The organism is Corynebacterium sp. HMSC073H12 (assembly GCF_001837775.1).
Lineage (GTDB): Bacteria > Actinomycetota > Actinomycetes > Mycobacteriales > Mycobacteriaceae > Corynebacterium > Corynebacterium amycolatum.
Genome location: NZ_KV834040.1, coordinates 303690 through 360889, shown reverse-complemented (window position 1 = coordinate 360889; position 57200 = coordinate 303690). Strand labels below are relative to the sequence as shown.

Sequence of the window (57200 nt, the reverse complement as noted above, 5' to 3'; positions counted from 1 at the left end):
CCATGTAGCGCAAATGGCCAATGACCGGGAAGTTCCGCAGGATGGAGTGCTTCTTTTGAAGCATGTCATAGATAGCCACAACATCCAGGAAGAGGATGAAGGCCATCAGAATCCACCACCACGGGCTCAAATCCCATACAGCCAGTGCACCCAAGACGTTGATGAGGGCGAGAATCGCAAGAATATATGGTCGGGTAATCACGGTTTCCAGATTATCGCGCCTGCCGAGAGCGCCTCTCGTCGGAGGGTATGTGATTAAATCACACGGGCTTTTTCGGCCGTAGAAATAGCGGCGACACGCTCGTTATCGCCACCGCGCACGACGACGGCAGCACCTCCACGAACCCAAGCCGACAGCACATTACGTGCCCATTTATCTGCGCTGACCTGTGAAGAACCAGGTTCCAGCCAGCCGTCGGAAACAATGCGAGACCCGGGTGTGAGCTGCATCTCATCCGCGTAGTCTCCAGCCGACGAAAGCAGATTAGCAGCGGACTTTTCCCCAATAACGGGGGTTTGGTCGGAGTCCGGGCCCGCGCCTAGATATGCGTCTGGGTGGAAACGAACCTCCGGACCGAAGTCAATGACTCCCGGTGGAATATCATCACCGCATTCCACGACACCGCGACCAAACGGGTCGTCGGTAAGCACTGCGATGTAGGCATCTGGGAACTTCTCTTCCCATGAACTGACGTTAGCGGTAGTGGTGAAAACAACCAGCGGCTCTTCATCGCTAACGGTGACACCAGCGCGCTCACAGCCGAGGATGATGCAGGCGGACTGCCAAATCAGCGGCAGGTCAATCCACGCCTGATCTCCAGCGACAAGGTCGAACTCATCGTGCAGCATGTTGGCGATCTTGCTGGCCCAGTTGTCCAGAGTTTGAGCCGACAAATCGGTACGACCGCCGGTAGTTTCGTCATAACAGGTCAAACGAGGCACGGACGGGTCGGCCTCGAGAATTGTCTTCAGAATCTCCACGCCTCCAAGGGTAACGAGAATTGCGCGATGCCGTCGGCGTGAAGAACTAGCCACCTAACTCAACAGCAGGGTGAACAAAAGAACCGTCGGCAAGCAGGCGATTGTTGTAATCACGCCACAATCGCGCGCCTGTTCAAGGTTCCGGCCGAAGCGGGAGGCGAAGGTGTAGACGTTCTGAGCTGTCGGCAGGCCGGCGATAATCACAGCTGCCAGCAGCGCATGCCCGTTGAGACCAAAGACAAAATGGCCGAACAGGAGAGCCAGCGCGGGGTGGAGGAATAGCTTCAGTGTGGATGCCACCACAACGGCGCGACGAGGGGAGCGGCCGGCTTCCATAAACGGCATGCCGTGCAGACTAATACCGAAGGCCAGAAGTGCCATTGGCACCGCGGCCTGCCCCAATAGCCCCACTGGATGTGCTACGAACTGAGGTACTTCGATAGCAAACGCATTAACCGCAAGCCCCACCATCGCCGCCAGAAAGATCGGGTTCTTCAGCGGTGCCATGATGACATTGCGCGGTCGGAAATGACCGCGGTTAGTGAGGATTTCCAGCACCGTCATGGAAGCGGGCGCATAGAAGGCAATCTGAAAGATAAGGGCTGGGACGACGGCGGTAGCGTCGTGAAGCACTGCGACAGCGATAGGCACGCCGAGATTAGCGACGTTGTTGTAACTCGACGACATCGCGCCGACCACAGCATCGGCGCCGCGCTGTTTGAACATGGGCGCCACAAAGATCCGGTAAAACGCCGCCGTGCCAAGCGCCGACAGTGCCGCGACACCAAACGCCGAACCGAAGATGTTCGCAGAATCCGCCGTCGCGAGCGTGTGTGCGAGCATGCACGGCATCGCAATCCAGAACACGACCATGTTCAGGGTAAAAGATGCCCGCTTATCGACAATCTCACTGCGCCCAAACAACCAGCCAACAATGATCAGTACTGCGACGGAACCAAAGCCGGTGAATATTTCGGTGAGAGCGGGCATAAGTGCATATTTTAGACAATAAAAAACGGACCCAATCCAATCCCCTCGGTGGGGAAGGACTGAGTCCGTTTTACGCTGTTATCGCATGTATCGTCATGCGGCCAGCGCGTAAATAAGGCCTTTCGGCGGGTATTCGAATGATCGGCTCCCGCCGACCAGCCATCTTTAGCGGCTGGTGAACGGCAGGAGTGCCATCTCGCGGGCGTTCTTCACAGCGGTAGCGACCTGGCGCTGCTGCTGCGGAGTCAGACCGGTGACGCGGCGGGAACGAATCTTGCCGCGGTCAGAGATGAACTGGCGGAGCAGGTTAATGTCCTTGTAATCAACCTTCTCAACGCCTGCGGCCTTGAGCGGGTTCTTCTTCGGGCGGCGGGACTGCTCCATCCGCGCCTTCTTGTTAGAGTGATTGCGCTTCATTGGTGCTCCTCGACTTACCAGCTGGACTTACGGACGCCCGGGAGTTCGCCACGGTGGGCCATCTCACGAACGCGGACACGGGACAGACCGAACTTGCGGAGGTAGCCGCGCGGGCGACCATCTGCAGCGTCACGGTTGCGGACGCGAATCGGGGACGCGTCACGCGGCTGACGGTTCAGCTCGTACTGTGCGTCCATGCGCTCTTCGTCAGTGGAGTGCGGGGACTTGATGATGCGCTTCAGTTCAGCGCGACGTTCTGCATAACGAGCGACGATTTCCTTGCGCTGCTCGTTCTTGGCAATCTTGGACTTCTTAGCCATGAATTAGCGCTCCTCGCGGAATTCGACGTGCTTGCGGACAACCGGATCGTACTTCTTAATGGTGATACGGTCCGGGGTATTGCGCTTGTTCTTACGGGTCACGTAGGTGTAACCAGTGCCCGCAGTGGACTTCAGCTTGATGATTGGACGAATGTCATTACGTGCCATTTTTTAGATCTTCTCCCCACGTGCACGAATCTGAGCAACAACAGCCTCGATACCGTACTTGTCGATGGTCTTCAGACCCTTCGGGGACACATTCAGAGTGATGTGACGCCCCTCAGAGGCGAGGTAGAACTTCTTACGCTGCACGTTGGGGTTCCAACGGCGCGACGTGCGCCGGTGGGAGTGGGACACGGTCTTGCCGAAAGACGGCTTGCGTCCCGTAACCTGGCAAATCGCCGACATAGGGATTCCTTTGCTTCCTTGCCGCCCAATGCCGGCATCACTGGTGCGCCACGCCGGATTATTGAATAACCGAGGATTCCACCTGGCCTTTTCCGGGGCGCTGCCCACTGACACTCGACGCTGAGCGCGTAAACGAATAACTAGACAACAGCGAGAGAACAGTTTACACACGAGTTGCGGGATAACCTAATCGCTGTTCCACTGTGGTTTTCTCGACGCGACTCTCGCGCGTCGTCATAGAGTTCGTGCTTGTTCACGGGCGTTGTTCGTGCTTGTCGACGGGCTTTAGTGTAGGGCCCTTTTTTAATTTTCGGGCTCGAGCCTGTAATATTCCATCGAGTGTCACATGCCGGTTTGTAGAAATATTGACCTGGTGCGTGTCATTGTAAGTCGTGTTCGTACCCAACTCAGGCACGATTCTCTCGCTCTTAGCTGGGGGAAAGCGACCTGAAGTTCAATCCTGAGGGAAACGAGAATTAATGAAGAAGGACATCCATCCTGATTACCACCCGGTGGTTTTCAAGGACGCAGGCACGGGTCACTCTTTCCTTACCCGTTCCACCGCCACCTCCGACCGCACTGTCGAGTGGGAAGACGGTAACGAGTACCCGCTGATCGTCGTTGACGTCACCAGCGAGTCGCACCCGTTCTGGACCGGCGCTCAGCGTGTCATGGACACCGCTGGTCGCGTCGAGAAGTTCCAGCGTCGTTACGGTAACCGCATTCGCCGCGCGAAGAAGAACTAAGAATAGGAGGGGAATAAGAAAATGGCAGTACCAAAGCGTCGCATGTCGCGTGCTAACACCCGCGCTCGCCGTTCCCAGTGGAAGAGCAACAACGTCGCTCTCCAGGAAGTCAAGGTAAACGGCCGCGTCTACAACGTTCCTCGTCGCATCGCCAAGGCTGTTCAGCTCGGCCTGGTTGACGTCGAGAAGTTCTAACGCGCATCTTTTAGGATGCTGACAACATTCCTCGCTGAACCGCAGAGCGCCTCGTGTGCGCAGAGTGCGTTCAGTGCGTAAGGAACAGTTGATAAAGAGCTTTTAACCTCACCCCATCGCCTGTACTTGGCGATGGGGTGAGGTTTTTGAGTTCTATGGCCGGGTTTTATGGGAGCTCTCTCACGAAGAATCTGTGTCACATTTACACTCGCCTTATATTTTCAAGGCACAATGGGCAGTATGAAGATTTTGGTAGTTGATGACGATCAAGCGGTACGCGAAGCGCTGCGGCGATCGTTGACTTTTAATGGCTACACGGTCGAGCTCGCCGAGGATGGCGCAGAGGCCTTGGAAAAGATTGCCAAGGAACGTCCGGATTTGGCCATTTTGGATGTCATGATGCCGAAGCTCGACGGCCTCGATGTTTGCCGTCGGCTGCGCAGCGAAGGCGATGATCTGCCGGTCATGATGTTGACTGCACGTGATTCGGTCTCCGAGCGCGTAGCTGGTCTTGATGCCGGTGCAGATGACTACCTGCCCAAGCCTTTCGCATTGGAAGAGCTGCTCGCTCGTGTGCGCTCGCTACTTCGTCGTTCTGCTCTGGAAGTGCCTGCGATGGAAGATGCCGCAACTCTGCAGTTTGAGGATCTCTCCTTGGACCCGGAAACTCGTGAGGTCTTCCGGGGTGAACGCCGCATTAGTCTCACTCGGACCGAGTTTGCGCTGCTGGAGTTGCTGATGAGCAACCCGCGGCGTGTACTCTCCCGTACCGCCATTTTGGAGGATGTCTGGGGCTACGACTTTCCGACGTCCGGCAATGCGCTGGAAGTCTACATTGGCTACCTGCGTCGCAAGACGGAGGCAGAGGGAGAGCCGCGTCTGATTCACACCGTTCGTGGTGTCGGTTATGTGATGCGGGAGACCGCACCGTGATGTTGCGCCGTCGTCGTTCGACCGGCGGTGGCGTGCAATCAAATCAGCGTTCTGCCACGGAGGCCACTCCGGGGCAAGGTACCGTCGGTAAGCAAGAGAAGTCCGCGAATGCTGAGACGATGGCAGGGGAATCGCTTCCCGGCCTGCCGCGGAGTTCGCGTATCCCTTCGCTGCGTTGGCGGCTGACAATTTTGACGGCGCTCATTGTGGCGATGTCGGTGGGGCTGATGACGTTGGCTGCGTTTTTTACTGTGCAGGCAGCGCTGTACCGTGAGGTGGACAGTAACCTCCGTAGCCAGGCGGAAAAGCTGCTAATGTCACCGTACGCTTCGGAGTTTGCCATTGGCCCCTCCTTTGAAGCGGACTCAAACAGGATTCTGAACCCCGATTTGGACGCGGTGTACTTTGCCCACGGCAGTGTGGCGGGTAAGGGCGGTGGCTCAATCTCTATTGGTGGCCCCGAACTGGCGGTGTTGCGGGGGAATCGACAGGAATCGATTCGCACCGATGAGTACAACGGCCGTCGCGTATATGCTGTCCGCGCCGAAGACGGTGCAACGCTGATCCTCTCGCAGGACTTGAGCTCGACGCAGTCGGTCTTGAAAGCGCTCAGTGCAGTGCTGCTGAGTATCTCTGCTATCGGCATCCTCTTCGCAATCGGCTCAGGTATTACGGTGGCAACAACGGGTCTGCGTCCGGTCACGCGGCTGCGCATTGCCGCGGAGCGAGTGACGGAGACTGATGAGCTGCGCCCAATCCCTGTGGAGGGCGACGATGAGCTTGCACGCTTTACCCGCAGCTTCAATGAGATGTTGGCTGCGCTTCAAGCGTCGCGCATTAAGCAGGCGGAGCTGGTTGCAGATGCTGGTCATGAGTTGAAGACTCCGCTGACGTCGTTACGCACAAATATTGAACTGCTGATGATGGCCTCCCGTTCGGGAGCGGCAATCTCGGATGAGGATCGCGCGGATTTGGAAGCTGACGTCATCGCACAGCTGGAAGAGCTGTCGACGTTGGTCGGTGACCTGGTTGATCTGGCACGCGAAGATGGACCGCAACAGGTTATTGAGCATGTCGATGTCGACGAAATCATTTCCACGTCGCTGGCGCGTGTTGAGCGTCGTCGTCCGGATATTACTTTCGATGTGCAGACTGCTCCGTGGTATGTCTACGGGGATTCGGCGGGTCTTGGTCGCGCAGTTTTGAACTTGATGGACAATGCTGCAAAGTGGTCGCCAGAAAATGGCACCGTGCGGGTTCGTCTGACGCCGCTCAGCGAGGTTCTCGCTGAGTTCACGGTAGCGGACTCGGGGCCAGGTATCCCGAAGGAAGATCGAGACAAGGTCTTCGAGCGTTTCTACCGTTCCATTCAGTCGCGGTCGATGCCTGGGTCCGGCCTGGGCTTGGCCATTGTGAAGTCGGTCATCGTCCGCCACGGGGGCACGATTACTGCTGATGAGTCCGATGATGGCGGTGCCTTGATGCGAGTGACGCTGCCGGGCAGTCCGGACAGCGGAAAAGATGAAGACTCCGATTCCGCGGAGACGAGTGTGAATGGTGGCGGTGCCGAGCATAAGGGAAGTGGCCCTTCTGCTTCGGATAGCTCGCACTAGCATTTTTGAAGCAGTGCTCGGCGATTTAGCCCAAGAGCCTAACTGGAAACGTATAACCTCACGTCAAAGCTGATGTAATCCCCGCTGCGCGCAGCCTTTTAAGGAAGTGCGTGGTGGGGATTCGGTGTTTCATTCGGGGAATTTTCGGCGAGACTGCAGACTGCTCTCAGCCAATTGTTAGACAGACAGTGCAAGGTATTACGTATGAGCAACTCTTTCAACGATTCCTCGCGAGGAGATGAGCGGGGACACTACTCCTCGCGGTCTCACAACTTCAGCGAGAACCGTGCCATGGGGGATGCTGGTGAGACAAACCAGTTTTCTGCCAACGAGCGCGGCTGGGAGAATTCCCACTACAACACCATCCCGTCTCAGCCGAACGGCGATTACAGAGGCGGCCCAGCGTGGGAAGTTGCAGCGAACCAGCAGAAGACCAAGGGTGCCCAGGGGGCTAAGGGCATGGGGGCACTGGCAGTCGCTGCCCTGATGTTGTGCTCGGCCGGTATTGGTGGCGGTGTCGGCGCATGGGTAGTTCACAACTCGCAGTCGTCGGCTCCCGCGGACAACGCGCTGGATAAGCCTGCGGAAACCCGTCAGGTAGCAGCAGCTGAGGGGTCAGTGGAGAAGGTCGCGCAGAAGGTCCTTCCCAGTGTCGTCTCCATCACCACTGCCTCGGAGCGGGGCACGGCGTCGGGCTCAGGTTCCATTCTGTCGTCCGACGGCCTGGTGCTGACGAATAATCACGTCGTCGCAGGCGCAGGTCCGGACGCACATATGGAAGTCCTGCTTTCCGACGGCACCACGCACCCGGCAACTCTGGTTGCAGGGGATGCGGCTACTGATATTGCCGTTATTCGAATTGAAGGTGTTAACGGGCTGCGCCCAATCTCTCTGGGTAACTCCTCGCAGGTCCAGGTTGGCCAGGAAGTGGTGGCCGTTGGTTCACCACTGGGACTGACCTCCACTGTTACGCAGGGCATTGTTTCCGCTAAGAACCGTCCGGTGACCGCCGCTGGTGAAGACGGTCAGTCCTCGGTCATTGATGCAATCCAGACCGATGCGGCGATTAATCCGGGTAACTCCGGCGGAGCGCTAGTGGATATGGAAGGCAACCTCATCGGTGTGCCCAGCGTGATTGCCTCTAACAGTGAGGCATCGGAACAAGCGGGCAGCATTGGCCTTGGTTTCGCAATCCCGGTTAATCAGGCTCGTCGCATAGCGGAAGACCTGATTGATTCCGGTAAGGCGCGGATGCCTGTCATTGGTGCCCAGATTGATTCGCGTCCGATTGCACGTGGTGCACTGGTGCGAGAGGTAATGCCAGGCGGCCCAGCTGATAAGGCGGGGCTGAAAGATGGTGACCTGATTACCAAGGTTGATGACCGCACACTTGACAATGGCGTTGCACTAATTGCGGCTATTCGGTCGCATCGGATCGGGGATTCTGTCACACTTACAGTTACAGATGAGCGAGGCGGCAACGAGCGAACGGTCGATGTCACCTTGGTAGAAGCCCAGGATTGATAGGCAGCGTGGTGGAGTTAGTACCTCACCATCTGTAGAAGAGTTTTCGAGTGAAACTTCAAGTGAAAAGCTGTGGGAGAAAGCGAGATAGAGCAGATGAGTGAAACCGTGAGTACCGAGCCAAGTGACGTCAACCTCGCTGAGATGGAGCGTCTTATCAACGACGACGGTCAGGTTCGGAATGCGTTTGTTGTCCTAGTGGGCGACCATTTTGAGAACCCGGATGCTGCGGCTTCGCTCATGGTTGAGCTGTTGGAAGAAGACGGCTACTCGGTCGATGCCGTGGTCAGCACAGGCGCCGTGAAGCGTGAGATCCGGAAGGCTCTTGATACCGCTGTTGTTGGTGGCGCAGATTTGGTCGTCACGCTGGGCGGTGTTGGTGTTGGGCCTCGAGCGAAGACTCCGGATGCCACCCGCAAGGTTCTCGATATACGACTGCAAGGCATTGAGCAGGCTATTCGTAACTCCGGTATGGGAGCTGGCGCCTTGGATGCGGGGCTGTCCCGCGGTTTGGCTGGTGTGTCCGGTCAGACGGTGATTATCAATCTCGCGGAGTCTCGCGCTGCAGTGCGCGATGGCATGGCGACAGTTCTCCCGCTGGTCTCTCATGTGCTTGATGATCTCTGCCGCTGGAGCGTCTAGGAATGGGCGACGCTAAGCAGCCCAATCAGCCCGAACAAGCTGCGCCGCGCAGTGGCAGCCGTAGGCAGCGTCGTCGCGCAGGTGCACCGGCGAAAAACTTTGCCCAGTCACGCAGTGCGAAAACCGCGCGCACAGTGCGCTATCACGACGAATCCCCGGAGGATGCTCGTGATTTTGATGCGGACTACTGGGCAAAACAGCGCCCACCCCATTGGGGATGAGCGCTGTGTAAAGGCGTTGGCAAGCTTCTTGTCAGAAGCTTGCAGCTAGAGGCTAGTTCAGTTCCGACTTCGGCTTGCTGTTCTGCTCTGCCAGCAGGTCACGAATCTCAGTCAGCAGGTCAGCCTCGGTGACCTCCGGCTCAGCGGAGGTCTCCAGACGAGCCTCACGCAGCTCGTTGAACTTGTTCATCGGAGCGACGATGACGAAGTAGACAACCGCTGCGACCAGCAGGAAGTTGATTACTGCGGTGATGACAGCTGCGAAGTCGAGGTAGGTCGACGGGTTGCCGCTGATGATCTCGAAGCCAAGGCCAGTGACCTCAGCGCCACCGATGGTGTTCAGCAGCGGCTCGAGCAGGCTGTCGGTGAAAGCGGTGACGATTGCGGTGAAAGCAGAACCGATGACAACACCGACCGCCAGGTCGATGACGTTGCCGCGCATGATGAACTCTTTAAAGCCCTTAAGCATAGGAAATTTCCTCCTGTAGAAACGGAACAAACCAAACGAGACCTGTGAGTCATCGCGTTGCTCAGTGCAGGCCCCTACGATTTCAGAAACTGGGCAGTGCGATGTCTGGCAGTGCCACTCTTCTTAGCTCTCATCGTATTTTTGAATTGCCTGGCCATTATATCCCCACACGAAGTTGTGGGACAAGTCAACCTTCTACGAAAAACGCTGTTCAGAGCCATAAAATCTTGTAAGCAGTGAGATTTTGGTCACTACCCCGAGAGTAACAGTGTGAGCGGGGACGTTAGCGATGTCGCTGCTACCACCTCCGCGGCTCCAGTGGGCAGTGCAACCAAAACCACCTCTTCGTCGACGATGTTGACCACCCTTGCCCCGCGTGCAAGCGGCGCTGCCATCCCGCGCTCATCCGCGGTCGACACAATATCCACGCTGTCACCAGTGCGAAGAGCGGACACGATGCCCACATCAGTCAACGTGATGGCAATAATTTTGCTTTCCGACGTCCCAGTCAACGACTTGGCTAGTGATGGGCCGACCATTCGCTGCTCTGTAAGTATCTCTCCCGGTGACATGCCGGTGGCCAGGGTGTGTCCCCGTGCAGAAGCAATGTCTGTTACCGCCCCGCTGGGAACGAGATCCCGGGGAATGTCCTTGAAAGCCACATCTTGTTCTGTCACCGATGCGCCAGCGGCAATGGCTTTGGCGCTAATCACTACCCGGATATGGCCGCTGCGGGGTGTCAATGACTCCACCGCCGCCAGTCCGACCGCGCATAGGAAAACAGTGAGGGCAACTATTCGCCGAATAGTTGCGGGGCGGAGCTTTCGGAATGGATGCGGAAACCGGGACGAGTGTTTTGGGTTCATATTAAGTTAGGCGCGAAAAACCCGGAATCGGTTCCATTAAACCGGAATCGGTTTCATTAAATCTGTGAAATCCTCGCTGGCGTGATCACATAATCGGCAGGAATGTCATGCTCATCGTAGGCAAGCTCCGTGCGCAATTCGGTGTCGAAAACCGCAACAGCGATGGCAGCAGCTCTCGCTCCATCCGTATCACCGTCGCGTCGAGCGAAAACCAAGCTGCGATCGTAATAGCCAGCGCCACGCCCTAACCGCATCCCGGTTGTGGGGTCGGCCGCAACTGCCGGCAGAATAATGGCGTCGGCAACGCTTAACTCCTCTGGGCCAGCAGAGTCTTCCACCGGAACAGGTTCCAAGAGTCCAAAACGCCCTTTGCTGAAGCTGCCGTTGTAGTAACCCCAGTGCAGTGGTTGTGGTGGGCCGGGCGGGCAGACAGGAAGCAGAATTCGTGCTCCGGGAACCGCGTTGGCCAGAGCCTCCACAAAGCCGTGGCCGGGCTTACCACCAGTCGAACTAGAAATGCTTGCGCCGGGTTCGTTGCCAGCGGGGACATAAGCGGCAACGATGGGTTTTTTCAGGTCGCCGACGGTGGTGGATAACCATTCTTGCAACCGCTGTACCAGTGCTTCGTCGTCAAGCATGCGCTCACGCTGCCCCTTGGCGGCGCGCGCGGCGAGTACCTCGTGTCGTATGCGGGTCTTGAAATCGGACGTGGTTTCGGGAAGCGGAGCCATACCTGCAAACCTACTCTGTCAGGTAGGGGAGCGACCTCGGCCGTCAGCGTAGGAGAAAATTTCTGATTAACGCGTTGAAAAAAGCGGGGTCAGCCTCCGAGCAAATGGAAGTTATATAGGTATCGTTGCCATTATGGTCTCATCGTCTAAAGAGTCTGGTTCGGACATGACTACTCCGGTTCGAACTGTCATCGTTCCTGCCGCGGGCATGGGTACGCGATTCTTGCCTGCTACCAAGACAGTGCCGAAAGAATTGCTGCCCGTGGTTGATACGCCGGGCATCGAAATGATTGCTGAAGAGGCCGCCGCCACTGGTGCGCAACGCCTGGCTATTGTCACGGCGCCGAGTAAGGATGGCGTGCTTGGACACTTCGACCCACGCCCGGATCTTGAGCAGACTCTCGCCGAGCGAGGCAAGGACAAAATTGCAGCGAAGGTACGCCGTGCCACTGAGGTCATTCGCGTGGAATCCGTTGTTCAGGATCGGCCGCTGGGCCTGGGGCATGCAGTGCTGGTCGCAGAGCCGCTGCTAGAAGACGATGAGGACAGCGTTGCTGTCATGCTTCCCGACGATCTCGTGCTCCCAGTGGGCGTGATGGATCGTATGACGGAAGTGCGCGAGCGCTTTGGTGGTTCGGTGCTGTGTGCGCTGGAAATTCCTCACGAAGAGGTCTACAACTACGGTGTCTTCAATATTGAGGACGCTACCCCGGCGGAGTCGGGTGAACTCGGTGAGAATGCGGCTGACGCTGATGCCTGGGACGATGTGAAGCGAGTCAAGGGCATGGTGGAAAAGCCGGACCCTGCGGATGCTCCATCCAACTTCGTGGCAGTCGGACGTTACTTGCTCGATCGTGCCATCTTCGATGCGCTGCGCCGCATCCCGCGCGGTAAGGGCGGTGAGTACCAGCTCACCGATGCAATTGAGCTGCTGATTCAAGAGGGACATCCGGTTCATGTGGTCGTCCACAAGGGGTTCCGCCATGACCTGGGAAATCCTGGTGGCTTCATTCGCGCTTGCGTAGACTTTGGACTCAGGCATCCGGACTACGGCGAGGGGCTGCGCGAGTACATGCAGCAGCGTCTGGCGCAGGATGAACAGGCTTAAAGCCTTTATATAGCGGCTTGTACTTATATAGAGGCCTGTACCGAAAAGCTGAATAGCATAAAGCGCACCGCGGGTTGGTGCCGAGGAAGGTAAAACATGCGTTCTGTGGAAGAACAGTTGGCGGCAATCACCGCGCACGCTGTGATGCCTGACCCTGTGCGCGTTGCTATTTCGGAATCCCTCGGCATGCTGTGCGCTGAAGATGTCATCGCAGAGCAGCCGTTGCCGGGATTCGTGCAGTCAGCGATTGATGGTTATGCGGTGCGCGCTGTCGATATCGTCGGCGAATCTGGTTCTTTACCTCCGGATGCGCGTCAGAGTGACGTTGATTTTCGCGAGGTCGAACTGCCTGTTGTCGGCGAGGTGACAGCCGGATCTCACCACCCGATGCGGCTACAGCCGAAGCAGGCCGTGCGCGTACAAACTGGTGCGCCGCTGCCATCGCTTGCCGACGCTGTCGTACCCCTAAACTGGACCGACCGTGGTGGCCGTCGAGTTAATGTTCTCCATCCGGTCTACTCCGGTGACTTTGTGCGTAAGGTCGGCGACGACGTGCAGCCGGGTGACGTGGCGGTGTCCTTGGACTCGGTAATTTCGCCGTCGCAGGTTGGATTGTTGGCAGCAGTGGGGCGTTCGAAGGTTTTGGTGCACCCCAAGCCGCGTATGTCCGTGATTTCCATTGGTAATGAATTGGTCGATGTTGACCGCACGCCGGGCCTCGGTCAGGTCTACGACGTCAACTCCTACGCGTTGGCAGCAGCCGGCCGTGATGCTGGGGCCGAGGTGCACCGAGTGGGTATTGCCACCGGTGAGCCCCGTCGCATCCGGGAAATCATCGAGGGCCAGCTCATTCGCAGTGAGCTCTTGGTCATCACGGGGGCTGTCGGCGGTGCCGCGGGTGAGCAGATTCGCCGTGTGCTGGCTGAATTGGGCGAGGTTGATGTCTCCCGCATCGCAATGCATCCTGGTTCGGTCCAGGGCTTTGGTCTGCTGGGAGATGACAAGATTCCAACGTTCCTGCTGCCGTCGAACCCGGTCGGCGCATTGGTCGTTTTTGAGGTTATGGTTCGTCCCCTCATTCGACTGGCGCTGGGTAAGCGCAATCCCCGCCGCCGTGCTGTCACCGCTCGTGCTGTCGGTCCAATCGAGTCGGCGGAGAAGCGTCGTGGCTACATCCGTGGCCAGCTCATGCGTGACCGCGAGACTGGCGAATACATGGTGCAGCCGCTGGGCGGTTCCGGCGGTGCACAAGCCCACCTTTTGGCCGGTATGTCGGAAGCCAACAGCCTCATCGTGATTCCGGAAGACGTGCTACACGTGCGTCCGGGAGATGTAGTTGACGTGCTGTTCATGGCGCGCCAGGCCTAACCGCACCCAACTACCGCGAGTATTGTTGCCGTGCGTACTTCTCGTCTAGTAACCAGTGGCGGCCGAGTCCGCTTGCGTGTGCCAGAGCGCTCTGATGCCCCTGCATGGCGGGCACTGCGGCTGCGCGACGAGCCCATTTTGCGCCCCGTGGAGCCAACCCTCGCCGACGACTGGGATAACGCCCACAGGGTTTCCGTTTTTCGCCGTAACCTGCGCAGTTGGCGTCGTTCAGCGGCTGCGGGAGACATGATTGTCTCCACCATTGAGGTAGATGGCCAGTTCGCCGGCATGCTCACACTCGGAGGTATTACGCCTTTCCCCGTCGCTCACGCCTGGATCGGTTACTGGGTCGGCAGCGGCTTTACATGTGGAGGAGTCGCCACTGCTGCAGTGGCGTTGGCATCGGATTATGCCAAGAGAGTTGGCGTCCACCGAATTGAGGCGACTGTGTTGGATAGCAATGTCCCGTCGATACGCGTACTGGAAAACTGTGGGTTCGAGTACGAAGGCGTGGCGCGGGAAGCCTTCCATATGGATGGTGCGTGGCGCGATCATCTGACCTATGCGCGGGTGGGGGAGGACAGTGCAGTGGACCTCATCGTGGCGAGTGGTCGTGCGCAATATGAAGAGGCGGAGAAATATCCACCGCAACGGCGCGCCTGAGTAGTCTGAGTAACGCACGCCGATAGGGTGATGACAACTCTACTATTGGGCGAATTCGCTCTAGATACGCTGACTGCCTTCGCAAATGCCTCTGTGGAAGGGCATGTGGGCGGCGTATGTGGGCCGGGGAGAGACGGCGAAACCCCGGGCGAAATCGCGAGGAGACACAAAATATGTCAACTTCACTGTTGCTGATACTCATCGTTGTACTGTGGCTGTTTGTGCTGGCCCCGCTGGTGGTCAATACGCGCAAGCCGATTCGTCGTACCTCCGATGCGCTTGGTAAGACCCGCGTGCTGCATCGTGGTGGCGAGGAGTTGGCCACGACGCGCCGTCGTCCGTCTTTTAAGGAGTCGGACGTGCGCGTGACCGAGGAAGTTGACGATTCTCTCGAAACCGTTGACGCGCAGGTTGACGATGACTTTGATGTCAGCGACGTGCTTATCGACGACACCGTGGACGAGGCGGCCGACCCGGCCGTCGTCGACGGCGATATCGTCTACGAGCTGGAAGCGGCAGATGCAGAGGATGAGACTCCGCAGGCGGATGATTCCGCTACCGAGGAAGCCACTGCTGAGTTTTCTGACCGCTCTGACATGGATGTGTCCGATAATGAGTCTGCAGACCAGTCGCTGCAGGCGGTCGTTGATGACGAGGATGCTGAATCTGACTCCGCCGTCGCCTCCGCCGAAGGTGATGTGGTTCGCGCAGATGAGTCCTCTTCCGATGTGAGCGTTGACGTTCGCCGTCAATTTGTCGACGCCGATGATTTGATGTTCGAAGATGCCGCTGAAGCTGAGGCTGAGCCTGATTCCGGTGCGGCGGCCGAGACTGTGCCCGCTGACGTAGAAGCTGTGTCTGCTGACGCTTTGTCTGAGACTGAAGAGGCAGCAGGCACCGTAGACGAGCAGGCAGAACTCGACGAGACCGGCGAGAACGACAGTGACCACACGGTCGAGTCCAACGATGACGCAGTTGCTGTCGATGACACCTTGACCGAAGATGATTACGCGTTCGCTGAGAAGCGCCGTGGTCGCGGTGGGTTCGATCCGATTTCGGATGCCCAGTACGCTGAGACTCGCTTTGCCCGCCGCCGCCGTTCTGTTGCTGGGCTGGCAGCGTTCATCGCAGTCACGGTCATCATCGCTGCTTTCGCCGGTGGTTGGACCTGGTGGATTCCACTGGTCGGCGTCGGTTTGATGACCCTGTACCTGGTCAACCTGCGCCGCACCGTGCGTGCAGAGCAGGAACTGCGGGCTCGCCGAATTCGCCGTATGAAGATGGCCCGCCTCGGTGTGCGTAACCGCGAGGATGATGAGCTGGGAATTCCACAGCGACTGCGCCGTCCCGGCGCGGTAGTAGTCGAGCTTGATGATGAGGACCCGGATTTCGCAGATCTGGCCTACACTGACTACCGCTTTGATGACGACGATTACGCCGAAATGCCGCAGGCTCGCGTGAGCTAGTCCTGTGAGCTGAGCCGTAGAACAACCTTAAAGTTGTCTGAGCACGTCAGCGCGATTTTTTGTTAGAAACTCGGCCTGTTACGATGTCACTACCTAAGACATGACACACCGGGTGTGTTTGGCGGAAGGCTTCTCCCGAGGGGTTGGGAGAAGCCTTTTTGCATGTTAAAGTCGCTGGCCATGCGCTGCCGCAGTGCTACCGTGTTTTAACCGTGCCGTCGGGTAGCATGTCCCTCATGGATCGACCGGTAATGCGCGATATAGCGCTCGTGATTCTCCGCCTGATACTCGGAATTATCTTCATCTGCCATGGCTGGGACAAGATTTTTATCACCGGTATTGACAAGACGACCGGTTACTTTGTCGCTGCGAATATCCCGCAGGCGCACTTGACAGTCTGGGTTGTCGCTCTAGTCGAACTGGTCGGAGGCGCGTTGTTGATTCTGGGACTCTTGGCCCCGACGGTGGCGATGGTCTTCATCATTGAGATGATTGGTGCTTGGTGGTCGATGCACCTGGGCAATGGCCTGTTTATCCGCGACAACGGTGCGGAGCTCGTGATGTCACTCATCGGTGGTCTGGTGATGATTTTCGTCTTCGGAGCCGGCCGTTTCAGTTTGGACAGGCAATTCATCAGGTAAGACCTCATTAGGTACAACCCCCTTCAGAGTTAAAAGCGGAGGAGATTCCCCGTGGAGTGCGAGGAAATTCGCGCAGCATTGTCAGCTCGCCTCGATGGCGAGCAGGCAAGTATTGCCGATGAAGTCATCGATGCCCATCTTGGGGCCTGCGAGGAGTGCCGAGCTTGGTACGAGCGAGCGGTGCGGCTGAACCGCGCCCTTACGGTTGGGCCTGCCGATGGCATGCCGGAGATTTCCACGGATGATCTCTCGGAGCGCATTTTGGTCTCTATCGAACCGGAGCGCCGCCGGCGTGAGCGCGCATGGCTGCTCATAGCCGGCACTGCCCGCGGGGTGCTCATCGCGTTGGGACTTTGCTGGGCGGTCTGGGGGATTGCGACGCTGGTCGACGCCTCCGACATGGTGACGCTTGGACTTTCCTCGACACAGCCACAGGACGGTGCAGGAATCGCAACAAGCACGGGAGCGCCTATCGACGGTTCCACTGCCACCGTTGACCCAATGGAGCTCGGAGCACGTCTTGCCATTCAACTCGCGGCAATTCGGCTTGCATTGGCAGTGGGATTGTTCTGGGCTGCTTGGCGGCCGCGCGCTGCCATGGGCATGGCGCCGGTCTACGGTGCCGTCGCCACGTTCAGCATCGGTTTTGGTATTCGTGACATTCTCATCGGTGCCCAGGGAGCATCAGAGATCGCTGGCCTGGCCTTGATGTTTGTCTCCGCTTTGACGCTGGCCGTTGTGTGGCTGGGCGGCTATACGCCGACGGCAATCGCACAGGCATGGCGGGCCGCCTCGGGGTTGCCGGTCACAGGCGTGCCACCACAGCGGGACTAGCTCCAAGACGGCAACCAGAACCGCCAATCAAAGTGGTTGAGAGGCAGCGGGTCGCCGGTCAAAATCGGCAGCCAGAACACAAACGCGGTCACCACTAGTGCGGCGTGTGTGCCAACGATTACCAACCCCACCGGCTTACCACGGGGCCGCCAGTGTGAGAGATCGTCGGCAAGCAGAGCAAAGGCGATGAGTACGAATGGAATCAGCGCGGTGGCGTAGAAAAAGTACATCTGCCGGTCGTAGCCGATGACCCACGGCAGCCACGAGGCGAGGAAACCGATGACGGGCAGCGCGTAGCGGCCGTCGCGGCGGCCGAGCCAGCGCCATGTGGCCCACAGGACCACGGGGACCAGCAACCACCAGATGGGCGGGGTGCCAAAGAGCATCATCCAGCCCTTGCACTCCTGGCCGCCACTGCAGGTGGTTTCGGTGGAGTAGTAGAGCATTGGCCGCCAACTGACCAGCCACTCCCAAGGCTTGGACTCCCAAGGGTGTTTGTGGCCATTAGAGGTGGTCAGCTCGGCGTGGAACTTCAGCACGCTGTTTTGGTAGTGCAGGTAGTTCTGCAGGGCCTCGGGAAGCCAGTCGGTGCCGGGGAGTCCCGTATCGCGGTCTTCGGGCGGGACATGGCGATAGACCGACGTTTCTTCGGCGAACCAGGAACGCCAACTTAAGAAGTAAACGCCCAGCGGGACTACCACCAGATCACGCAACGCCGGGGCGGTATCGCGGGCGAGTGCGCCGAGCACGGGTTTGTGCGCACCGGCATTCTTGCGGGAGACCAGATCCGTGAAGACGGACCACAGACCGAATGCGGCCATGTAATACAGGCCAGACCACTTCACCCCGGTGGCAAGCCCCAGCATGATGCCGGCGAGCAGTCGCCACCAGCGATAACTGAGATAGGGGCCGAAACTACCTAGCTCCGTGGCGGATTCCAGGCGCTTGCGGGCATCGGCCTGGTCGATGAGAAGTGCCCACGCGGCCGCAGTGATGAAGAAGGTCTGAATCATGTCCAGCATGCCGACCCGGGAGGAGACAAACAGCACTCCGTCGGCAAGCGCATAGAGACCAGCAATACCCACTGCCAACCGCGAGCCGCGAGAGATGCGTCGGACGATGTCCATGAGCAGCAGTATGACCAGCGTGCCACACACCGCCGACATAAACCGCCAGCCCATTGGTGAGTAGCCGAAGATCCACTCGCCCAAGGCGATGACCTGCTTGGCCACTGGCGGATGCACAATTAGACCGTAGCCGGGATTGTCCTCAATGCCAGACGAGATGGGGTCGCGGGTGGACTCCAGAATCTGCCATGCTTGCGGCACATAGTGCTTTTCATCGAAGAGCGGGGTGCCATTGTCGGTCTTGGCAGCAAGCCCGATGAAACGGGTTAGCGCTGCGACGATTCCGAGAACAACAAAAGTGGCGGTATCCCATTTGTCCCACCGCCGCAGTGGCGGCAGCGAGGGAACCGGGGGAATCGGGCGCAGGAAACGCTTTTTCGCGCGGCGCTCGGTTTCCGGTGGTGGGGTTAAAGCGGCATCGGTCACGAATGTCAGTTTAAGCTATGGAATCATGACGCATTCGGCATCGAACTTCCAACCGCACGAGAACGCGCCTCTTAGCGAGGCAATGACGCTGGCTCCTGGCATCACTCTGGTAGCAACGCCGCTGGGCAATATCGCCGATGCCTCTGACCGCGTGCGCGGTGCGCTTATCGACGCCGATATCATCGCCGCGGAAGACACCAGGCGGGCACGCAACCTTGCCACAGCGCTGGGCATTTCCCCCAAGGGGAAGTTTGTTTCGAACTTCGATCACAACGAAGACAGCCGCACTGAGTCGCTGATTCAGGCGGCGAAGGCGGGACAGAAAGTCATTGTGGTGACCGATGCGGGGATGCCGGTGGTGTCGGATCCTGGCCTGGCTGTGGTGGCGGCTGCTCACGATGCGGGCGTGCCGGTGTCCTGTGTACCAGGACCGAGCGCGGTGACTACCGCATTGGCTCTCAGTGGTTTGGGCGTCGGCCACTTCTGCTTCGACGGTTTTGCACCCCGTAAGCAGGGGGCGCGCCGGGCCTGGTTGGAATCACTGAAGACAGAGAAGCGGGCCTGTTGTTTCTTTGAGTCGCCGCATCGGTTGGCTGTTACGTTGGCCGATGCCGCGGAGATTTTGGGTGAGGAGCGGCGCGCGTCGGTAAGCCGTGAGTTGACCAAGCGCTTTGAAGAAACTCGCCGTGCGACGCTGGGAGAGCTGGCTGCGTGGGCGGAGGAAGGTGTCCGCGGCGAAATTACGGTGGTGATTGAAGGCGCGGGGCAGCAGGCAACGGAGGTATCCACGGAGGACTTGGTTGACCGCGTGGAGGAGCTCGTGGCTGATGGCATGCGGCTGAAGGATGCCGCGAAGCAGATTGCGGCAGAGGCTGGAATGACAAAGCACCGTGATCTCTATCAGGCGGTTTTGGCTGCTCGTGAGGGAAATTGTTAGCCAATTGTTACTTTGTGTCAGAAAATGTTCAAGCGCATGCCAGTGAACAGGGGAAACGCCGTTATTGGAAGTTTTTTGCAACCCAGAAAAATGAAGAAAACCTGAGAAAACCCGCATTCTAAGTTGAAATCCCAGGTCAACGCTGGACATGGTGGAGGAATGACGAATCCACCAGAGCAGGAAATACAACAAGAAGTAGGGGAGTCGGTCGTCGGCGAAGTCAGGGCCGACGATTCTCATGCTCCCGTGAACCTCGGGGTTACCGTCCCCGCCATTGTCGCAATTCTGGCAATTATCGTCTGGGGCCTGGCGTGGCCGGATAGTTTCTCAACGTTCGCATCTAGCTCTCTGAACTGGGTCGTAGAGAACATCGGCTGGCTGTTTATCCTGGCCAGTACTGTCTTTGTCTTCTTCATTGTGTCCATCGCGATTTCCAAGTTCGGTCACATTCGCCTGGGCAAGGATGCCGAGAAACCAGAGTTTTCCACGCCTAGCTGGATCGCCATGATGTTCGCCGCCGGTATGGGCATCGGTCTGATGTTCTATGGCGTTGCTGAGCCACTGACTTTCTACCGAGAAGGTGTACCGGGTCACCAGCCAAAGGAAGTCGGCACCGCCATGGCATCGACGATGTTCCACTGGACTCTGCACCCGTGGTCGCTCTACGCCATTGTCGGCCTCGCCATTGCTTACTCGACCTACCGCCTTGGTCGTAAGCAGCTGATCTCCGCGGCCTTCATCCCGCTCATCGGTGCTCGTCGCGCTGAGGGATGGTTGGGCAAGCTTATCGACGCACTTGCGATTTTTGCCACTGTCTTCGGTACGGCAGCCTCTCTCGGTGTGGGTGTGCTGCAGATTTCCGCTGGTTTGGAAATCAACGGTTTCACTGCCATCAAGGGCACAAGTTTGTGGATTGGTCTTATTGTCATTTTGGGCTGTGCCTTCTTGGCTTCTGCGCTGTCAGGTGTGGGCAAGGGCATTCAGTACATCTCGAACTTCAATATGGTTGCCGCTGGCCTGCTAGCTCTGCTGGTGTTGGTCCTCGGCCCGACCGTGGTGATTCTGAACCTGATTCCGACCTCTATTGGCAGCTACCTGGATTCCTTCTTTGAGATGGCCGCCCGCTCCAGTGCTTCCGCTGACGGCACCGCCGGTGAGTGGCTCTCGTCCTGGACAATTTTCTACTGGGCCTGGTGGATTTCATGGTCGCCGTTTGTCGGTATGTTCATCGCCCGCATTTCTCGTGGCCGTACTATCCGTGAGTTCGTATTCACCGTTGTCGCAGTTCCGTCGATTGTCTCTGCAGTGTGGTTCTCCATCTTTGGTGGCACCGCCATCACCCGCGAGCAGCAGGGTGCGTCCATCTACGGTGACGGTTCGGCCGAGAGTCAGCTGTTCAACCTACTGGATTCCATGCCGGGTGGTGCGATTACTTCCGTTATCGCAATGATTCTGCTGGCTACCTTCTTCATTACCTCAGCGGACTCCGCCTCCACGGTGATGGGCACGATGAGCCAGTTCGGTCGGCTCACAGCGTCGCGCGCTGTCACTGCTATGTGGGGTATTTTCACCGCTCTGATTGCAATTGTTCTATTGGTCACCGGCGGCAGCGATGCCCTGTCGAACCTGCAGAACATCACCATTTTGGCGGCGAGCCCGTTCGTCATTGTCATCTTGGCGCTGATGGTGGCATTGGTTAAGGGGCTTTCCGACGATCCGGTGTACCTCGATGACAAGGAACAGCGTCAGTTCGCTCTGCGTATGGCTCGCGAGCGCCGTTTGGCGGAAGCGGCCGAACAGCGCGAGCGCCGCCGTGCTCGTAAATTGCGCAACTAGTTTTCCAACAGCAGCGGAGCGGCCTTGGCCTCAATCTCGGCCCATTCGCCCTCGGGTGTAGACCCGATAGTGATGCCACCGCCGATGCCAGCTTCAACCCGAACTCTCCCCGAGTTCGGGTCTTTTGCGTACTCGGCGGTACGAATAGCGACATTGAGCTCAAGCGCATCCCCGTGGGCCGCACCAATTGCGCCGCAGTGAGCGCCACGGGGCTCGGGCTCCCATTCGTGCAGAAGCTCAATTGCTCGCAGCTTTGGTGTACCGGTGACCGAGGCCGGTGGGAAGCAGGCTTCAATCAGCTCAGCGTGGCTGAGCTGATCGGGAAGCTCCGCGGAGACTGTGGAAAAGAGGTGCCACACGCCCGGTGCCGGACGCACACTGAGCAGGTCTGTGACCTTCACGGTGCCGGTCTTGGCAACTTGACCGAGGTCATGGCGCACCAGGTCGACAATCATGATGTTCTCGGCGACATCCTTGTCGCTGCGCAATAACTCGTTCGGGGCCCGGTCAGCGGGAATCGTGCCTTTGATGGGAGTTTCAGTCACGCTTGTGCCCGCGCGGATGAGGAATTCCTCAGGGCTCAGCGAGGCCAGAATTGGAATTCCAGCATCGAGGTTGCCGGGCAAGAATGCTGCCCGAGCCGGTTGATACTGCGCCACGCGGGAGGAAAACCATGCGCCGGCGTGGGCTAGTGCAGAGTCGCTCGCTGCCAGCTCCGCGTGAAAGCGTGTGGAAATGCAGGTTTGATACACCTCGCCTGCGGCAATTGCCTCCTTGCAGTTTGTCACCGCAAGCTGGTGGTGCTCTCGGTCGCCCTGATCCCACTCCAGCGGTGTGGCCGCGGGGAGCGCATTGTCACGCGTGTTTTCGCGCGAGTAGTTGATGGCCGACTTAAGAGCTTGGAAATCCGGATTGAAGGGGTCACCGGTGCCGGGGCCGTCGAAATGCCACGTGCCGTCGTCGGCAAGCAACGCGACGCAGGTAGCGACCCCGTGCGCGCTGGTGCCGGAGTAGGGGCGGAACCCAAAGATCCACGCATCGGGGTCGGGGCTGGTGAAAAGTGCTGCCGACTCGCAGGCAGTGAGCTCGACGTTGGCGGCGAGAACCGCGCGATAACCGAACCAGGAGCCGATGAGTGCGGCGGGACGATGACCGGCAGCGATAAGACGCGCTAGCGCAGTGGCCGCGCGCGAAGTGAAGTCAGCAGCCGAGTCGGAGGAGGCGGACCGAGTGGACATAGGACATAAGCGTAGTGAGTGCGCATGCGTGCGATGATGGTAGGGGACAGTTCATGTGGACTTCATGAGGACTCCGTAAGGGACACAGTTCATCGCGATGGCAGGTCATCTATTACCCTGTTAGTATGTCTCGCATTTTCACAGCAGTTGCGTGGCCGTACGCTAACGGTCCGCGACATATCGGCCATGTTGCAGGTTTCGGAGTCCCCTCGGACGTTTTCGCTCGCTACCAGCGAATGATTGGCAATGACGTGCTGATGGTCTCCGGTACTGATGAGCATGGCACGCCGCTGCTTGTGCAAGCGGAGAAGGAAGGCGTTTCTGTCCAGGAATTGGCCGACCGTTACAACCGCCAGATTGTGCAGGACCTCGCGGGTCTGGGGCTTTCCTACGACCTGTTTACGCGCACTACCACGCGCAACCACTACGCGATTGTCCAGGAGCTCTTCCGCGGGCTTTACGAAAACGGCTACATGGTCAAGCAGACCACGATGGGTGCGATTTCCCCGTCGACAGGTCGGACGCTGCCGGATCGTTACATCGAAGGTACCTGCCCAATTTGTGGCGCTACCGGTGCCCGCGGCGACCAGTGTGACAACTGCGGTAACCAGCTTGACCCGGCCGATCTGATTGATCCGGTGTCGAAAATCAACGGCGAGACCCCGAAGTTCGTTGAAACTGAGCACTTCCTGCTAGACCTGCCAGCGCTGGCAGAGGCCTTGACCGAGTGGCTTCAGGAGCGCAAGGACTGGCGCCCTAATGTGCTGAAGTTCTCCCTGAACATCCTGAAGGACATCCGTCCGCGCGCAATGAGCCGTGACATTGACTGGGGTGTTCCGATTCCGCTGGAGGGCTGGTCGGAAAACGGAACCAAGAAACTCTACGTTTGGTTCGACGCTGTCGTCGGTTACCTATCCGCTTCCATTGAGTGGGCCTGGCGCATCGGTGACCCGGAAGCGTGGCGCAAGTGGTGGAATGACCCGGAGGCGCTGTCCTACTACTTCATGGGCAAGGACAATATCACCTTCCACTCCCAGATTTGGCCGGCTGAGCTGCTGGGCTACCGTGGCGAAGGCTCCCGCGGAGGCAAAGTCGGTCAGCTCGGTGAGTTGAACCTGCCGACGGAGGTCGTCTCCTCGGAGTACCTGACCATGTCGGGCTCGAAGTTCTCCTCTTCCAAGGGCGTTGTCATTTATGTGAAGGACTTCCTGGCGGAGTTCGGTTCGGATCCGCTGCGCTACTTCATCGCCATGGCTGGTCCGGAAAACCAGGACACCGACTTCACCTGGGATGAGTTTGTCCGCCGCGTGAATAACGAGCTGGCCAACTCCTGGGGCAACCTGGTCAACCGCACCGTGTCCATGGCTTTCAAGAACTTCGGTGAGGTGCCAACTCCGGGCGAGCTTACCGACGCTGACCGTGAACTGCTCGACCTGGCTGAGCGCTCCTTCGCCGAGGTGGGTGACGCACTTGCGCTGTCCCGTTTCCGCGCTGGTATCACTGCCGCAATGCACCTGGTCGGGGAGGCGAACGCCTACATTGCTGCGCAGGAGCCGTGGAAGCTGGCGAAGGACGAGTCCCAGCGCGAGCGTCTCGCCACCGTGTTGTGGACAGCGCTGCAGGTAGTCAGCGACGCCAATGTCCTGCTGACCCCGTACCTGCCGGAAAGCGCGCAGAAGGTCTTCGAGACCCTGGGCGGCGAGGGCATCTGGGCCGCAATGCCGGAAGTCCAGGAAGTCCAGGACGACATGCCGGTCGAACCGGTCGGCGCAGACCTGCCGGCAGAGGGCAGGAGCTACCCAATCATCACGGGTGACTACGTCAATCAGAAGGCCGCCTGGCATCGCTTCGACATTGAGCCGGGCACGCAGCTTGCCAAGCCGAAGCCGATTTTCACCAAGCTCGACTCTGAGTTGGCTGAGCACGGCCCTGAGTGGGCACAGGTGAAGTAGGGGCGCAGTAGAGGAATGGGAAAGCGCAAACGCAAAATTGCAGAACCCGCGGAGTACCTCACTCCGCTGTTTGACGCCCACACGCATCTCGCGTCCTGCGGCGCGCAAACTCCGGAGGAGATTGCGGCTCTCATGAATCGGGCTGCCGCAGCGGGCGTCGTCGGAGTCTGCACGGTCGGCGATGGCATGCCGGAAACCGAACTGGCTTTTGCCGCCGCACACGCGCACCCCAACGTCTGGGCCGCCGCCGCCATCCATCCGACGCGCGCACACGAGCTTGACGACGACGCCAAGGCCCGCCTAACCGAAATGGCTGCCGACCCCAGAGTCGTGGCCGTGGGCGAGACAGGATTGGATTGGTACTGGCTGGATTCTCTCGACGGCTGCGCGTCGAAGAGCGAACAGCTGGCTGCGTTGCAGTGGCATATGGAGCTCGCAGCAACCGTCGGCAAGCCGTTGATGATTCATAACCGCGACGCCGATGAAGATCTGATGGCGGCGTTGGACGGCTATGACAATACGGTCATTTTGCACTGCTTCTCCTCGCCCATTGAGGTTGCCCGCGAGGCCATTGCGCGCGGTTACCTGCTGAGCTTTACCGGAAACGTGACCTTCAAACGCAATGATGACCTGCGGCAGGCTGTGGCTGAGGCGCCGGCGGAGCAGCTGCTGGTGGAAACCGATGCCCCCTACATGACCGCGGAGCCGTTCCGAGGTGCGCGCAATGAGTCAACTTTTATTGGTCATCAGGCACGTGCGATGGCTGCGGCCCGAGAAATCGGGGCGGAGGAGATGGCACAGATTTTGACGGATAACGCACGTCGGGTGTACGGCATTTAAGCACGTGCTGGCGTATTGCCGCCCCTGAGCTGTGGAAATGCAGTCGGGGCGGTTTGTTGTATTTCCCGTCACTTTTATCGATATATTTTAGACAACACTGAATCTTTACCGTACTGTTACAAACTGTATTTCTTTCATCTGATAACTGCCCATCCTCCGAAAGGCTGTGACGAACCCCGTGAGTGCTGCGAAGAAGCGTCATCTCAATCGTGCTAACGACGGAGTCTCCACTTCGTCCAAGATCGCCGCTGGCGGTCTGGTCGCTGCTGTTGCTCTCGGTGGCACTGTCGCAGCATCCAACTACGACACCATCACCGTCGAGATTGACGGCAAGGTTGAGCAAGTTGCCACCTGGTCCAAGGATGACAAGGCCATTTTGCAGAAGGCCGGTATCGAGACCTCCGGCGGCGACCTTGTTCAGCGTCAGGGAGACCTCACCGACGGCGGCAAGCTGGTCTACCGCTCTGCCAAGCCGGTCACGATGATTGTCGATGGCAAGCCGCAGGAGCACAAGACCAATGCCATCACTACCGATGAGCTGATTGAAGGTCTGAAGAAGCAGGGGCTCATCTCCGATAAGGACAAGGTCGAGGTCGCAAAGGGCAAGATTCCCGCTAAGGGCATCGAGCTCGACGTTGTTCGTGCCAAGAATATTGTGCTTCACGACGATGCCAAGGACATTGACCTGACTGTCCCGGCTTTGACCGTCGGTGATGTGTTGGCTCAGCGTGGCATTGAGCTGCGTGAAGACGACACCGTTGAGCCGGGTCTGGATGCGCCGGTCACTGAAGGCATGCGCATCGCGCTGTCTCGTCTGATTGATAAGACCATCACCGAGACTGAGGAAATTCCAGCTCACGAGAACATCATTGAAGATGATTCGATGTTCGAAGACGAGCGCATCGTTGAGCAGGAGGGTGAGCCGGGCCAGGTAGAACGTCAGGTCAAGGTCACCTCTCGCGACGGCGAAGAGCTGGGCCGCGAGGTCCTGGAAGAAAAGGAGCTAAAGGCTCCGGGTATCTCCACTATCCGCCAGGGCACTAAGTCTCGCATCGCAGCTCCGGCTGCGGGCTACGGTGTGTGGGATCAGCTGGCCCAGTGTGAGTCCGGCGGTGACTGGGCTATCGATACCGGTAACGGTTTCTCCGGTGGTCTACAGTTCACCGATTCCACCTGGGCAGCTTACGGCGGTACTGAGTATGCACCGCGCGCATCGCAGGCTTCCCGTGAGCAGCAGATTGCTGTCGCTGAGCGCGTCCAGGCTGGTCAGGGTTGGGGTGCATGGCCTGCTTGCACCGCTTCCATGGGGCTTCGTTAAAGCTAGTTCAGACTAGCCAAAACGAGCTAAACCTATTTTTTCTTTTGACCCCGTAGTATCTAACTGTGACTAAAGCAGAAGTTTCTTTCCTGGGGCCGGTCGAAGTACGCGACTTAGCGGCGCAGTTGGATATTGTCCCGACGAAGAAATTGGGGCAGAACTTCGTCCACGACGCCAACACCGTGCGTCGAATTGTCGCTGCGGCGGACTTGCCGGTGGATTCCTACCCTGTTGAGGTCGGCCCCGGCTTGGGCTCGCTGACCCTCGGGCTGCTCGAACACTGCGGCCGCGCCGCGGCTGTTGAAATCGATCCTCGGTTGGCGGAGCGTTTGCCCCAGACAGTCGCTGAGCGCGCTGCCGGCTGCGCGCTAGAGCTCATTGAGAAAGATGCGTTGAAAGTCAGTCGCGAGGACTTTCGGACCGCCCCAGATGCGCTGGTGGCCAATCTGCCATACAACGTTTCTGTACCGGTGCTGCTGCACATGCTTGCCGAGCTCCCCACCATCCGCCGCGTGCTCGTGATGGTGCAGTCTGAGGTCGCTGACCGGCTGGCGGCTCAGCCGGGCTCCAAGATTTACGGCGTCCCCAGCGTCAAGGCCGCCTACTACGGCACAGTGCGTCGCGCCGGTGCCATTGGTCCGCACGTCTTTTGGCCGGTCCCGAAGGTTGATTCCGGGCTTGTGCGCATTGACTGCTACGCCCGCTCCGACGCTCCTGAGAACTCCAATGCCGCTGATGCCCCCGAGGCTTCGTGGGAGATTTCGCCGCAGTTCCGCGCGCGCCTTTTCCCGCTTATCGACGCTGCTTTTGCACAACGCCGCAAGACCCTCCGTGCGGCTCTATCGGGGATTTACGGATCTGGTGCCGCAGCCGAAGAGGCGCTTATGGCAGCGGGGATTGACCCCAAGCAGCGAGGAGAGAAGCTCGAAATTGCCGATTTCGTTCGCCTCGCTGAGGTCACTCGCTAAAAACTAGCTCAACTAGCTGTTGACAATCTTCTTAGCTGGTTTGTGGCCTGTGCCGTCCTCGGGGAAGGCGTGGGCCAAAGCGCTGGCGAAGCGCTTTGCACGCTCGGCGTTGCCCTTCGGTAGGTAGTGTGTGCCATCGCCAGGGATGAACCAGTCGTTGTGCTCCGAGACCTCCGAGGCCCAGTCCCAAATCGCGACATTCGGGTATTCCTTGGCGACTTCCTTCAACAGCTTGTTAAACAGCTTCATGTTGGCATTGTCGTAGTAGCTGTCTGCCGGCTGGTAGGTGCCGACCGTGTTCCACATGACCATCTGGTCCTTGAGAAGGTCCAGCATGGTGCGGATATTTGCCTTGATTTCCTCAGGGTTTTGTTCGTAGCCGTAGTCTGGCAACGCAGCGTAGTTCGCCGCGTCGTTGACGCCAGTGGCAATGACCCAGCAGGTATCCTCATCCTGGCCCATGCTCAACAATTCGGTGACTGACTGTACGGCGGAGGGGTAGTCCTGGTAGCCCTGGTTGGTCGCGCGGGCACCAAATACGCTGTCTGTCACTTCGCTTGCGCCACGGTCGAGGTAAGTCTGGAAGCCAGTGTCGGCGCCTTCCGGCACCTGGTTAGGGTCAAACAGACCAATGGAGGTCGAGTCACCTACATGAATGACCGTCGTACAGCGCATCCGCGCATTCTCGGACGTCTTCGCACCACCAGCTGATTTGCTTCCCGATTTAGACTTCTCCGAAGCGTCTTTCGGCAGTTCCATGGCTACACCGGCCACACCGGCTCCACCATTGCTACCGCCACGGTTGTCAGTACCGCTGAGAAGCACTGGTGTACCGATGACGATCAGTGCCAGCATCGTAATAGTCGAGGTCGCTGGAATGGCGCCCATGTAGTGGGGCACGTATTCCTTGGTGTCTTCGTTATCAGCACGGCGTGCACGGCGTGCCTGCAGGCGTTCACGCAACGGCTCGACAATGCCGTGACGACGAATCGGGTCTTCCAGCACCACCCAGCTGATGGCGGCCAGCAGTATAGAGCCGCCGAATACCAGTGCACTGGTCGCCCATGCGACAAGGGGGCTCTCCGCAGTCCCCGGCAGCCAGTGGCGGGGAAGAAAAGCGATGATGGGCATATGCCAGAGGTAGATACCGTAGGAACGCTCACCCAGCCAACGCAATGGGGCGGCTCCTAATACTCGGCTGAAGAGACTCTCGCGATTTAGCCCGGCCATGATAACCAGCACGCTCGCAATGGTCACGAGGATGAGGCCGCCCTGGTAGAGGAAGAGCCCCCGCTGCGAAGTCTGTGTAGCCAGCGCAAGAATGCTGGCGAGGCCGATTAAGCCCAACAGCCCGGATAGGCCACGGTTCAAGGTTGCGGTGACGCCCTCGTGACGTCGGAAAGCAAGGGCGATAGCGAGTGCCGCGCCGAGCAGTAGCCCACCTGCGCGAGTGTCGGTGCCTTCGTAGATGCGCGTGTGATCGGCACCGGCAGACGCAAGCCACCACATCAGTGCGAAGGAAACGACAGCCAGCGCAACAGTGGCGGCGACGATATGACGACGACCGCGCAGCACAGCAAAGAGCACGACCAGGATGATCGGCCAGATGATGTAGAACTGCTCCTCGATGGACAGTGACCACATGTGATCCAGCGGGCCGAGACCGGCGAACTTGTCAAAGTAGGATTCACCGGCAGCGATGGTATGCCAATTGTTCACGTAAAACAGTGCAGATAGTGCCTGCCAACCGGTCTTGGCGGTGTCCTCGGGGCGAAACGCGATGGTGAGGAACATGACCGCAATCAGCGTGGTGATAACGGCTGGTAGGAGTCGCCGGAAACGTCGGAACCAGAAGGTCTTTAAGCGGAAGGTGTCGTGGCGCAGCTTGGAATTAACCAGGTTTGTGGTGATTAAGTAGCCCGACAGGGTGAAGAAGACAGCGACTCCTAGTAAGCCTCCGTCAAAGCCTGGCACTGCCAGGTGGTAGAGGACTACGAGTGCGACGGCGATGGTACGGATCCCGTCGAGAGCCGGTACGTACTGCTCAGGGTGTTTTACTGGACGAGGCATAGCGGTAGGGGAGTTCTTTCAATAAATAAAAGCTTCAATAACTAAAAGCGCAGTGACGAAGTGTTGTCGCTGCGCCAGAACAATTTAGTGGCAAAAGAATATCCGTGAATTATAAATTACTGGTATTCACCATGTCTCATCGGTGCCTCCGCCTAGCACACCCTTTTGTAGTGAGCCCGGCACTAAAGTGGGAAGAAGTGAGAAGATGAGCCACAAGCAGAACTGAAAAAGGCAGGCACACCCTTCATGCACCGTGATGACAACCCCAGCAGGGCCGAAATCGGCCGGCGCGAACCGCGCGGCGTGGCTTGGACTAAGTTCTGGCCTGACGACGACGGTTGGGTGTGCAACTGCATAGTTTTCCGCGGTGACCGCTTGTTGCTTCTGCTGCGTGAATACGAGGGCTTCCTCGGGGGCCAGTGGGATTTGCCCGGTGGCAAGCTCGACGCGGGGGAGGAGCCCGTGGAGGCCGCTGTGCGCGAACTGCGTGAAGAGGCCGGCTTGCGCGCAGCGGAGGTCAGCGAATTTGCCCACTATTCCAATCCGGATTTGGGCGGGGAGAATTTCCGCTTCCACACCGCGACTTTTCTAGTACGCGAGGCTGACGACACGCAAAATGTCCAGCTCAGCGGCGAGCATCCGGAGTTTAAATGGGTAACCCGAGAGCAGTTCGAGGAGCTACCGGTGGCCTGGTATGTTCGGCGTGTGCTTGGCAACGTCGAATGGGGCACAATAAATACTCATCATGGCGAATCTGATTAATTGCGAGAATATTTCTAAGTCCTTCGGGCTCAAGACTCTGCTCGACGGCGTCAGCCTCGGCGTTCAAGAGGGCGACCGCATCGGCGTTGTCGGTTTGAACGGTGGCGGCAAGTCCACACTGCTGAAGATTCTGGCAGGCGTGGAGCCGGCGGACTCCGGACGTATTTCGCGAGCCAACGACATGGCCATGGCGCATGTCACCCAGGGCGCCGAGCTCGACCCGAATTCCACCGTGTTTGAGTGCGTCATTGCACCGCTGGGACTCGCTGAACACGAGTGGGCGGGTAACGCTTCCATCCGCGAGGTCCTCGATGGCATCGGTATTAATGACCTCGGTATGGATACTAAGGTCGCCAATCTCTCCGGTGGTGAGCGCCGTCGCGTTAACCTGGCGGCCGCACTCGTCCGCGATCTGGATTTGCTCATTCTCGATGAGCCAACGAACCACCTCGATATTGAGGGGGTGCAGTGGTTGGCCGATCATGTCCTTTCGCGCCGGGCAGCCCTGGTCGTCGTCACGCACGATCGTTGGTTCCTGGATACCGTTGCCACGAAGACGTGGGAAGTCCACGACGGCACCGTCGATTTTTACGATGGCGGTTACAACGACTGGACGTTCGCGCGTGCCGAGCGTGCGCGCCAAGCCGATGCCGCCGAGCAGCGTCGCCAGAACCTTGCGCGTAAGGAACTCGCGTGGTTGCGCCGGGGTGCGCCGGCCCGCACCTCGAAGCCTCGCTACCGCATCGAAGCAGCTGAGGCTCTCATCGCCGATGTCCCGGCGCCGCGTGATTCCGTGGAGTTGATGGCGTTTTCGCAGCGTCGACAGGGCAAGGTGGTCGTGGAGCTAGAGCATGCGTCCCTGGAAACGCCCGATGGTAGGGAATTGCTTAACGACGTCACGTGGCGTCTGGCCCCCGGCGAGCGCATTGGCCTGGTCGGTGTCAACGGCTCGGGTAAGACGACTTTGTTGCGCGCATTGGCGGGAGACTACCCCTTAAGCGATGGCAAACGGATTGAGGGCAAGACGGTGCGCCTGGGTTGGCTGCGACAGGAGCTCGATGATCTGCCACTGGATATGCGTGTGCTCGACGCTGTGGAGGACGTGGCGACCTACATTGACCTGGGCAAGAAGCAGATTAGCGCCTCGCAACTGGCGGAGCGACTGGGTTTTTCCCCGAAGCGGCAGCGCACCCCAATCGCAGACCTCTCCGGTGGTGAGCGCCGTCGCTTGCAACTCACACGTGTGTTGATGAGTGAGCCGAACTTCCTGCTGCTCGACGAGCCGACGAATGACCTGGATATTGACACGCTGCAGGAATTGGAAGATCTGCTGGACAATTGGCCGGGCACACTGGTGGTCATCTCTCACGACCGCTACCTGATTGAGCGTATTGCCGACTCGACCTGGGCCCTCTTCGGCGATGGCGAGCTGACGAACTTGCCAGGCGGGATTGGGCAGTACCTGGAGCGTCGCGCACAGCTGGCCGACTCGGCCGCTAGTGGCGGTGCCTCTCAAGCAAATGTCGGTAGTCCGCAGACCCGTGGCGCAGCTTCAGAGGAGGATACCTCGAAGCTCTCGGCTGCGGAAGCTCATGCTGTCCAGAAGAAGATGAGCGCCCTGGAGCGGAAGATGGCGAAGCTCAGCCAGCAAGAAAGTGAACTGCATGCGCAGATGGCGGAAGCGAGTGCTGACGTAGCCAACTTGGACACACAAAAGCTGGCGGACCTCGATCGCCGTGCTGCGGAGGTGGCTGAGCAGAAGGCAGAGCTGGAGATGGAGTGGCTGGAGCTAGGGGAGCAGCTCGAGGGCTAGCATCTTACTTCAGCTACTAGCCGAACAATCTAGGTATGAGCCGGGTACTCGTGGTCAGCGTGCCCGGTTCGTTCAATTTGCACCGTGGCGTGTTCAATCCCGTGGACGTCGTGAAGCAGTGCCTGCGCGCGGTCGAGCAATGCGTGCTCGTCGCCGTTGGGGAGCGTGTCGCAGCGCACGAGATGGACAGATGCCAGTAGGTCGCTGCCGTTGAGGGACCAGACGTGGAGATCGTGGACATCGACCACTCCGTCCAACTCAGACAGGTCAGCAGCAATTTTCTCCGTGTCGACGCCCTCCGGGGTGTACTCCAGCAACACGTGGAGACAGTCGCGCACCAGAACGGCGGCTCGGGGGACGATGAAGAGCGCAATCACGATAGAGACCACCGAGTCGATGGCAGTCCAGCCGGTGTATGCGATAGCGATAGCGGAGATAATGACGGCGACCGAACCAGCGGCGTCGACAAGCACGTGCAGATACGCGCCGCGGACGTTGACGCTTTCCTTTGCAGCACCGGCGAGCAGAAACGCCGCAATCACATTGGTGAGCAGGCCGATGACTGCGATGATGAGCATCGACGTGGTTTGAATCTCAGATTGCTCCACTGACCCGAATCGCCGGATTGCGCCCCAGAGAATCACAGCGGCAATGATGAAAACTGTCAGACCGTTGACGAGAGCAGTCAGAACCTCAACACGACGGTACCCGTACGTCGCGCGGTGATTGGCTCCGCGCTGGGCGATAGCCAATCCGGCAACTGCCATAAGCAGGCCTGCGGAGTCCGTCACCATGTGGCCGGCATCTGCCAGCAGCGCCAGTGAACCCGAGACCAAGCCACCGATGAGCTCGGCGAGAAATACGACAAGAGTTAGACCCGCAGCCGCGAGCAGGCGGCGGGCAGGAGTATTCGCGGGGTCAAAATGAGCGTGGTCATGGCCGTGACCGTGGCCGTGTGAATGACCGTGGCCGTGCGAGTGGCCAGAGTGTTCAGTCGTGTCCATAACCCCTAATGATAACGGAGTTATTCAGCCTCCGGAAGATAGCTGTCAGCCCACGCATAAATCAGGTCAGCGGCACGCGCAGCGGACTTAGCGCGAGTGAGCAAGTGGTCCGCGCGATCCAAGCTCATCAGAGACTTTGGATAGCGAGATACCTGGAAAATCTTCTGCGCACTGTCGATACCGACGGTCTGGTCGGTCGGAGAGTGCAGAATCAGAAGCGGCTTGCGCAGCTGGCTGAGATAGACCTCCGGGTTGTAGTCCGCCAACACTTCCAGGAACTCACGGGAGATCGGAATGCCGCGACCTTCAATCTGCAGAACCTGCGTGCCGTGCTCATCTACCGTCGAAATGTCACCGGCGATACGCACAATCGAGTGTGCCGGATCGAAGGGTGCACCGATTGTCGCTACCGCCTTGACCTTCGGCATATCGTGGCCGGCGTTCAGCGCCGCTGCGCCACCGAGCGAATGCCCAATTAGTAGTGACGGTGCCTCGAATTCTTCCTCCATGAACTCGTAGGCGGCCTTGAGATCATCAATGTTGGTCTGGAACGTCGTCTCACCGAAATCGCCAGTGGACTGCCCGAGGCCAGTGAAGTCGAACCGGAACGCCGCAATGCCCTTCTTCGCCAGCGCCTTGCAGGTGCGTGACGCGCCGGGCACCATCCGATTACACGTGAAGCAATGACCAAATAGCGCCCACGCGCGTGGCTTACCGTCCGGCAAATCAATTGATGCAGCCAGAGTCTCGCCGGTCGATCCCGTAAATTTTAGGTGCTTTGTTGGCATAGGTTATATCCGCGTCTCAGTGTGTGCTCAATGTGTGTACGTTTTCGCTTTACGACGCCCGTTGTGGTGGCGACCGTACGCAATATTAAGCCCGGGTGCCGCAAATAAGTGAGGGATTGGGCGAAAAATTCGACCAATCCCTCAATCTCCTAGTGGCTGTGAGTTAACGCACCGGAACCCCTGGCCCCAGCGGAATGCCCGCGAGGTACCACACGACAAAGAATAGGAACCAGCCCACCAGCATGCACAGCGAGTACGGGATAGCCAGCGACATCAGCGTGCCGACACCCGCAGGCTTGTAGTACTTCTGCAGGAAAGTCAGCGCCAGCGCAAAGTACGGCGACATCGGCGTAATGATGTTGGTCGGGGAGTCACCAATACGGAATAGCTGCTGGGAGACCTCTGGGGAGACGTTGACGTACATCAGCATCGGCACAACCACTGGCGCCATCAGAGCCCACTGTGCGGAGCCCGAGGTAATCAGCAGGTTGAGAACAGCCACCATCAGGACGAAGGCAGCAAAGAGCAACAGCGGCGGCAGATCCGCCTTGGTCAGGAATTCGGCGCCCTTGATAGCGGTCCACTGGCCGATATTGGACCACTTGAAGTAGGCCGTGAACTGCGAGACGGCGAAGAAGAGAACCATCATGGTTGTCAGTGTGCCCAGGCCGCGTTCCATGAATGCCGGCACATCTGCGGAAGAGGTGATGGTCTTGGCACCGATACCGTACGCAATACCGACGACGGTGAAGAACAGAGCGATGGATACCACGACGTCGGTAAGCAGTACGGAATTCAAGATGCCGTCGCCCTCGCCGCGCAAGGGCGAGCCTGGGATAAATAGGGCGGCGAACCACAGTGCCAGGAAGATGACGGCGACGAAATTGCCGTAGCGCAGGCCACGTCGTTCGGCATCGTTGAGGATTAGCTTGTCGCGGCCATTGCTGGAGCTGCTAGATGCGGTGTTCCGCTCCTCCTTCTTGGCGTTTTCCTCGGCAGCTTCCTCCGAAGCGCCCGGTTTGGTGAATTCCGCGGCATCGTGGTCAATGTGGTCGTCGTGGACGGTCTTTTCCACGTGCTTGGTAATAAACAGCTCAGTCACTGCTGTAATAATCAGTGCCAGCACAATCGACGAGGCCATGGTGAAGAAGTAGTTGGCCAGCGGTGAAACCAGGTACTCTGAATCCACGAATTGCGCCGCATGCGTGGAGATACCCGCCAGCAGCACATCGGTGATGTTCAGCACCAGCGACGAGTTGAACCCGGCCGACGAGGCGGCAAAGGCGACCATGGCACCGACAATGGGGTTGCGCCCGGCGGCGGAAAAAGCGGCGGCACCCAGCGGAATGAGGATCACGTAGACGGCATCGGAGGCAATCGAACCGGTCACGCCTGCCAAAGCGACGATGAACGTCAGCAGGATTGGGGAGTGAACCTTGGCGATAGCTGCTCGAATTGCCGAACCGATATAGCCGGAGTATTCAGCAATTGCCACACCGAGCATGCACACCAGAATCAGGCCGACTGGAGCGAACTCAGTGAAGTTTGTTACCGCTTCCGAGACCATCTTCTGCAGGTATTCCGCGGTTGCGAGGCTTTCCACCTCGATGATGTCGCCCGACGCGGGATCCTTGGCCTGCATACCCGCAGCCGCACCGAGCCACGAAGAAACGATGACTACACCAGCAAGGATCACGAATAGCCAAAACGGATTTGGCAGTGCGTTGCCGATACGTTCAAGTGTGGCTAGGAACCCCTTTGGCTTCGGTGGCGCTTTGTCCGGTTCCAACGTTTTTGACTGTCCCATTTATAAATCCCTCTGTGTTAGACGTTGGTAAAAGGTTAGGGGAAAGTAAGTTGCGTCACAACGTAAAAGGCCAGAGGCATATATATGTTGGCTGCAAGGAGGCGCACAAGGGAAAGTTAAGGGAATAGTAAGGGAATAGCTGTAGTGCACCTTCTTCGACTAGAGTTGAGCAGGTTATGGGCAAGAAGAAGTCGAAGAAAGAAAAGGTCAGCGCCAACAACGCGGTGGTGGCCACCAATCGTCGTGCCCGCCATGACTACAATATTCTGGACACCTACGAATGCGGTGTCGTTCTCGTGGGCACTGAGGTCAAGGCGCTGCGCGAGGGCAAAGCATCGCTTAACGACGCCTTCGCGACCATCGACGACGGCGAAGTGTGGCTCCGCGGGCTGCATATCCCGGAGTACTCCTACGGTTCGTGGACGAATCACTCACCGCGTCGCTCGCGCAAGCTGTTGTTGCACCGCAAGGAGATTGACACCCTGTGGGGCAAGGTCCGCGATGGCAACAACACACTTGTACCCCTGAAGCTGTATTTCACCGACGGCCGCTTGAAGGTCGAGCTCGCACTCGCCCGCGGTAAGCAGGACTATGACAAGCGCCAGGACATCAAGCGCCGCACGGAGGAGCGCGAAGCTACTCGTGCGCTGGGCCGCCGTGTGAAGGGCATCAAGGGGTAGAAGAGGTCTTCATTAGAAGAGACCCTTTTTAGAAGGGGAACTCAGTCGCATCGACTGGGAGGATGAGTAGGCCAATGACGTTTTCGTGACGGTCAAAGGCAACTCGAGCCATCCATTCGCCAGCCTCATGTTTGAGGGTGGTGATGACGAGACTTGTGCCGAGAATCTTCGACAGGAGTTTCTGCGAGGTCGGTTCCTTAGTCCTGGTTCCCCCGAGGCTGGTGACTTGGGTGTCGTCGAAAGATTCGAACGCCCCAGTCTCGGTGAGAACATCTTCCCAGGCAGAGTAGATAGTGGACCAGGGGAGATCCTTCCGGAGCTTTGGGGAAACCATGCTTACGGTTTCTGCTTCTTCGCCGTTGATGATGTGGCGAAGGAATTTTTCGCCGAGCTCGGCGATATGTGTAGTTTTTGTGGCAGTCATTAATTCTCCTGATACGGGGTCTGGGACACTTCCGAACCGCTTGAATGCCGCCTGCCGGGAGATATTGAGTGCATTTCCAATCTCTGCCCATGAGTGGCCCGCTGCGCGAGCCTGCGCCACGGCATCCTCGAGTTCTTGTTCGGCAATGTTCTTTGCTTGCAGTCGGTGACGGATTGTCGTCAATGGATCCATGACTGCAGTCAACCATAGGTTGACGCCAGCGTCAACCCGGAGTTGACATTTGGGCGGGGCTGTGGGGCTTGCGGCGAAGCTTGTTGACTTTTCTCGTCGTAAAGCGTTATTCTTGAACATCCTTTGAGTGCTTCGCACATTCCCGCACTCGAAGGCATTGTATGGGGCTGACATGGTTTCGACACCGTACAGTGAGCCAGGGGAAGCGTGCCGGTGCAGGCTAGAGACCACCGTTTAAGCGTCGTAGCAACTGATTAAGCGCCGAGAACACTCAGCGCGACTACGCTCTCGCTGCCTAATTAAGCGACTAGCGTGTCTGTCAGGCCGGGCTTGCCCTTTGGTCCGGACCCTGGCATCGACTTAAAAGGGCTCGCCCGATGGGTGTGCCGTAAGGCTCATCGGGGATCTTCTTACTTGCGGCTGGGCCCGTCATTCGGACATGTTTGCCTGAGCCGAAGGGTCGAGTAGAGGCGATCGTGCGAACTGCGCACGGAGAAGCCCTGGCGAGTTGGCGGTGGACCCGAGTTCAATTCTCGGCAGCTCCACGGATAGAAAATCCCCGGCCGTAATGGTCGGGGATTTTGCTTTTTATATTTTTTATGTCGTGTAATTGTATTTTTAAACTTATCAGGCACTGTAGAGTAAAAGACGTAAGGTAATGCTCATTGAACAATTTGAATTGAGCCCTTTGAACTCGAAAAATGCCCAATAGCCTGGCATTATAGGGGTGTGGGTAATGCGAGCAATATTTTAAAGGAATATCGCCTTTTGTTTGCGGTGGCAATCGAACTAATTGTTGTTCTTATCCTGTATTTCGTAGGTTTAACGGCTGCTGCCCAAGTTGTTGCAACAGTCTTTGTTGGATTCGTCATTATTTTGACAGCATTCGACATGGCAAAGCAGATAATACGCCGGGAATTCGGGTTAGATATTCTCGCTGTTATTGCAATGGTTGCGACCCTTGCGGTGGGGGAATATATCGCGGCATCGATTATTGCTCTAATGCTCACCGGCGGTGAGGCATTGGAAAACTACGCGGCCTACCGCGCAAAGCGGGATTTGCGCAGTCTTCTCGACCGCGCACCGCATATGGCGCGTCGTCTGCCGTCGCTGGATGCGGCGCCGGATGATGCGGAGGAAATCCCCATTGAGGATGTCGCAAAAGGCGACTACCTGCTGGTACGTCCTTCGGAGGTCGTTCCGGTTGATGGTGTGACTTTTGATAAAACGTCGGTCGACGAGTCTTCGCTGACGGGTGAGGCTGGCTCGGTTCATAAGAATGTCGGGGACACGATTCTGTCAGGTTCCGTCAATGGAACGCAGGCAATTCGTATTCAAGCCTCCAAGTCAGCGGCAGATTCTCAGTACCAGAGGATTATCGCGCTGGTCCGACAGGCAGAAGATCAGCAGGCACCTATTGTGCGTGTGGCGGATCGCTACGCGGTGCCGTTTACGGTAGTTTCGCTGCTCATCGCAGCGGTGGCATGGTTTATGAGTGGTGATCCCGTGCGCTTCGCTGAGGTACTCGTTCTGGCGACCCCGTGTCCGCTGCTGATTGGTGCTCCAGTGGCGTTCCTCGGTGGTATGAGTCGTGCATCCAACGCCGGCGTGATTGTCAAGGGCGGTGCCGTCCTAGAGAGTCTTGCTGCTGCTAAATCGATTGCTTTCGATAAGACCGGCACGCTGACCTACGGTCACCCAACGGTCGCTGAGATTCACGCGGTAGATATCGAGCGTGACCAGATGCTTGCTTATGCTGCGGCAGCCGAGCAGTTCTCCACGCACGTCCTGGCCGATAGTATTATTCAGGCCGCCGAAGGGCTGGAACTCCCAGTGGCCGAAGATGGTATGGAAGTAGATGCTGAAGGTGTGGAGGCCACGGTAGCTGGGGTGAAGGTGCGCGTCGGCAAGCTGGACTTTATTCGTCGGGTAGCGCCGGAAGTCAGGGAAATTGCCTTCCGTCATGGGCAGACGGCGGCGTACGTCACCATCGACAATAAGTATGCCGGCGCGCTAATCCTGGATGACCAGCCACGCACAAATGCAGCGGAGCTAGTGAGTGCGCTTCAGCACCATGGCTTTGAACGGACTGTGGTGCTTACCGGCGACAATGCCAATACCGCGCATGCAATCGCAGGTCAGGTCGGTATTCCCGAATACCATGCTTCGCTGCTGCCGCAGGACAAGGTGCGCCTGTTGAAGGAGATGGAGCCGCACCCGGTCATCATGGTGGGCGACGGGATTAATGATGCCCCGGTGCTCGCAGCTGCTGGCGTCGGTATTGCCATGGGCGCGCGCGGTGACACGGAAGCCTCCGAGGCCGCAGATGTGGTCATCACTCGCGACGATATCTCGCGAGTGGCACGAGCTATTGATATTGGTCGCTGGACGCTGACCGTAGCCAAGACAGCCATTTGGATTGGTATCGTGCTTTCCGTTGCACTGATGCTTATTGCGGCATTCGGCTACATCCCAGCAGTGGTCGGTGCACTACTGCAGGAGGTTATCGACCTAGCAACAATTCTCTACGCCCTCCGCGCGCTGAAGGGAAGAGAACGAATCAAGGTCACTGCAGAGGCGGACGTGGCGGAAGCGAAAGTGTAGAACGGCGCCCGCCGCGCACGGTACGGCAAAACCCTCGACCCCACTTTTTCAAAAGCGGGTCGAGGGTTTTATTTTTCAGAATCCTTCAAAACGCCTGAGCGACGTTGAGAAGTCTTAGAAAGTGCCCTTGTAGACGTTGGCGATAGTGGTGCCAGTAACTGCCGAGCCGTGGAAAGTCGGGTGGTTGGTCATGTTGTAGGAAGCAACATCGGTATCCAGGATTGCGGAGACCTGACGCTCACCGTCCGGGCCACACATTGCGACGTCGATGTGGGTAACTTCCTTCATGTTGACGAAACCAATGCCGGATTCAGCGGCAGCGCGCTGCTGACGGTTCTGCAGAGCCATCTCAAAGTCGTGCAAGCCAGCAGCCGGAATATGCGGTGCAAAACCTGCGGCGTTAACCGGGCAGGCGTAATGAGTCGGGTCATTGGAAGTGAAAGCCGGGTAGCCAATCAGCATGACGCGGGCAGTCGGGTTAGCGGCCTTGATTTTCTCCACAGCAGCCACAACGTTGGTGGTGTACAGGTCATCCTGAACCGGCATTGGCAGGACTGCGCCCTGCATCGCGTCATTGGCACCAACGTAGATGGTCACCAGCTGGGTAGCCGGGCCGAGGGAGCCCTGAGCGATGGCGTTGTCAACCTGGCCCATCAGGGACTTCTGCGGCTGAGTTGGCATGAAAGCGGTGGTGCCATTGCAGGAGTAGTCGTGCAGTTCAAGGCCAGTCTCACGGGCAACGTGAGAGCCGATGTTCGAAACCGAAATTGGGCAGCCACCACGGCCCGGCACGGCCGGATCGGACTGGCCCGGGTTAGCAGCGAAGGAATCGCCGAAGGCAACGTAGTTACCAGTAGGAAGAGCGTTGGCAACACCGCCAGCCAGGAGGGAGGCTGCCAGCGCAGAAGCTGCAGCTGCCGAAGCTGCTGCACGGCGAACAACGTTGTTCTTCATAATTAAAAACCTCTTAGTTGAAAACCAATAGAAGGAAAAACTCGCGCTACACTCGCGATTTCTTCGCCACAGACCGTCCCTGTAAGAACCCAGTCCGACAGAACCCAGTCCGACAGAACCCTGAGCGGATACTTAGAGACGCGCCTTTATCACTTTGTTATACAACTAGGTTCTAGTCCTGATGTCAACCGGAATCAGCTAGTTATATGGATATTCGGCGCTTTCAACGCCTCTTGTTTGTCTCTTATCGCTGGTAGGTGGATTTATGAGGCGCTTCCGAACGTGGAATACAACGCAGCGATGACACCATCGGCTACCCCAGAACCATCTTTTAGCTCAATCTCATCTTCAGCAAAGGGGCCACGCTCATCCAGTTCCGCTTCTGTGGGGCGCGGCTGAATCAGCGTTAGGTGTGGACCTTCGCTGATAACACCACTGAAAAGACGTGCCTGGCGAGCCGCTTCACCATCCGCCTGTGCCCGGACCTCGTCCAGGGATGCACCCTCAAAGCTGTCCGCCCGCTCCGGGGCGATGACCATAATTTCCTGCGCCAGCACGGCACCAACGACACCTGCCGGCCACGATGTCCGAGCGATAAAGTCCGCCAACTCAGGGCTACCACCTTCAATTCCCTCGGGGAGAGGTTCCTGCGCAACGACAGTCAGCGGGGCGCTGTCAATCAGCTCGTCGGCAAGCACGTCGGCAAGCGCGGCGGTGGGGACGAGGGCGAAGAGACTCGGGGCGCGGTCCCAACCTTCGGCGTGGACGTATTCGACAGCCTCGCGTACGGCGCGATTGAGTGCCTGCTGGCTGAGATGAGTCTGAGTTCCGCTGTTTTCGCTCATGACGCTTGACGACGCCCCTTTCCTGGCAACGCTGTATTAACAGCATCCTTAGTCAAATGTTAGGAACTTTATTTAGAGTAGATGACAGATAAGCGTACGACCGACTTACCAGCTCGCTGGCAAGTCAAGTTCAACTTGGACAGGAGAGACGTTGTCTCTAAACCAGACTCGACCGAGACGATCGGCGGGTGGCCGCCCGGGGTGGCTGGCAATTACCGTGTTGGTGATTGCCGCGCTGACCTTTGTCATTCCCATTGCCGTCAACTTTTATACGGACTTTCAGTGGTTCGGTGAAGTGGACTATCGAGGGGTATTCGCCACCACGTGGCTCACTCGTATCGTCCTGTTTGTCATCGTAGGCCTGATAACGGGCGCGCTGACATTTCTATCTATGTGGTTGGCGTGGCGCTCGCGTCCCGTCGACCTGGGGCTGACGGACCCGCGCAGCCCGCAGGCCGTATACCGACGAATGGCTGAATCCGGTTCGAAGTCGATGTTCACCACGCTGCCTGTTGTATTCGGTGTACTCGGTGGCCTTGTGGGGCAGGGCAATTGGCAGACGGTGCAGCTGTTCTTAAACCGACAGTCCTTCGGTGAGACGGACCCGCAGTACGGCAAGGACTTGGGCTTCTATGCGTTCCAGTTGCCGCTGTGGTCGTACATCGTGTCGACGCTGGTTGTCCTGGTAGTTATTGCGTTCCTGCTGTCGCTGGTGACGCATTACTTCCTTGGTGGTATCCGCCCAGGTAATCCGACTACAGGGGAGAAGACCCGCGTTTCCAATGCAGTTCGTGCGCAGTTGGCGTGCTGGGCCGGTGTTTTCATGCTGCTCAAGGCCGTGTCTTATTGGCTGGATCGCTATGAGCTGCTGAATAACAAGCAGAAGACTTTCACCGGTGGTTCCTACACCGATATCAACGCGCTGCTGCCGGCAAAGATTACGCTGCTGGTCATCGCGATTGTCGTGGCCGCTGCATTCTTCGCAGCCATTTTCCTGCGCAATCTTTCCATCCCGGCGTTTGCCACCGTGCTGATGTTGGTTTCCGCCGGTCTGATTGGCGTGGCCTGGCCGATGGCAGTTGAGCAGTTCTCGGTTAACCCGAACCGTGCGTCCAAGGAGCGCGAGTACATCGCGCGCAATATTGAATCGACGCGCTACCACTACGGGCTTACCGACGACAAGGTGAAGGTCGAGCGCGACTGGGGTGTTCCGGCTGAAAAGGAAGGCGATAAGAAGGCGGCAAAGGAGGGAGCGGATTCGATTTCGCGCGATGCCGCTACTCTGGCCAATATCCGAATCCTGGATCCGGAGGTCCTGCCGCGTACCTTCACGCAGCAACGTCAGCTGAAGAACTTCTACGGTTTCTCCGATCCGCTTGCCATTGACCGCTACCAGATCGATGGCGCGTCCCGTGACTTCATCGTCGCTGCTCGTGAGCTGAACCCGCAGACGCTGCAGGGCAACCAGACTGACTGGATCAACCGTCACACGGTCTACACCCACGGCAACGGTTTCGTTGCTGCACCGGCTAACAAGGTCGATGAGGTTGCCTCCGAGTCCGGTTCCGCCCGCGGTGGTTACCCGTTGTACACCGTGGCTGACCTGTTCGAGTCCGAGGACCCGAACGGCATGAACCTGAACCTGAAGCAGCCGCGTATCTACTACGGTCCGGTTATCGCCAACAGCGATGCCGACTACGCGATTGTCGGCGGCAATGGTGACGGCAAGGACTACGAGTACGATGCTGACGGCCGAAACTTCACCTACGACGGTGAGGGCGGTGTTGGCGTTGGCGGACTTGCCAGCCGCATGATTTTCGCCACCCGTTACCAGGAACTCAACATCCTGCTGTCCGACCGCATTGGGCCGGATTCCAAGATCATTTACAACCGCGATCCGCGTGACCGTGTTCAAAAGGTTGCCCCATGGCTGACTACCGACACCAAGACGTACCCGGCTGTAGTCGATGGCCGTATGAAGTGGATCGTCGACGGCTATACCACGCTGGCCAAGATGCCGTACTCCCAGCGCATGAGTCTTCAGGAGACCACGCAGGACTCCATTAACCCGGATGGCACTCCACGCCCGCTGCCGAACAGCGAGGTCAGTTATATCCGCAACTCGGTCAAGGCGACCGTCGATGCCTACGATGGCACCGTTGAGCTCTACGAGTTCGATGAGAAGGATCCGGTGCTCAAGGCCTGGGAAGGCGTCTTCCCAGGTGTGGTGAAGCCGAAGGCTGAAATTACGGAAGAACTGCAGGAGCACCTGCGTTACCCGGAGGACTTGTTTAAGGTTCAGCGTGAGCTGATGGCCAAGTACCACGTCAGCGATCCGGGTGTGTTCTTCGCCAACGATTCCTTCTGGTCCGTCCCGTCCGATCCGACCGCACCGGAAGAGAAGAATCTCTCCCAGCCGCCGTACTACGTTGTCGCTTCCGATCCGGAGACTGGTAAGCCGAGCTTCCAGCTGATTTCCGCTTTCCGTGGTCTGGAGCGCGAGTTCCTCGCCGCCCAGATGAGTGCTTCCTCCGATCCGGAGACGTACGGTCAAATCACCATCCGTGCCCTGCCGACCAACACCCAGACCATGGGTCCACGTCAGGCGCAGGACACGATGATGTCCGCAGATGAGGTCGCCCAGGACCGCACCCTGCTCGAGGGGACGAACGTGGTCACCAACGGTAACCTGCTGACGCTGCCGGTTGGTGATGGCGAGATTCTCTACGTCGAACCGGTCTACACCCAGCGCAAGGGCCAGGAGACCGCATTCCCGAAGCTGCTGCGCATTCTCGTTGCTTACCGCGGTCAGGTGGGCTACGGTGCCACGGTTACTGAGGCTCTGAGCCAGGTTGGTATCGACGCTTCCGCTGTGACCAAGGTTCGCGGTGAGGAAGAGGCCGAGGAGCAGCCGGAGGATAAGGACAAGGGCGCCGCCGCCGAGTCCGACGACGAGGCGCCGAAGGAAGAGCGCAAGGTCGATGTCGCCGCGCGTGACGACGCCGCTCGCCGTATCTCCGATGCGCTACAGAAGCTTAACGACGCCCAGAAGAACGGTGACTATGCAGCCCAGGGCCAGGCACTTGCTGAGCTCGACCGCGCTGCCGCTGACTACCAAAAGGCCAACGGGCAGTAAGGTTTACAGAGAGTAAGGCGCGCAACGAGAGATTAGCCGAGAATCATAGGTTCTTATGGTCTATAGGATCCCCAGGTTGTAGCGAAACCCGCTATGACCTGGGGATTGGTCTTTGTTGGGACCTCCGTGCTACAGTTACTTCTCGTTGGCCAGAGAGGTCAGCACCCGCTGTGAGTGCTTGTAAAAGCCAGGACAGTTGACGCGGGGTGGAGCAGTTCGGTAGCTCGCTGGGCTCATAACCCAGAGGTCGTTGGTTCGAATCCAGCCCCCGCCACTAAGAAGAGACCCCTACCGGTGTAAACACTGGTAGGGGCTTTAGTTATTTCTCTTAAGGCGCACGTCCTGGGACTCAAATCGGGACTTTAGCGATGGCATTTTGTCACTTAAGCCGGTTTGGAAGTGATGGGGTTAAGTGACAATTTTCGATTTTGTGACCTTGGATGACTGTGTCGTTTTGAGGAGTCGTCTGCACGGATTTCAGAAGTCCTCTGTACTATCGCCATCCACTCCGGAGAGGCCGCGGGCGTTCGTCCACTTCATCTGGAACGCGATTCGACAGAGCGCATTCAATACGATGGTCTTTTTCTCCCTGCGAAGGATGGGGGCAGTTTAGGGTGCCAGGGTGTTGACCAGATCGAGGAATTCCTCAGCGTAGGCAATTTGCTTGCGTAGCTTTTCGTAGCGGGTGCGCGTCTCCTCACGAATGTCGGCAAGGGTGGCCTTGGCATTACTCCGTGCCTGCTGTGCGGTATCACTTTCCTGCCCGCCATCTGAACTATGAAGAATCTCCGCAGCTTCCAGGAATTCCCGCATCTGATCCAGAGTAAACCCCAGCGGTTTCATCCGTCGCACCAGCAAAACACGACGTACATCAGCCTCACTATAAAGCCTGAACCCACCAGGGCTACGCCCCGATGGGGTAATCAGGCCGACGTTGTCATAATAACGCAAGGTGGGAATCGACAACCCCGTCTGGTCAACGACCTCGCCGATCTTGAAATTACTGTTTTGCATTGCCTGTTCTCCTTCACGGTGATGTTGCCCACGGGTTCCTGTGCCTGGGTTGGCGGTTGAGTAAAACTCCCGCTACCATGACCACCATCACCAAACCTAAAGTTACTAGAGGGTTGGATTCCTTTCGGGCGTTCGCCCAGTTACCTATCCCCTCAAAGATTGGACATCTATGACTGAAACTAGCACGGCGGCCCCCCCGCCCCCTCCTGAGTCCAGACGGCGCTGATGCCCCTACCGGGATCATCGCATCCTTCCGTTACGCATTTTCTTCCCCCGCCCGTATCCGTATAGAGATTCTGGCCGGACTGGCGGTATCCCTGGCGCTGATCCCTGAGGCCATTGCCTTTTCCATCCTTGCCGGTGTTGACCCAGCCATGGGTCTGTTTTCCTCGGTAGTCATGGCCATTGCGATCGCCTTTACCGGTGGCCGCCCGGCAATGATCACCGGCGCCACCGGGGCTATTGCCCTAGTCATTGCTCCTGTGGCGCGTGGTTACGGGATGGATTATTTCATCGCCACCGTCCTGTTGGGCGGTGTCCTACAAATCGTGCTCGGCGCCCTCGGTGTGGCGAAACTTCAGCGTTTTATCCCCCGATCGGTGATGCTGGGTTTCGTCAATGCACTGGGCATTATGATTTTCACCGCCCAACTCGAACACCTCATTGATGTGCCTTGGATAGTCTACCCACTCGTCGGCTTGGGTGTGGTGATCATGATTTTCTTCCCCAAGCTCACCAGTGTGATCCCCGCCCCGCTGGTCACGATTATCGTGCTCACCGGTTTGGTCATTGCCGCCGGTTTGACTGTCCCGACGGTCTCGGACATGGGCAAGATGCCGGAGACCTTACCGTCCCTGTTTATTCCGAACGTGCCGTGGACGTTGGAGACCCTGCAGATCATCGCGCCTTATGCCCTGGCCATGGCCGTGGTCGGTCTCATGGAATCGTTGATGACCGCCAAGCTCGTCGATGACATCACCGACACTCATTCCGATAAAACTCGTGAATCCTGGGGACAGGGGGTGGCTAATATTGCCTCCGGTTTCTTCGGCGGCATGGGTGGCTGCGCGATGATCGGTCAAACCATGATCAACGTCCGCGAATCCGGGGCACGTACCCGCCTATCCACCCTGTTAGCCGGTGTGTTCCTGCTGGTCCTGGTCCTGGCACTGGGCGACATCGTTGGCATGATCCCGATGGCTGCGCTGGTGGCAATCATGATCATGGTCTCGGTCGGCACCATCGACTGGCACTCGGTGCATCCACGCACCCTTAAACTCATGCCGGTCTCTGAGACCATTGTTATGGCCGTGACGATTATTGCCACCCTAGCCACCAGCAACCTGGCCATTGGTGTGGTGTTGGGTGTGGTCACCGCGATGATCATGTTCGCCCGTCGGATGGCACATATCGCTTCCATTGAAAAGGTCTCCGAGATCGACGGCGACGGCGATGGCGAGATTGATACTCGTACCTACCGGGTGCATGGCCAGTTGTTTTGGGCATCAAGCAATGACCTGGTTTATCGCTTTGATTACACCGATTCTGCCCGTCATATCACTATTGATCTCACTGAGGCGGAGATCTGGGATGCCTCCACGGTCGCGACCTTTGACGCGATTACGCAGAAGTTCCAGGACAGAGGCAAAACCGTGTCCATTATCGGGCTCGACGGTCCCAGTCAGGACCGGCTGAACCGCCTGTCTGGCCGGCTTGGCACCGGCCACTAACATCCCCCGACTCGAGCACATCGACTTGGCGCCCCAACTTATAACCGGGGCGCCAGTTTATTGGTGCTGTTGCAAAGTTGGGGCATAGGAAGAGCATAAAAGAAGCGTAGCGGTTAACCGCTACGCTGTGTTGTGGGGATTTTTACTTTTTACGGTGCACGTGTTCTAGTTAGTGGTTCGTTTCTTTCCTCGGGTGATTGCGACGGTATTCCTCGACTAAGTGAGCAATACCCGGCGCAGCCTGGGACAACATCCAGGTCATAAGCGCTATAAGAACCCCTATGACGATAAGTGTTAACGCCAACCAGCCCAGTGTTGGGCCGATGCCGTTGGCCTCCTGGACGTGACCCCACAAGGCAGACACGCCGTCGGGTATGCCGAGCATACTTAGCAGCCCGTTCCCCAAGGCTCCGACAGCAACGAGTGCGATAGCAACGAAGAGAACACTGGCTGCAATCCACGAGGCAGACATGCAGGCCTTAATAAAGTTCGTGTTCGACTTTTCCATGTCGTCGTTGTACTTTTTGCGCTCTGCACGTATCTTCTCCAGCAGCTTTTCGTTGGACTCCTTCTCCTGGAGCAGGGCGCTGCGAGCCTTCTTAGATGCTTCTGCTGCCTTGTGCAGGCTTTCGGACTCTTTCGACATTGCCTCAGATACAGCTACTTCTACCAGCGGTTCCAGGCTAGAAGTCAGGCTCGAAGTCATCTGAGCGTTCAGGCTCTGGGCTACTGCTTGGCTGGAATCCTTGTCGAGATGGATGGGGCTTTCGGCTGCTTTGAGTACCAGCTGTTGCATCCTTGTCAGACGCGACATCTGCTCGCTTATCTCGATTAGGTACCCTTTTACCCCCTCCAGGCCGTTGGGCAGATCCTCGATGTTCCTTATCAGCCCGGTGATCATCTGCTGCACTTCCATCATCGTTACTTGGAAGTGACTGCTGCTCACGTAGTTCTTGTTTGCGGCGAGATTGCTTTTTACGTTCCTTAATTCGCTTTCCGCTTGCGTCAACCTCGTCGAGAAGTCGCTGGGCAGAGAACTGAGAATGTCCCCTGTATTCTCCGGCAGACTCTTCAGTTTCTCCTGCAGCGTCTTGATAGCCTTCTCCGCCTTGTCCAGGCGTGGGCTGAGAACCTTCAAGACGCTGTCCATCTTGCCTTTCGCCGCTGCTTGGGCTAGCTTCGTCATCTCGGTCACTGACACCATGATTGAATACCTCCTGGTTGTTATAGTTTTCTTCCTCCTCGTCATCGAGAAGGCTGGAGCCGTATTTCGCCTCCAGGTCGTCATCGGTTGAATTGGCTTGAAGTGCTGCAAGCTGCCGCGCAAGAAGGGCTGATTGGGCCTCGTTAACGCGTTCGGTCACACCCTCTAGCGAGTAGCTGCGGCCCAATTTTGAGCCAGCTTTAGCTGCTTTACGCTTTCGAGTACGTCCGGCCTTCGTGGTGTTCGTGAAGTAGGCATCCTCGCCGTCGTCGTCGACCAGGGCCACGGTTAGCGACTCACCCTCGGTTTTTGAGTTGGGCTGCACTTTTAGAGACAGGTTGTATTTGCCAGCAATCTCTACTGCCTTCGCCAGTGGGTCGTCAGCATCTGCCACCTGTTTATCCGCGCACAGCTCATCCATGCGCTTGCGGGCAAAATCAGCCCACGTGGCTGCGGTCAGCTCATCCACGCCCAGGCCCGTCGAGTCTGTGGACTTGCCCTCCTTGCGTGCCCTGCGCTCAGCAGGAAGCAGCGATATTTCCGGCTCTCGCTCCAGGACACGCATCCCCAAATCGCGCATCAGCTCGTCGTTGATATTGCGCAGCTTGTACCAGTTGCGCATATCCCGAGGTGCAGCCTTCTTTGTCTGCGTATCGTGGTTGGCGAAGACGATATGGTTGTGGACACAGCCGCTTTTACTGTCGGTGTGCGTAGCCACGGTAAACGGAACTCCCGTGCCCTGCGTCAGCCGCATCGCCAGCTCTGAGCCAGCCGCATTAGCCCGAGCTACATCGGCCGGGTTATCCTTATCCAGCTCGTCTTTAGCCCACGATTGGATATAAATAATTGCTTCGTCAGTGCGCTGAGCCGGAGCATATCGCTCCATTTCTTCCACACTGGCTTCCATGAAGTCCACACCCGACCAACGGCCAGCCGTAGCCTCCGGAGAAAACGATTCAGCGTTGGGCTGAACCGTGCATAAGGCATCAGCTCGCACCTTGCCCTTGCGGGCATTGTCTGCCGTTCCATAGACGGCATAGACCGTCGCCGCGCGGATATTCTGGCTGTAGTTAATCTTGATTGTGGACAAAGCCCTTCACCTCTTTACGAAGAGAAGAAACCTCGGAAGCAATCGCTTCTACAGCCTCAGACACAGGTGCAACGCCGTCGATATTCGCGCGCCGCGCCACCTGGTTCAGATTGACACCAATCCGACGCAGTTGGTCATTCATCTCGTCTAGGCGGCGCAGAGTGTCCGGGGCCAAACGCTTCTGCGTTAGTCGCTCCCCTCCTCTGCGAGGACGTAGAGAGCTTCCCGGAACACGACGGCTTTTTGCACCCCTGAAACCCGTGCAACCTCCTCGACAAATCGGTCTAAATCCTTATCGAGGCGCACGGTTGTACGCGAATATGCCGAGAACTTGTCTCGCATATCCACCTCCTACATGTCGTGCTTACTGTGGCAGGGTGGCCCCGACTGCTGATGCAGCCAGGGCCACAGTCTGTTTGTGAGGGTCACGCTTCTCCGGTGTCGGCCCCCTGAATCTGCTGCGCAGATTCAGGCGTACTCGCCACCGTCAAAGACGGCCCTCACAAACAGGCGGCGAGCAAGCTCCATCGCAAAACATGGCAACGTGGTTGCGCTGGCACTACTACAAGCGGGGACGGGACTTCGCATCTCAGAGGCGCTGGCGGCGACGAGACAATCTGTAAAAGTCGCTAATGGGCAAATCGCGATCAGCATTACATCTGATCAATCCAAAACGCACAGAGGCCGTTCTATCCCGTTCCTGGACAAGCGTGTCGAAAAGTTTTGGTTAAACCGGCTCGACGGACTAGGAACGACCGACCCACTGACCCCTTCGCCAGGAGACAAGCAGGCGCACTGGCGCACCGACAACGCCGTGAAAGCGTCAGCGGCTCTGTTTAAAGATGTCGGCGCGCAGGTCCAGGACGACCACATCGCTTTAATGAGATCCCATGACTGGCGCACGGTGCTCAATAACCGGGCCATCGCGCGAGGGGTGCCCGCCCAGGTGCGTGCAGCCTACTTCGGGCATGACGTCGACGTGAACGCGCGCAACTACACGGATTGGACTGATGTCGACGCTATGCGGGGAGCCTTGAATCTCGGTGAAGAAAGTGGGACTCAAAACGGGACTTAAGAGTCGGTAATCCGCGGTAAGGCGCAGTAAGGCCCAGTATGCTTATACCTCTCTAATCAGCAGGTAAAAGGGTAATAACTGCAGGTGGCTCGAACTTGAGGGTGAGAACCCAGAGGTCGTTGGTTCGAATCCAGCCCCCGCCACTAAGAAGAGACCCCTACCGGTGCAAACGCTGGTAGGGGTTTTCTTTATTTGGGGGTCAAATCACCGTTTGGGGGTTAAGCCGTTAGGTAGTCGTTGGGTCTGACGAACTCGCGCACTTCACAACCGGGCATTGAAGGACGGTCATCAGAAATGCAGCGTGAGGCGCTGCTCGATTAGTCGGGCTGAAGGTACTTAGCTTGAGGGGATTGCTGGGTTGATTCTGGTCGACTTGCCTCAGCTCATGTACGCGCTGCTAGCTTTCGGTTTCACATATCGATGAGTTATTCACTTATGGATACGCTGGAGCGCATCGATGGGTGAATCATGCATCGATAAGTGAGCGCAATACTGGCAAAACGGTGGGAAGACAGCTGCCAGACAGGCCCGGACAGCCCACGCTGGGCTCGCAAATGTGGGCGGTGTGGGAACTTCTACAAAGCCCTGGCTTTCGATTTCTTTAACCAGATCATCGGCGGAATCAACAGAGCCAGGCCACCGATAAGTGCGACCCCACCGAATAGCCACACCAGTCCGGCGATGATGGCGATGGGGGCGAGGATGGCCGCCGCGATTTCGAATGGTGCGAAGCCCACGTAGGCCATGCCGAACTCCTCGAGAGTGCCGGATTTCTGCTCCGGGTCCACAATCTTCAGGACGGCGATACCCGTGGCTACGGAAGCGGTTGCCCAGCCCCAGCTGAATACGGCGCGCTCGAACCAACCATGTTCGAAGACTCGTGGTGCGACGTAGAAGAACAACACCAGGCAGAAGGCCAGACCCACGACGAACAGAATAATCAGCGGGACGATGTAGGTGGCCACTACTGCCGGCACAATCGACGCGATGCCCACTGCAACCAGGAAGTCCGTCGACGCGCCGGAGACCGAACCCATCAACTTCGTATCCAGGTAGTGCGGTGCCTTAATCAGGTGCAGTACTCCAACACCCGCCAGGCCGACGAGGAAGGCCATCGCGAACAGCGGGAAGCTCAAGGCCGGGAAAGCGTCATTGACCAAGTTAGTCAGGATATTCGCCAGGAAGAGCGTCCCCGCCAGTGCCGCGACATGCAGCGCAATCGGCTCAATTGAGGACGGGCTCGTGGTCGCACGTCCCACGCTTGGACGCTGGCCGGGAAGAGAGATAATGCCGGTACGCATGTCCTCCGGCAGTTTATCCAAGGCGGGCAACTCGTTGGTGTGCCCCTTCTTTGAACCCCAGCGGGCAAAGATAACGCCACCGACAATTGCGGAAAACATGCCCACCGCGGCGGCTGTAAAGCCCAAACTCGTGGCCTCAGTCCCGGCCGAGTCCAGTGCGCCACCAACTGCTGCTGCCACACCGAAACCGCCGACGAAGCCGACGGGCAGCATGATGCCGAACCAGTCCGGAGTATTGAACAGCGGGGCGAAAAGAATCACGCCAAGCAGTGCGAAGAAGCCCCACTGTGCCAGGTACATGCCCACGGAATAGGACCACATTGTTCGCGCGCGCTGGCGAACCTTGGCATCGAAGTCCATTGTGAACGGCAGGGCACCGAAGACTGCGGCGATTAGAATCGTCGCATAGTCGCCGAAGTGCTCGCTGAACTGGATGATCCCCAAAGCGTTGGGGCCTAGTAGCAAGCCGAGTAGGCCTGCAGTAATCGGTGCAGGAATGAGGAGCTTCTGGAACCAGGGGATGAATCGCCGCATCAAATTACCGATGATGAGCAGCAACGAAATCCAACCGATATCCATCAAGACGTCGAAGGGCGTGTAACCATCCACGGGAATTGATTACTTTTCTCGTTGGTGGGGTTTCACCAATGAGCAATTATGTGAATCGCATCGTCAATTCATAGAAAAATTAGAATAAAACCATAGGAATGCCTCACGATTGTACGTCAGTTACCGAGAGATTTTGTGGCTTCAGTCACGTTTAAGTTCCTCGCATGCACGATAAAAGCCGCCTACCCAGTACTTTCCGGGGAGGCGGCTTGTGGTTGTGGTTAGACGGTTCTACTGTCGGCCATTCCTAACGCGCGACCAGGCTGCTGCGACAACCAGGCCAACGCACGCGATGGCGAGGTAACCCCACATGTGATCGGCGCTGGTCTGAATGGTCTTTGGCGGAGCAGGAGTGTTCTCCGCGGTCAGCACGCTTTCTGTGTCTCGGCCAGAGGTGATGTCATCGATCCAGTCAGCCGTGCCGGCGAGGGTGGTGATAGCTGCGCTGGGGGAGGGGAGGTCAGGGTCGCCATTGGAGGTTCCGGCAGTAGCCAGGCCCGCGAGCTTACCGTCGACGAAGAACGGGCCGCCGGAGTCACCGCCCTGCATACCCGCGCCAGAGACGGAATGTGCGTCGAGGATGGCGCTTTGAATCATTGGCATCATGGCAGCGTCGGCTGGGATGCTTTCCGTTCCTGCGGGGATCGACTCGGTTTTGGAGTCATCTGGCTTTACTGCATCCGGCATGGCACCGCCCGGAACAGCCTCACCAGGAGCGGCCCCATCTGGAGCAGCCTCACCTGGAGTTCCTTCAGTGGGACCTCCGCCCAGCAGCTCATTGACGACCATCTTGGTCATCGGAAGCTGTCCGGATCGTGCCATGGACGAACTGCTACTCCAGCCATAGAGAGTTCCCGTCTGTCCAGGTGTTGGGATATCGCGGGAAACCTTCGCGGGTGTTGCGTCAGTGACCTTTTGGGTCAGGTGGAGCAACCCCGCATCAGACATTGGAGACAGCGCCCAAGAATCGGCATCGTAGACCTTCCCGCCGATGCGGGCCTGGGTCCCTTCGTTGTTCACAGACTCCAGGCAGTGGCGTGCAGTGAGTACCCACTGGTCGGCAACCAGCGTCCCGGTACAGTCACCGAAATTGCCGATTTTGCCAATCTTCAGCGCGGCCACAGAACTGCTTTCAGCATTCGCAGGTGCGGGTTCGCCGTTTTCCAATGCAAGAGCTGGGGCTGCAGATAGAAGCAGGGTGCTGCTAACAATTGCTGCGATGGAAAAAGATGTTTTCTTCACGGTTATTTCCCTTTCCCAGAAGGAACAATGGCCTTGATTGCGGTGGCAACGAGTTTTTCGGCAGGGCCCTGTCCGACAAATTTCTTCCAGAGGCTAGCAATGACGAGGAAGAATACGATGAAACCGGCTGCGGACAACGTGGAATGCAATACAACATTCTGCTGCCAATAAAACGCGGTGAGAACGTGCAGGATGTAGATAGTCAGTGACATTGTTCCCATAGCCGCGAATGGGTAAACCACAGCTGGGAAACGATCGCCTACGAACAGGCACAAGTGCAACACAATAGCGGCAACAGCGACGGAGAGAATGATTTCGCCGAAGACGCCAGTGTGTCCGGTAAAGCGGAGCCAGCCAGCAATCTCTGGATCAAATCGGAAGTACATGCCGACGGCAGTGACGACAACGCTGACAGCGGTAACAATCCAGCTCAACCGAGTATTGGCGTTGGTCTCAGAGGTGGAAGTGCTTTGCAGGCGACCGCGCAGGTAGACGTCGTAAAGCAGCATGCCGCCGATGAAATATGCAATCCACGCGAGTAGCGGATAAATCTGCGGCAGCGTCATAGGCGCGTACTTGATTGTGGCGGCGATGGTTGCGGCGATGAAGAAGCCGACTCGCCACCAAGTTCCGAGCGCTGGCATCCAGGAAACCAGCATCATTACCAGGCCCATGATGACGAGGACCACCTGAATTTCTCCACCGACCGGCAATAGTGCCAGGCCGATGAGAATGATCAGGGCACCGCGAGTGATCAGCCGCAAGAAAGTGGTGCTGCTGTAATTACGGCCGATGATCATCATTGTGGCGCCGGCGATGATGGCGAACAATGATGATGGCAGGCCAGAGAGCACAACCTTTGTGCTCCAAAGTAGTGAGGCCATATGGACAATGATCATGCCGATGATGGCGAGTGAGCGCGCTATATCAAGCCCCACAATTCTTGAAGGTTTATTCACCCCAGATTTCTCCTTTACTACAACTTATAGGGAGGTGCTCTTTGGTAAAAGGCACTCCCTACAAGCGTCTTATTGAAAACGGCTTTCTAGTTGTAGCAACCGAATCTGTCAATACAATAAGTGAAAATGTGTAAAACGCAGTGTTTTGTCTGTGTTTTTTCTGGGAAACTAGCGTGTTCAGGCGCTGGCACTGCCGACGGTGTATTGAATGGCCTGATGCCTGTCATTGAGCGCATCATCGCCAATCAAACGTGCACGATAAATCAGCGGATTGTGATTCGCTAGGACACGAGCGTTGCGCCAGTGGCGATCCAAACCGTGAGTCTTTAGCGTTGCAGAAGCGCCACCCACTTCGAAAGCTTGCGTTGCAGCGTCCAGTATTAGGGGAGCGATGGCAAGCTGAGCTTTGAACGATGAAATCTCAATATCGGCATAAATTTGATCACGTTGCCCATCCCCTGCGGACTCCAGCTGAGCGTAGGCGGCATCAAATTCTCGGATGAATCCTTCCAAGACAGTTCTGGCTGCGTAAGCCTTTGCGGCAATCTCGCCAACGACCTGCTGTACCTGGACATCTTCACGCGGCAAAGTGGCATTGCCATGGGAAAACGAACGCCGACGGCCACGAACATATCCAGTAATGTCTTGCTCGATTGCGCCACCGATACCAGCGAGGGTTGCCAAGTGGTGAGCCTGCGCCAGAGCCTGTGAGACGCCAGGAGCAAGGTAATTACGGTGGAGCACGTCCTGAGCAGGGACTACGACCTGGTCGAAGACAGTGGTGCCAGAGGCGGACAGCTGCTGCCCGAAGCCATCCCAATCATCCAGCAGCGATACCCCCTCGGCCCAACGATCTACAAAGACAAAGACATCTTCATCGGTGTCGCTAATTCTGGCACGGACGTAAATGGCATCACCGTAGAGGCTGCCGGTGCTGTAGAACTTGGTGCCATTCAGGACGAAGTTGCCGTCGTCAAGCTTCGACAACGTGGTCGTCACCTCGCCCGGAGCGTTATTGACCTCGGTCAGAGCGTTGCCAATTGCGACTTCGCCTGTGCCGACGCGGCGTAACCAACGCCGCTTCAGCCTCTCGTCCTGTGCGGCGAGAAGCGATTCCACCGCTAAGAAATGCGGGCGCAGCCCCTGGGCGATGTTGGAATCCGCGCTTGCGAGGGCGACGTACACGCGGAATGCGTCACTAAGCGAGAAGCCAAGCCCGCCATATTCCTTCGGCACCCGCAATCGCGTGAAACCGGCATCCTTGAGCTTTTGAATCAGAGAAAGATCGAAATTGCGGTCGCTTTCACGTTCCGCGGCAGTAGCGGCGATTTCTGCGAAAACCGGTTCTAAGTCTGTGAGTACTTCATCGATGTTCTTGGGACGTGAAGTTCCAGTCGTGGAGCCTGGTGCGCCGAGTCGATAGGAAGCCCCGCGATGATCATCGGGCAGTCGATCGCCGGCACCAAACAGCTTATGGCGTAGGGAACCCAGCGTATATTCAGTCTTGTAGCGGCCGAGTTTCTGCAGCTCCGGAACTACATAATCGACAATGTCGGTGAAAGTTCCCGGCGTAATCGCGTAGGCCAAATTAAAACCGTCTACGTCCGTGTCATCCTGCAGCTGAGCAAGCTGCTCAGCAACCTGTTTGCCCGACCCCACCAGAATTGGGCCGAATCCGCCGATTCCAGTCCACTCGCCAAGCTTCCGGACCGTCCACGCGCCGTCGTCAGCGCCCGTACCTGAGGAAATTGTCGCCGCAGTTGACTGAATCGCGTTGGATTCGATGTTGGTAATCGGGGCATCAAGGTCATACTTCGAAAGATCCACGCCGGACCACCCTGACATGAGCGTCAAACCGCCGACAGCATCGGTATAGGTCTGGTACTCCTTGAGCTTTGCGACGGCCTCATCCTCGGTAGCTGCAGTGATGATGGTCTGCATTGCGAATACCTTGATCGAGTGCGGATCACGCCCGGCGGCCTTGGCTGCGCTGCGAATCTTGGCAACCGTCTTCTTCATCGCCGCAGGCGTATTGCTGTTAATAAACACAGCCTCAGCATTTTCTCCGGCAAAGCGCAGGCCCCTCGGCGACGAACCCGCCTGGTAAATCACTGGAGTG

52 protein-coding genes, 1 tRNA gene, 1 other RNA gene and 2 pseudogenes (2 of these 56 cut by a window edge) are annotated in these 57200 nt (G+C 57.8%); 27 read left to right on the top strand and 29 right to left on the bottom strand.

Annotated features, from left to right (window positions below):
• The 7 genes from HMPREF2708_RS10320 to rpmB all read right to left on the bottom strand — a co-directional run.
• On the bottom strand, window positions 1-202 hold the 5' end (the start) of the coding sequence (locus HMPREF2708_RS10320) for an FMN-binding glutamate synthase family protein (protein ID WP_070834161.1). The gene continues 1409 nt to the left of window position 1, outside the view; 202 of the gene's 1611 nt are visible here — the first part of the coding sequence; its start codon is at window positions 200-202; its stop codon lies off the left edge, out of view.
• Between the two features lie 53 nt (window positions 203-255).
• Complete coding sequence (locus HMPREF2708_RS10315; RefSeq protein WP_070834160.1) at window positions 256-981, bottom strand: TIGR03089 family protein; 726 nt, start codon at window positions 979-981, stop codon at window positions 256-258.
• 54 nt (window positions 982-1035) lie between these two features.
• Window positions 1036-1971 carry an AEC family transporter gene (locus HMPREF2708_RS10310; protein WP_070834159.1) on the bottom strand — a complete coding sequence of 312 codons (936 nt, stop codon included), beginning with the start codon at window positions 1969-1971 and terminating at the stop codon, window positions 1036-1038.
• Window positions 1972-2136: 165 nt separating this feature from the next.
• Window positions 2137-2388, bottom strand: a complete 252-nt coding sequence (gene rpsR, locus HMPREF2708_RS10305) for a 30S ribosomal protein S18 (RefSeq protein ID WP_005511410.1) — start codon at window positions 2386-2388, stop codon at window positions 2137-2139.
• A 14-nt stretch (window positions 2389-2402) separates the two neighbouring features.
• Window positions 2403-2708, bottom strand: coding sequence for a 30S ribosomal protein S14 (gene rpsN, locus HMPREF2708_RS10300; protein ID WP_005511414.1), 306 nt, complete (start codon window positions 2706-2708; stop codon window positions 2403-2405).
• A 3-nt stretch (window positions 2709-2711) separates the two neighbouring features.
• Complete coding sequence (gene rpmG / locus HMPREF2708_RS10295; RefSeq protein WP_005511413.1) at window positions 2712-2876, bottom strand: 50S ribosomal protein L33; 165 nt, start codon at window positions 2874-2876, stop codon at window positions 2712-2714.
• A gap of 3 nt (window positions 2877-2879) precedes the next feature.
• Window positions 2880-3116 carry a 50S ribosomal protein L28 gene (gene rpmB / locus HMPREF2708_RS10290; protein WP_016423274.1) on the bottom strand — a complete coding sequence of 79 codons (237 nt, stop codon included), beginning with the start codon at window positions 3114-3116 and terminating at the stop codon, window positions 2880-2882.
• 479 nt (window positions 3117-3595) lie between these two features.
• Between rpmB and HMPREF2708_RS10285 the strand changes: the two genes are divergently transcribed.
• The 6 genes from HMPREF2708_RS10285 to HMPREF2708_RS10260 all read left to right on the top strand — a co-directional run bounded on the left by HMPREF2708_RS10285 (window position 3596) and on the right by HMPREF2708_RS10260 (window position 8769).
• Window positions 3596-3862, top strand: coding sequence for a type B 50S ribosomal protein L31 (locus HMPREF2708_RS10285; protein WP_005511390.1), 267 nt, complete (start codon window positions 3596-3598; stop codon window positions 3860-3862).
• A 21-nt stretch (window positions 3863-3883) separates the two neighbouring features.
• Window positions 3884-4057 carry a 50S ribosomal protein L32 gene (gene rpmF / locus HMPREF2708_RS10280; RefSeq protein ID WP_005511439.1) on the top strand — a complete coding sequence of 58 codons (174 nt, stop codon included), beginning with the start codon at window positions 3884-3886 and terminating at the stop codon, window positions 4055-4057.
• Between the two features lie 240 nt (window positions 4058-4297).
• Entirely contained in the window at window positions 4298-4990 is a 693-nt protein-coding gene (locus tag HMPREF2708_RS10275) for a response regulator transcription factor (protein ID WP_070834158.1), read from the top strand.
• Window positions 4990-6603, top strand: a complete 1614-nt coding sequence (locus tag HMPREF2708_RS10270) for a sensor histidine kinase (protein ID WP_246840420.1) — start codon at window positions 4990-4992, stop codon at window positions 6601-6603. The genes HMPREF2708_RS10275 and HMPREF2708_RS10270 overlap by 1 nt, the downstream gene beginning before the upstream one ends.
• A 204-nt stretch (window positions 6604-6807) precedes the next feature.
• Window positions 6808-8127, top strand: coding sequence for a S1C family serine protease (locus tag HMPREF2708_RS10265; RefSeq protein ID WP_070834157.1), 1320 nt, complete (start codon window positions 6808-6810; stop codon window positions 8125-8127).
• A gap of 72 nt (window positions 8128-8199) precedes the next feature.
• On the top strand, window positions 8200-8769 hold the full coding sequence (locus HMPREF2708_RS10260; protein ID WP_371326302.1) for a MogA/MoaB family molybdenum cofactor biosynthesis protein: 570 nt from the start codon (window positions 8200-8202) through the stop codon (window positions 8767-8769).
• A gap of 273 nt (window positions 8770-9042) precedes the next feature.
• Here the strand turns inward: HMPREF2708_RS10260 and mscL are convergent, their stop codons facing one another.
• The 3 genes from mscL to HMPREF2708_RS10240 form a co-directional block, all read right to left on the bottom strand.
• Complete coding sequence (mscL, locus tag HMPREF2708_RS10250) at window positions 9043-9459, bottom strand: large-conductance mechanosensitive channel protein MscL (RefSeq protein ID WP_070834154.1); 417 nt, start codon at window positions 9457-9459, stop codon at window positions 9043-9045.
• A gap of 251 nt (window positions 9460-9710) precedes the next feature.
• Window positions 9711-10211: an SAF domain-containing protein gene (locus HMPREF2708_RS10245; protein WP_246840413.1), complete on the bottom strand. Its 501-nt coding sequence runs from the start codon at window positions 10209-10211 to the stop codon at window positions 9711-9713.
• A 170-nt stretch (window positions 10212-10381) separates the two neighbouring features.
• Window positions 10382-11056 (bottom strand): 5-formyltetrahydrofolate cyclo-ligase, encoded by a 675-nt coding sequence (locus HMPREF2708_RS10240; protein ID WP_070834152.1) that lies wholly within the window; start codon window positions 11054-11056, stop codon window positions 10382-10384.
• Window positions 11057-11189: 133 nt separating this feature from the next.
• Between HMPREF2708_RS10240 and HMPREF2708_RS10235 the strand changes: the two genes are divergently transcribed.
• From HMPREF2708_RS10235 to HMPREF2708_RS10210, 6 genes are all read left to right on the top strand, one after another.
• Window positions 11190-12164: a UTP--glucose-1-phosphate uridylyltransferase gene (locus HMPREF2708_RS10235; RefSeq protein WP_070834151.1), complete on the top strand. Its 975-nt coding sequence runs from the start codon at window positions 11190-11192 to the stop codon at window positions 12162-12164.
• A gap of 96 nt (window positions 12165-12260) precedes the next feature.
• Window positions 12261-13532 (top strand): molybdotransferase-like divisome protein Glp, encoded by a 1272-nt coding sequence (gene glp, locus HMPREF2708_RS10230; protein ID WP_005511382.1) that lies wholly within the window; start codon window positions 12261-12263, stop codon window positions 13530-13532.
• Between the two features lie 30 nt (window positions 13533-13562).
• Window positions 13563-14195 carry a GNAT family N-acetyltransferase gene (locus HMPREF2708_RS10225; RefSeq protein ID WP_070834150.1) on the top strand — a complete coding sequence of 211 codons (633 nt, stop codon included), beginning with the start codon at window positions 13563-13565 and terminating at the stop codon, window positions 14193-14195.
• A 173-nt stretch (window positions 14196-14368) separates the two neighbouring features.
• Entirely contained in the window at window positions 14369-15661 is a 1293-nt protein-coding gene (gene glpR, locus HMPREF2708_RS10220) for a divisome protein SepX/GlpR (RefSeq protein WP_070834149.1), read from the top strand.
• 236 nt (window positions 15662-15897) lie between these two features.
• A complete protein-coding gene (locus HMPREF2708_RS10215; RefSeq protein ID WP_038629133.1) occupies window positions 15898-16302 on the top strand; it encodes a DoxX family protein in 405 nt (134 codons plus the stop codon).
• Window positions 16303-16353: 51 nt separating this feature from the next.
• On the top strand, window positions 16354-17136 hold the full coding sequence (locus HMPREF2708_RS10210; protein ID WP_070834148.1) for a zf-HC2 domain-containing protein: 783 nt from the start codon (window positions 16354-16356) through the stop codon (window positions 17134-17136).
• Here the strand turns inward: HMPREF2708_RS10210 and HMPREF2708_RS10205 are convergent.
• Entirely contained in the window at window positions 17133-18689 is a 1557-nt protein-coding gene (locus tag HMPREF2708_RS10205) for a dolichyl-phosphate-mannose--protein mannosyltransferase (RefSeq protein WP_070834147.1), read from the bottom strand. The two genes, HMPREF2708_RS10210 and HMPREF2708_RS10205, sit on opposite strands and share 4 nt — an antisense overlap.
• 82 nt (window positions 18690-18771) lie before the next feature.
• Between HMPREF2708_RS10205 and rsmI the strand changes: the two genes are divergently transcribed.
• Together rsmI and HMPREF2708_RS10195 are read left to right on the top strand one after the other, a co-directional pair.
• Entirely contained in the window at window positions 18772-19626 is an 855-nt protein-coding gene (rsmI, locus tag HMPREF2708_RS10200) for a 16S rRNA (cytidine(1402)-2'-O)-methyltransferase (protein ID WP_210400345.1), read from the top strand.
• 159 nt (window positions 19627-19785) lie between these two features.
• Window positions 19786-21462, top strand: a complete 1677-nt coding sequence (locus HMPREF2708_RS10195; protein ID WP_070834145.1) for a BCCT family transporter — start codon at window positions 19786-19788, stop codon at window positions 21460-21462.
• Here the strand turns inward: HMPREF2708_RS10195 and HMPREF2708_RS10190 are convergent.
• Window positions 21459-22700: an aminodeoxychorismate synthase component I gene (locus HMPREF2708_RS10190; RefSeq protein WP_070834144.1), complete on the bottom strand. Its 1242-nt coding sequence runs from the start codon at window positions 22698-22700 to the stop codon at window positions 21459-21461. The two genes, HMPREF2708_RS10195 and HMPREF2708_RS10190, sit on opposite strands and share 4 nt — an antisense overlap.
• Window positions 22701-22825: 125 nt before the next feature.
• Here HMPREF2708_RS10190 and metG point away from each other — a divergent pair, with 125 nt between their 5' ends.
• The 4 genes from metG to rsmA all read left to right on the top strand — a co-directional run bounded on the left by metG (window position 22826) and on the right by rsmA (window position 27778).
• Complete coding sequence (gene metG / locus HMPREF2708_RS10185; RefSeq protein WP_070834143.1) at window positions 22826-24652, top strand: methionine--tRNA ligase; 1827 nt, start codon at window positions 22826-22828, stop codon at window positions 24650-24652.
• A gap of 15 nt (window positions 24653-24667) precedes the next feature.
• Entirely contained in the window at window positions 24668-25492 is an 825-nt protein-coding gene (locus HMPREF2708_RS10180) for a TatD family hydrolase (protein ID WP_070834142.1), read from the top strand.
• 178 nt (window positions 25493-25670) lie between these two features.
• Complete coding sequence (locus HMPREF2708_RS11400; protein WP_070834141.1) at window positions 25671-26810, top strand: resuscitation-promoting factor; 1140 nt, start codon at window positions 25671-25673, stop codon at window positions 26808-26810.
• A gap of 65 nt (window positions 26811-26875) precedes the next feature.
• Window positions 26876-27778, top strand: a complete 903-nt coding sequence (gene rsmA / locus HMPREF2708_RS10170) for a 16S rRNA (adenine(1518)-N(6)/adenine(1519)-N(6))-dimethyltransferase RsmA (RefSeq protein WP_070834140.1) — start codon at window positions 26876-26878, stop codon at window positions 27776-27778.
• Between the two features lie 12 nt (window positions 27779-27790).
• Here the strand turns inward: rsmA and HMPREF2708_RS10165 are convergent, their stop codons facing one another.
• A complete protein-coding gene (locus tag HMPREF2708_RS10165; RefSeq protein WP_070834139.1) occupies window positions 27791-29848 on the bottom strand; it encodes an acyltransferase family protein in 2058 nt (685 codons plus the stop codon).
• 246 nt (window positions 29849-30094) lie between these two features.
• On the opposite strand from HMPREF2708_RS10165, the gene HMPREF2708_RS10160 reads away from it, so the two are divergent.
• Window positions 30095-30610: an NUDIX hydrolase gene (locus tag HMPREF2708_RS10160; protein ID WP_070834138.1), complete on the top strand. Its 516-nt coding sequence runs from the start codon at window positions 30095-30097 to the stop codon at window positions 30608-30610.
• On the top strand, window positions 30594-32423 hold the full coding sequence (locus HMPREF2708_RS10155) for an ABC-F family ATP-binding cassette domain-containing protein (protein ID WP_070834137.1): 1830 nt from the start codon (window positions 30594-30596) through the stop codon (window positions 32421-32423). The genes HMPREF2708_RS10160 and HMPREF2708_RS10155 overlap by 17 nt, the downstream gene beginning before the upstream one ends.
• 29 nt (window positions 32424-32452) lie before the next feature.
• Here the strand turns inward: HMPREF2708_RS10155 and HMPREF2708_RS10150 are convergent, their stop codons facing one another.
• The 3 genes from HMPREF2708_RS10150 to HMPREF2708_RS10140 all read right to left on the bottom strand — a co-directional run bounded on the left by HMPREF2708_RS10150 (window position 32453) and on the right by HMPREF2708_RS10140 (window position 36022).
• The gene (locus HMPREF2708_RS10150; protein WP_070834136.1) at window positions 32453-33427 is read right to left on the bottom strand and encodes a cation diffusion facilitator family transporter; all 975 of its coding nucleotides are present in this window, start codon (window positions 33425-33427) and stop codon (window positions 32453-32455) included.
• A gap of 20 nt (window positions 33428-33447) precedes the next feature.
• The gene (locus HMPREF2708_RS10145) at window positions 33448-34215 is read right to left on the bottom strand and encodes an alpha/beta hydrolase family protein (protein WP_070834135.1); all 768 of its coding nucleotides are present in this window, start codon (window positions 34213-34215) and stop codon (window positions 33448-33450) included.
• A 163-nt stretch (window positions 34216-34378) separates the two neighbouring features.
• Complete coding sequence (locus HMPREF2708_RS10140; protein ID WP_070834134.1) at window positions 34379-36022, bottom strand: AbgT family transporter; 1644 nt, start codon at window positions 36020-36022, stop codon at window positions 34379-34381.
• A gap of 176 nt (window positions 36023-36198) precedes the next feature.
• Between HMPREF2708_RS10140 and smpB the strand changes: the two genes are divergently transcribed.
• Window positions 36199-36702 (top strand): SsrA-binding protein SmpB, encoded by a 504-nt coding sequence (gene smpB / locus HMPREF2708_RS10135; RefSeq protein WP_038626299.1) that lies wholly within the window; start codon window positions 36199-36201, stop codon window positions 36700-36702.
• Window positions 36703-36730: 28 nt separating this feature from the next.
• On the opposite strand, the gene HMPREF2708_RS10130 is transcribed toward smpB, so the two are convergent.
• Window positions 36731-37318 carry a DUF3887 domain-containing protein gene (locus HMPREF2708_RS10130; RefSeq protein WP_070834133.1) on the bottom strand — a complete coding sequence of 196 codons (588 nt, stop codon included), beginning with the start codon at window positions 37316-37318 and terminating at the stop codon, window positions 36731-36733.
• A gap of 163 nt (window positions 37319-37481) precedes the next feature.
• On the opposite strand from HMPREF2708_RS10130, the gene ssrA reads away from it, so the two are divergent.
• Window positions 37482-37866, top strand: a transfer-messenger RNA (tmRNA) gene (ssrA, locus tag HMPREF2708_RS10125).
• Between the two features lie 229 nt (window positions 37867-38095).
• Window positions 38096-39922, top strand: coding sequence for a heavy metal translocating P-type ATPase (locus HMPREF2708_RS10120; RefSeq protein WP_246840412.1), 1827 nt, complete (start codon window positions 38096-38098; stop codon window positions 39920-39922).
• Window positions 39923-40036: 114 nt separating this feature from the next.
• On the opposite strand, the gene HMPREF2708_RS10115 is transcribed toward HMPREF2708_RS10120, so the two are convergent.
• The gene (locus HMPREF2708_RS10115) at window positions 40037-40876 is read right to left on the bottom strand and encodes a GDSL-type esterase/lipase family protein (RefSeq protein WP_070834132.1); all 840 of its coding nucleotides are present in this window, start codon (window positions 40874-40876) and stop codon (window positions 40037-40039) included.
• A 263-nt stretch (window positions 40877-41139) separates the two neighbouring features.
• Window positions 41140-41721 carry a PPA1309 family protein gene (locus tag HMPREF2708_RS10110; protein WP_070834131.1) on the bottom strand — a complete coding sequence of 194 codons (582 nt, stop codon included), beginning with the start codon at window positions 41719-41721 and terminating at the stop codon, window positions 41140-41142.
• 151 nt (window positions 41722-41872) lie between these two features.
• On the opposite strand from HMPREF2708_RS10110, the gene HMPREF2708_RS10105 reads away from it, so the two are divergent.
• Together HMPREF2708_RS10105 and HMPREF2708_RS10100 are read left to right on the top strand one after the other, a co-directional pair.
• Window positions 41873-44857, top strand: a complete 2985-nt coding sequence (locus tag HMPREF2708_RS10105; RefSeq protein ID WP_070834130.1) for a UPF0182 family protein — start codon at window positions 41873-41875, stop codon at window positions 44855-44857.
• A 200-nt stretch (window positions 44858-45057) separates the two neighbouring features.
• A tRNA-Met gene (locus tag HMPREF2708_RS10100) sits at window positions 45058-45131 on the top strand.
• Between the two features lie 335 nt (window positions 45132-45466).
• Here the strand turns inward: HMPREF2708_RS10100 and HMPREF2708_RS10095 are convergent.
• Window positions 45467-45871, bottom strand: a complete 405-nt coding sequence (locus HMPREF2708_RS10095) for a MerR family transcriptional regulator (RefSeq protein WP_034664654.1) — start codon at window positions 45869-45871, stop codon at window positions 45467-45469.
• Window positions 45872-46040: 169 nt separating this feature from the next.
• On the opposite strand from HMPREF2708_RS10095, the pseudogene HMPREF2708_RS10090 reads away from it, so the two are divergent.
• Window positions 46041-47601 (top strand): annotated as a pseudogene (locus HMPREF2708_RS10090) (SulP family inorganic anion transporter).
• Window positions 47602-47770: 169 nt separating this feature from the next.
• On the opposite strand, the gene HMPREF2708_RS10085 reads toward HMPREF2708_RS10090, so the two are convergent.
• The 4 genes from HMPREF2708_RS10085 to HMPREF2708_RS11325 are packed head-to-tail and all read right to left on the bottom strand — an operon-like array spanning window position 47771 to window position 50237.
• Complete coding sequence (locus tag HMPREF2708_RS10085) at window positions 47771-48307, bottom strand: hypothetical protein (RefSeq protein ID WP_224783739.1); 537 nt, start codon at window positions 48305-48307, stop codon at window positions 47771-47773.
• Window positions 48285-49895, bottom strand: a complete 1611-nt coding sequence (locus tag HMPREF2708_RS10080) for a relaxase/mobilization nuclease domain-containing protein (RefSeq protein ID WP_070549416.1) — start codon at window positions 49893-49895, stop codon at window positions 48285-48287. Before HMPREF2708_RS10080 ends, HMPREF2708_RS10085 begins: the two co-directional genes overlap by 23 nt.
• The gene (gene mobC, locus HMPREF2708_RS11330) at window positions 49876-50037 is read right to left on the bottom strand and encodes a plasmid mobilization relaxosome protein MobC (RefSeq protein ID WP_246840411.1); all 162 of its coding nucleotides are present in this window, start codon (window positions 50035-50037) and stop codon (window positions 49876-49878) included. The genes HMPREF2708_RS10080 and mobC overlap by 20 nt, the downstream gene beginning before the upstream one ends.
• A gap of 44 nt (window positions 50038-50081) precedes the next feature.
• Entirely contained in the window at window positions 50082-50237 is a 156-nt protein-coding gene (locus HMPREF2708_RS11325) for a ribbon-helix-helix protein, CopG family (RefSeq protein WP_246840410.1), read from the bottom strand.
• 202 nt (window positions 50238-50439) lie between these two features.
• Here HMPREF2708_RS11325 and HMPREF2708_RS10070 point away from each other — a divergent pair, with 202 nt between their 5' ends.
• A complete protein-coding gene (locus tag HMPREF2708_RS10070; protein ID WP_070834129.1) occupies window positions 50440-50970 on the top strand; it encodes a site-specific integrase in 531 nt (176 codons plus the stop codon).
• Window positions 50971-51545: 575 nt separating this feature from the next.
• On the opposite strand, the gene HMPREF2708_RS10065 is transcribed toward HMPREF2708_RS10070, so the two are convergent.
• The 5 genes and pseudogenes from HMPREF2708_RS10065 to HMPREF2708_RS11315 all read right to left on the bottom strand — a co-directional run.
• Window positions 51546-52880, bottom strand: a complete 1335-nt coding sequence (locus HMPREF2708_RS10065) for a sodium/glutamate symporter (RefSeq protein ID WP_053087273.1) — start codon at window positions 52878-52880, stop codon at window positions 51546-51548.
• A gap of 231 nt (window positions 52881-53111) precedes the next feature.
• Window positions 53112-54122 (bottom strand): trypsin-like serine protease, encoded by a 1011-nt coding sequence (locus tag HMPREF2708_RS10060; RefSeq protein ID WP_070834128.1) that lies wholly within the window; start codon window positions 54120-54122, stop codon window positions 53112-53114.
• 2 nt (window positions 54123-54124) lie between these two features.
• Window positions 54125-55081: a DUF418 domain-containing protein gene (locus HMPREF2708_RS10055; RefSeq protein ID WP_070834127.1), complete on the bottom strand. Its 957-nt coding sequence runs from the start codon at window positions 55079-55081 to the stop codon at window positions 54125-54127.
• A 177-nt stretch (window positions 55082-55258) separates the two neighbouring features.
• Window positions 55259-56410 (bottom strand): acyl-CoA dehydrogenase family protein, encoded by a 1152-nt coding sequence (locus tag HMPREF2708_RS11320; RefSeq protein ID WP_256380897.1) that lies wholly within the window; start codon window positions 56408-56410, stop codon window positions 55259-55261.
• Between the two features lie 66 nt (window positions 56411-56476).
• Window positions 56477-57200: pseudogene (locus HMPREF2708_RS11315) on the bottom strand (LLM class flavin-dependent oxidoreductase) (its annotated part continues 671 nt past the right edge of the window); the annotation flags it as partial.

Coding starts and splice junctions, on each gene's coding strand:
- HMPREF2708_RS10235 (WP_070834151.1), top strand. CDS start 11,190: ATGGTCTCATCGTCTAAAGAGTCTGGTTCGGACATGACTACTCCGGTT.
- rpmG (WP_005511413.1), bottom strand. CDS start 2,876: ATGGCACGTAATGACATTCGTCCAATCATCAAGCTGAAGTCCACTGCG.
- rpmF (WP_005511439.1), top strand. CDS start 3,884: ATGGCAGTACCAAAGCGTCGCATGTCGCGTGCTAACACCCGCGCTCGC.
- HMPREF2708_RS10150 (WP_070834136.1), bottom strand. CDS start 33,427: ATGGACACGACTGAACACTCTGGCCACTCGCACGGCCACGGTCATTCA.
- rpsR (WP_005511410.1), bottom strand. CDS start 2,388: ATGAAGCGCAATCACTCTAACAAGAAGGCGCGGATGGAGCAGTCCCGC.
- HMPREF2708_RS10110 (WP_070834131.1), bottom strand. CDS start 41,721: ATGAGCGAAAACAGCGGAACTCAGACTCATCTCAGCCAGCAGGCACTC.
- HMPREF2708_RS10195 (WP_070834145.1), top strand. CDS start 19,786: ATGACGAATCCACCAGAGCAGGAAATACAACAAGAAGTAGGGGAGTCG.
- HMPREF2708_RS10190 (WP_070834144.1), bottom strand. CDS start 22,700: ATGTCCACTCGGTCCGCCTCCTCCGACTCGGCTGCTGACTTCACTTCG.
- HMPREF2708_RS10215 (WP_038629133.1), top strand. CDS start 15,898: ATGGATCGACCGGTAATGCGCGATATAGCGCTCGTGATTCTCCGCCTG.
- HMPREF2708_RS10285 (WP_005511390.1), top strand. CDS start 3,596: ATGAAGAAGGACATCCATCCTGATTACCACCCGGTGGTTTTCAAGGAC.
- HMPREF2708_RS10270 (WP_246840420.1), top strand. CDS start 4,990: ATGTTGCGCCGTCGTCGTTCGACCGGCGGTGGCGTGCAATCAAATCAG.
- HMPREF2708_RS10145 (WP_070834135.1), bottom strand. CDS start 34,215: ATGCCAACAAAGCACCTAAAATTTACGGGATCGACCGGCGAGACTCTG.
- HMPREF2708_RS10240 (WP_070834152.1), bottom strand. CDS start 11,056: ATGGCTCCGCTTCCCGAAACCACGTCCGATTTCAAGACCCGCATACGA.
- HMPREF2708_RS10115 (WP_070834132.1), bottom strand. CDS start 40,876: ATGAAGAACAACGTTGTTCGCCGTGCAGCAGCTTCGGCAGCTGCAGCT.
- HMPREF2708_RS10160 (WP_070834138.1), top strand. CDS start 30,095: ATGCACCGTGATGACAACCCCAGCAGGGCCGAAATCGGCCGGCGCGAA.
- mscL (WP_070834154.1), bottom strand. CDS start 9,459: ATGCTTAAGGGCTTTAAAGAGTTCATCATGCGCGGCAACGTCATCGAC.
- mobC (WP_246840411.1), bottom strand. CDS start 50,037: ATGAATGACCAACTGCGTCGGATTGGTGTCAATCTGAACCAGGTGGCG.
- smpB (WP_038626299.1), top strand. CDS start 36,199: ATGGGCAAGAAGAAGTCGAAGAAAGAAAAGGTCAGCGCCAACAACGCG.
- HMPREF2708_RS10165 (WP_070834139.1), bottom strand. CDS start 29,848: ATGCCTCGTCCAGTAAAACACCCTGAGCAGTACGTACCGGCTCTCGAC.
- rsmI (WP_210400345.1), top strand. CDS start 18,772: ATGACGCTGGCTCCTGGCATCACTCTGGTAGCAACGCCGCTGGGCAAT.
- HMPREF2708_RS10180 (WP_070834142.1), top strand. CDS start 24,668: ATGGGAAAGCGCAAACGCAAAATTGCAGAACCCGCGGAGTACCTCACT.
- rpmB (WP_016423274.1), bottom strand. CDS start 3,116: ATGTCGGCGATTTGCCAGGTTACGGGACGCAAGCCGTCTTTCGGCAAG.
- glp (WP_005511382.1), top strand. CDS start 12,261: ATGCGTTCTGTGGAAGAACAGTTGGCGGCAATCACCGCGCACGCTGTG.
- HMPREF2708_RS10085 (WP_224783739.1), bottom strand. CDS start 48,307: ATGACTTCGAGCCTGACTTCTAGCCTGGAACCGCTGGTAGAAGTAGCT.
- HMPREF2708_RS10265 (WP_070834157.1), top strand. CDS start 6,808: ATGAGCAACTCTTTCAACGATTCCTCGCGAGGAGATGAGCGGGGACAC.
- rpsN (WP_005511414.1), bottom strand. CDS start 2,708: ATGGCTAAGAAGTCCAAGATTGCCAAGAACGAGCAGCGCAAGGAAATC.
- HMPREF2708_RS11325 (WP_246840410.1), bottom strand. CDS start 50,237: ATGCGAGACAAGTTCTCGGCATATTCGCGTACAACCGTGCGCCTCGAT.
- HMPREF2708_RS10130 (WP_070834133.1), bottom strand. CDS start 37,318: ATGGATCCATTGACGACAATCCGTCACCGACTGCAAGCAAAGAACATT.
- HMPREF2708_RS10095 (WP_034664654.1), bottom strand. CDS start 45,871: ATGCAAAACAGTAATTTCAAGATCGGCGAGGTCGTTGACCAGACGGGG.
- HMPREF2708_RS10140 (WP_070834134.1), bottom strand. CDS start 36,022: ATGGGACAGTCAAAAACGTTGGAACCGGACAAAGCGCCACCGAAGCCA.
- HMPREF2708_RS10155 (WP_070834137.1), top strand. CDS start 30,594: ATGGCGAATCTGATTAATTGCGAGAATATTTCTAAGTCCTTCGGGCTC.
- HMPREF2708_RS10275 (WP_070834158.1), top strand. CDS start 4,298: ATGAAGATTTTGGTAGTTGATGACGATCAAGCGGTACGCGAAGCGCTG.
- metG (WP_070834143.1), top strand. CDS start 22,826: ATGTCTCGCATTTTCACAGCAGTTGCGTGGCCGTACGCTAACGGTCCG.
- glpR (WP_070834149.1), top strand. CDS start 14,369: ATGTCAACTTCACTGTTGCTGATACTCATCGTTGTACTGTGGCTGTTT.
- HMPREF2708_RS10310 (WP_070834159.1), bottom strand. CDS start 1,971: ATGCCCGCTCTCACCGAAATATTCACCGGCTTTGGTTCCGTCGCAGTA.